This window comes from Ilumatobacter sp., from assembly GCF_030065885.1.
Taxonomy (GTDB): domain Bacteria; phylum Actinomycetota; class Acidimicrobiia; order Acidimicrobiales; family Ilumatobacteraceae; genus Ilumatobacter.
This window is the reverse complement of the sequence record NZ_JASJCS010000025.1, coordinates 1-40,900: the sequence shown is the minus strand read 5'-3', so window position 1 is coordinate 40,900 and position 40,900 is coordinate 1. Positions and strand designations below refer to the sequence as shown.

The window sequence follows — 40,900 nt, the reverse complement described above, 5'->3', positions numbered from 1 at the left end:
ACTCCCCCTTCGAAGGAGCGACGGTCGTCCACGATCTGAACCAGCCGCTGACCGCCCCGGTCGAACCGTTCGACACCGTGATCGATGCGGGGACGACCGAGCACGTCTTCGACATCCCACGTGCGCTGAAGACGGTCACCGAGCTGTGCCGACCCGGCGGGCGGATCCTGCACTTCGTGCCCGCGAACCAGAACTGCGGTCACGGGTTCTGGCAGTTCTCGCCCGAGCTGTTCTTCTCGCTCTACTCCGAGCGCAACGGCTATGCCGACACCGAGGTGTTCGCCACCCATTTCCCGAGGTCGCAGCGATGGTGGCGGGTCTCGCCACCCGAACCCGGCAAGCGCGTCAACCTCAACTCGGTGCGCGATCTCTACCTCGTCTGCCGAACCACACCCGGCGAGAGCGTGAGCAGCGACCCGGTCGTGCAGCAATCCGACTACATCCACATGTGGAACCGGGACGAGCAGCCCACCCAGAACGGCGTCGTCGACCGGCTGAAGCGGTCGCCGCTGCGACCGGTGCTCGCACCGATCTCACGGCAGTACACCGCGTCGCGGCGCCGGGTCGGCCGCTTCAACCCGAGCCTCGAGCGCGTCCGCTCGGACGCGCTCGGCGGCCGGTGAACTGAGCGCACTCCCCCACGCTCAGCGGCTGCTGAACACGTCGGTCCGCACGCCGCACAACCTCCGGGCCGCGTTCCAGCTCAGGAGCTGCTGGACGACCGTCGCGAGCGCTGAGAACGCGGCCAGCGCGGGGGCCGTCCCGATCAACGAGGCGATCCAGCAGCCTCCGACGAGCAGCGACGCCCCGATCGCCGCGTGGCGCATCACCACCCCGTCGTGGTGCTCGACGATGAGCGCGGCATGCGACGGACCGGTCAGCGAGTTGACGAGCTGCGACCCGGCCAGCACCGCGATCAGTGGCAGGGCGTCGACGTACTCCGACCCGAAGCCGATCTCGAGGAGCGGGCGGCCGAGGAAGATCAAGCCGATCACGATCACGCCGCTCAGCGCAGACGACAGCTTGACGACCGATCCGATCGTGCTCTGCGCCGAGGCCCCGTCGAGTCGGCCGCGGCTCAGGTGCGGCAAGGCGACCATGGTGGCGGCGCGGACCGGCAGGGCCACGAGCGCAGCGACGCGGAGGGCGATGCCGTACTGCGCCAGCTCGGTCGCCGACAGGAAGAACGCGCCCAGGACGATGTCGCCCAGCATCACGACGCGCTGCAACACGATCGACGCCGTCAGTCGATGGGTGTCCGCCCACCGGAAGCCCGCGTCGACGTCACCGCCAGGTGTGCGGCGCCACGCCGACCGCAGCCGCGGCAGCGTCACAGCGCCGGCGACCGCGATGCCGGCGAGCTGGACGGCGACGACGTCGGTGAGCGACAGCGTGAGCGACGCGGCCAGCGCGACCGCGAGCCCCACCGCCAGCAGGCCGCGGTCGAACCAACCGTTGAGCATCGTCGCCAGATCGATGCGGAGGATGCCGCGGGCGAACTCGACCCCGGCCCGCAGGAACAGGAGCGCGACGATCAGGCACGCTGCGATCCAGGGCAGTCGCTCGGGGCGCGGACCCGACACGGAGGTCGCGATCGCCCACCCGCCGGGAATGAGCACGACGGCGAGGACCAGCGCGAGGGACGCCACGAGCGCGCGGAACGCGGACCGCGCCACCGACGACGGCGACACGCGCTCGATGCCGAGCCGGCGTACCACCTCGGGTCCCACGCCGCCGATCGTGAACGCGACGCCGAGCTGCGCGAGCGACGACACGAAGAACCACTGCCCGACCGTGGCCGGGGTCGCCACCCTGGCGAGCAGGAAGCCGACGGCGACGTTGACCGCGGCCAGGCCCAGCTGCCCGCCCGCGAGCGCGACGTAGTCCCGTCTGACCGTCACCGGCGAACGACGGGACCGACGTCGGACGGCTCGTTGCGGCACCACGATGGGCGCGCGTCGCCGAGCAGGTCGCCCAGCGCCTCGAGCTCGTCCGCGAACGACTCCACGAACCCGGCGGGATACGGCTCGTCGTCGCCCGACGGATCGGCCGACGTGGCCCATCGCAGGGCACGGCGCAGGCTGCGGGGCGCGTGATCCCTGGTCAGCCTGCGGATGCGGGGACTGGTGTACGCACGGCTGGCGGCGCGCCGCACGAACCGCAACCGGGGCTCGACCGAGCTGTTGACCCGACCGGGGTCGACGAGCTCGACGACATCGACGCCGAGGTGCTCGAGCATCGAGGGCACGACCACCTCGGCGCTCGCGACGGCCTGCTCGTACTCGACGACGAGCACACCGTCGCCGAACCGCTCGACGAACGGCCGTAGGAGACGTGCGTACTCGCTCTGCGACCGATAGAGCCAGAACGGGTTCCAGTTCGCGTTCGCACGTTCGGGTTCGGCGTCGAGGGCGGCTGCGAACGAGAGCATCTCGCGGCCCTGACCGCGCATGAGTTGATGGGCCGAGCGAGCACGCTCCCAGGGCTTGCGGAGCATGACCACCATCCGCGCATCGGGGCACAACCGCTCGATTGCCTCGATCGAACGCTCGGGCGAGCTGAGGGTGGACACCGATGCCTCGCCCGCCACCGAGCCCGGCTCGCAGGCGAAGAGCGCCCGCCACTCCGCCTCGACTCGCACCACCGCACGGTTGGTGAGCGCATCGCCCGGACCCTCGTACTCGATGCCGTGCGCGCCCTCCGCCAGGTAGTGCGGCTCCTTGGGCACCGACATCGAGATCTGGGGATGCGAGTCGAGCACCCGGGTCAGCCACGTCGTCCCCGCCCGCCCGGCGCCCAGGATCAGGAAGTCAGGTGACGCTGACATCGCGGGGAGTGTAGGGAAGGCGGTGGTAGCTCGCTCCGAGGCCGATCAGCACCGACGCCAGGATGCCGAGACCCGCCGTGAGCAACGCCGCCGACGTCAACCCGACCCCGAAGGAGAACACGATCGCGGCCCGCGCCACCAGCATCAGCTGGGCGGCATCCGGGTCGAGCCGGCGTCCCCGAGCGGATCGCCACACCAGCCAGTAGACCGACACGAAGGCCAACGTGCCGACGAGGCCGGTCTCGGAGAGCAGCTGGAGCAACATGTTGTGGGCCTGGAGATCGGAGTGCACCCGCTCGCCGGCGACGTCGACGTTGACGATGCGCTCGACACCGACCGGCACGGTGTCGAGATCGTTGAACCGGTAGATGCCGCGACCGATGAAGGGGCTCGCCACGAAGTCGTCGAGCGCCTCGCCGAACAGGCCGAAGCGCTTCAGCACGTTCGCTTCCGCACCCGAGGTCGCGACGGCGGCGATGTCGACGTTGTCGCGCGACCGGAACAGCTCGCCGGCGTTCGACGTGATGCGAGTGCTCCCGAACGAGGTCACCGTGTCGCGGAACCTCGGCGAGACGACCAGGACCAGGATGCATGCTGCGGCGACGGCGAGCACCCGCTTGGTGGTGCCGGTGCTGGCACGGCGCAGCATCAGATACGCCCCGACCGCCCCGAGGCCGACGAGCGACGCCCGCGAGCCGCTCGACACGACGGCCGCGCCGAGCACCGCGAGCGAACCGAAGTGGAGCAGCGACGTCGCGAACGGCCGGCGGATCAGGATGTAGACGATCCCCAGTCCGTAGAGGAACCCCGGCACGTGGTGGCCGGACGTGAAGCCGTGGAACAGCCGGAACCCGCCGACCCACGACGAGCCGAGCACGTCGAGCACCAGCGCCAGACCGGCGCTGACGACGAGCAACACGATCGTCCGCCACAGGGTCCGCTCGATCACGGCCCTCGAGGACAGGCTGGACGCTGCGGCGAGGACGAGGAGCGGCAGGATCGCGCGACCCTCGGTGGTGAAGAAGTCGACCCACCGGCCGACGGCGCCGGGGCTCGGGAGCGACCCGATCGCGAGCCCGTAGAGCAGCCAGCCGGCGACCACGACCGACGCCGCCCGCACCCACGAGAAGCGGAACGACGAGCTGAGTCCGGGGGCCACCATCAGCATCCCGATCGCGACGAGCGCCGCGCTGAGCAGCACGAACCTGGACACGACCGCCGACAGCGTCAACAACAGCAACCCGTTCGACCGCAGCACGTCGCGGCCGGCGCGGGATCGCCGGTGACGCTCGGGGGGCCGGGCCGTCGTGGTGAGCGCTGTCGTCATGGGGTGGCGGGATGACCGTTGCGGAACCGGAAACGGCGCCCTCTGTCTATCATCGATCCTCCATGACCATCAACGAGGCAGGCGCCCCGCGGGCACCGCGCGGCAAGCTCGTCGGCGCACCCGCGACCAACCTGGTCCTGGTCACCGGCTGCCCCCGCAGCGGCACCACCTTTCTCGGAAAGGCGCTCTCCAGTCCCCGGAACGTCGACTACTTCCACGAGCCGCTCAACCCGAGTTGTGGCCTCCCGAGCGTCACGACCGATTTCGTCGACATCGGCCACCCGTCGAACGCCACGGCGCAATCGGAGTTCCGCCGATTGCTGCGTTATGAGCCGATGTTGACCACGGGGAACTACCGACGTGATTCGTCCTACCGCCAGCTCGTCAAGCGCGTCGTCGGCTCTCGCGGCCCGTTCATGCTGCGTCTCGCCCGGTTGAACCCGTGGTCCGAACACGCCGTCGTCAAGGATCCCTTTGCGGCATTGTCGGTGCGTTGGCTTCGCGACGAGGCCGGTCTCGCTCCGATCGTCATCCTCCGCCATCCCGCTGCCGTCGCCGAGTCGTTCCGACGTCTGGGGTGGCAGACCGATGGGCTCGCTTCGGATCTGGCGCGGCGCGACGGATTGATGTCCGATCGCGAGCGCGAGATCGCCGACTCGATCGCTGACGAGCTGTCCAGTGCCGCGCTCATCTGGCGGGTGCTCGTTCGCCACATGCTCGAGACCCCGTCGCTGCGCGTCACCCACGAGGCATTGAGCGATCAACCCCGTCGGGTGGTGCGGGCATTGTGCGACGCGACCGGCCTGCCATACACGGCTCGCACCGAGCGCTTCCTGGGCGCCACGACGACATTGAACGGCAAGCCGGCCACCGCCGAGACCGCCAGCGCTCAGAGCTTCCGTCGTCACAGCGGTGGCATCTTCGCCGCTGCGATCGACGCCCTGACATCGGCCGAGCTCGACCGCATCTGGGAGATCACCGGTGACCTCGCACACGAGTGGTACGAGCCGGCGGGCGTGATCGAGGGCACGGCCGTGCTCGACGGCGAACCCTGACCGACCCGGCGGCCCGAGGAACCAGGCGGCCTCAGCGCACCGGGCCGGCGAGCTCGTCGAGGATCGCACGGATCCGCTCGGCGAACCGCGCGCTCGAGAACGTCTCGGCGTGCGCTCGGCGCCGGCGATCGTCGGCAGGATCGGTGAAGTCGCGCAAGGCGTTCGCCCACACGTCGACGTCCCCACCGTCGACGAGGCGCCCCGAGAACTCGGGATCGACCGAATCGAGCGCACCCCCTGCGTTGCGTGCGATGACCGGCGCCCCGCACGCCTGCGCCTCGACGAGGGTCATCCCGAAGTCCTCGATGCCGGCATAGACGAACGCCCTGGACTGCTGGTAGAGCGCCCGCAACTCGGCGTCGTCCGGGTTGACGACGAATCGGACGTAGTCATCGGCGAGTGTGCGCAGGCGACCCAGCTCGGGCCCGTCCCCGGCGACGACGAGCCGCCGGCGGGCCGCCATCGCAGCACGGACGACGAGGTCGGCGCGCTTGTAGGGGATCAACCGGCCTGCGTAGAGGAACTCGTCGCCGCGCTCGCAGTCGGCAGGCCGCCACCACGCCACATCGATCGGCGGGTGGACGATCACCGACGACCGCCCGTACGCGCGCTCGATCCGGTCGGCGACGTACGACGAGTTCGCCAGGTAGACGTCCACGCGCCGGCTCCACCTGCGGTCGAGGAAGCGGAAGACGGCGGCGACCACGGGGAGCAGTGGGCGCAGCGACCAGTGGAGGCGATGCCGCTCGAGCCGCCACTCCCAGGCGTAGCGCATCGGGGTGTGGCAGTAGCACAGGCGCTTCGCATCGGCCCGGATCGCGTTGACCGTCGCGTGGGAGCTCGTCACCACGGCCGAGGCGCCTCGGAGTTCGAGGCAGCGCCACGCGATCGGCATCAACGGCAGCAGCGCCTGCCATCGACGCCCGCGCGATGCCCAGGGTCCGAACCGGCTCTCGTGCACGGGGCACTCGATCCCGAGCTCGTCGACGACATGGTCGGCCTTCGAGAAGCACACGACCGCCTGCGCGTCGACGGTCGCGGCGATCTCGGCGGCGACCTTGTCCGACCCGGCGCGTGCGGTCAGCCAGTCGTGGCAGACGACGACGCCGCCCCCATCGAGCCACCCGGCCTCGACGGTCGGCCACATCCATCGCCCGAGTCGACCTCGAAGCGAGGCGGCGACCCGCTGGACGGGCCTCATCCGGCGCAGCGTCCCGCGCGTCGTAGGTGTCGGACCGGATGCATGGATCCGGAAGGATAGGAGGCGCCGCGCCCGTCGCCTCACGTCGACGGGGCCGCCGGCCGCACCGTCCCCGGACACACTCGCCGGCGCTCGTCGAGGCGCAGCGCGGCCGTCGTCGGGACGGCTCGACCGGAACCCGGATCGCGTCCGAGATCCGCCCCGCCAGGTAAGATCCCGCAACGCCGGACCGGGTATCGTTGCCGAAGCGGGCCGGGTCGAGCAGTGTTGACCACGCAATCGAGAGGCACCAGTGACACAGGTAGGCACGATCGGGACCGGATCGCCGGTGTCTGTCAGACACAAGGCGAAACGAGGGGTGGACGTGACGGTCGCGGCCTGCATGCTGCTCGTCACTGCCCCCGCGATGCTCCTCATCGCCGCTGCGATCAGGCTCACCAGTCGGGGCCCCGCCCTCTTCCGGCAAGCTCGGGTCGGCCACCACGGCGAGTCCTTCTCGATGCTGAAATTCCGAACCATGGCAGACGGCACGCACGAGGCGGTGCTGGCGTGTGACGTGGCCCACGGCGAATACGCCCGGAATGCCTTCAAACTGCCACCGGACGATCCGCGAATCACCCGGGTCGGGCGCTTCCTCCGGGCGACGTCGCTCGACGAACTGCCGCAGATGATCAACGTGCTGCGCGGTGAGATGAGCATCGTCGGCGTGCGTCCCGTCGAGCGGGCTCAGTTGTTGCTCCGCCCGCCGTACGTCCAGGACGCCTATCGATCGATGCGGCCCGGCCTCACCGGGCTCTGGCAGACGAGCGGCCGCTCGTCGCTGAGCCAACAGGAGCGCGATGCGCTCGACGTCGACTACGTCGAGAACTGGTCACCGACCGGCGATATCAGGATCATCCTGCGCACACCGGCTGCCATGATCCGGACCCATGAGACCCACTGACAACACGGTCGCCGTCGTCGGCACCGGCTACGTCGGGCTGACGACGGGGGCGTGCCTCGCCCAGCTGGGCTCGACCGTCACCTGCGTCGACATCGACGTCGACAAGATCGAGCGGCTACGACTCGGCCACCTGCCGATCGTCGAAGCCGGCCTGGCAGAGATCGTCCGCGACATGTCGGCAGCCGGACGCCTCCACTTCTCCACCGATCCGACCGAGTCCGTGTCGGGTGCCGACGTCGTGTTCCTGTGCGTGCCGACACCCCAGGACGACGATGGGTCGGCCGACCTCAGCTACGTCGAGGCAGCTGCCGCCTCGATCGGGCCGGCGCTCAAGACCGGCGCAGTGGTCGTGAACAAGTCCACCGTGCCGGTCGGGTCGTTCCACGTGGTGAGCGACGCGCTCGACAGAACCGACGTCGACGTGGTCTCCAACCCCGAGTTCCTGCGCGAGGGCACGGCGGTCCACGACTTCCTGAACCCCGACCGAGTGGTCATCGGTGCCGAGAGCGATGCCGCCGCTGCGGCGGTTCGTGCGTTGTACGAGTCGCTCGACACCGAGTTCATCCTCACCGACCCGGCGTCGGCCGAGACGATCAAGTACGCGGCGAACGGCTTCCTGGCGATGAAGGTCTCGTTCGTGAACAGCGTCGCAGCCATGTGCGAGCAGGTCGGCGCGGACATCAGCAGCGTCGTGGCCGGCATCGGATCGGACCATCGCATCGGCAGCGAGTTCCTCAAGCCGGGCCCCGGTTGGGGCGGCAGCTGCTTCCCGAAGGACTCGCGTGCGCTCGTCGCGATCGCCGCCGACCACGGGTACGACTTCTCGCTGATGCGCGGCGTGATCGACATCAACGAACAGCAGTACGAGCGCATGGTGCACAAGATCATCAGCGCGCTGGGCCTCTTCGAGCACGATCGCCTCTCGGGTCGCGTCGTCGGGGCGCTCGGGCTGACGTTCAAGGCCGGCACCGACGATCTGCGCGAGTCGCCGAGCCTGCGCATCCTCGACGAGCTCCGGCGTCACGGCGCCGCCGTCCAGGCGTACGACCCGACCACCACCGGCGAGCTCAATGCCGTCCAACGCGACCGCCTCGCCGGCTACGAGGTGCGCGGCACGGCGATCGACGCTGCGACCGGCGCCGACGCCGTCGTCGTCCTCACCGAGTGGCCGGAGTTCGAAGAGCTCGACCTCGGCAAGATCGCCGACGTCATGCGCGGCGACACGCTCGTCGACTGCCGCAACCTGCTCGACCCCGGCGAGGTCCGCGCCGCCGGTCTCGACTACGACGGCGTCGGCCGGCGATGACGGGCGATCGCCACGTCGTCGTCGCCGGGGGTGCCGGGTTCCTCGGCTCGCACTTCTGTGATCGGCTCCTCGATCGCGGCGACCACGTGATCTGCGTCGACAACTTCTCGACCGGTCGTCGCACGAACATCGAACACCTGGCCGGCCACGACCGCTTCCGCTCGATCGACCACGACGTGGTGCAACCCGGTCTCGATGCACAGCTCGACCGGGTCGACGGCGTCGTCAACCTCGCCAGCCCGGCGTCGCCTCCCGAGTACCTGCGACGTCCGATCGACACCCTCGACGTCGGCAGCATCGGCACCCACCGCCTGCTCGATCTCGCCGTCGAGCGCGGCGCACGGTTCTTCCTGGCGTCGACCAGCGAGGTGTACGGCGACCCGTTGGTCCACCCCCAGCCCGAGCACTACTGGGGGAACGTCAACCCGATCGGCGAACGTTCCGTGTACGACGAGGCGAAGCGGTTCGCGGAGGCGCTCACGATGGCGTACCACCGGTCGAAGTCGCTCGACGTGCGGATCGTGCGGATCTTCAACACGTACGGACCGCGGATGCAGGCCGATGACGGTCGCGTCGTCAGCAACCTCGTCAACCAGGCGCTCCGCGGCGAGCCGCTGACCATCTACGGCGACGGGAGCCAGACGCGCAGCTTCTGCTTCGTCGACGACGAGATCGAAGGGCTGCTCGCCGTGCTCGACGGGCCCCTCGCCGGTCCGGTCAACGTCGGCAACCCCAACGAGTTCACCATGCTCGAGCTCGCCGACCTCGTGCTCGAGCTCACGGGGTCGTCGTCGCAGAAGGTGTTCCGCGACCTGCCGTCCGACGACCCGAAGGTCCGCCGGCCCGACATCACGATCGCGAGCGAACAGCTCGGATGGTCGCCGGCGATCGACCTCCGCACCGGTCTCGAACGCACCATCGAGTGGTTCCGGTCCGCTGTCCACCGGTGAGCCGCTGCGACCGGCGGCGCGCAGCTGCGAGGACGGCCTCGATGCCTCGATAGCCTGCGCCAGTCCATGGAACGCTTCGGTCTGGTCGGGCTGCCCAACGCGGGCAAGTCGTCGCTCTACAACGCGCTCACCGGCGGTGGCGCGCTCGCTGCGCCCTATGCGTTCGCGACCAAGGACCCGAACATCGGTGTCGCCAGGGTGCCCGACGAGCGACTCGAGCGACTCGCCGCGATGTCGGCGTCGAAGAAGACGATCCATGCCACCGTCGAGGTGGTCGACATCGGCGGCCTCGTCGAGGGGGCATCGAAGGGCGAGGGTCTCGGCAACAAGTTCCTCGCCAACATCCGCGAGGTCGACGCGATCGTGTTCGTGCTGCGGGCGTTCGACGACGACGACGTCACCGGCTCGTCCGACCCGCTCGAGCACTTGCGGGTCGTCGAGCTCGAGCTCGCCCTCGCCGATCTCGAGACCGTCGAGAAGCGGCTCGCCGACGTCGAGCGGCGTTCGAAGCTCGACAAGTCGCTGGGCGACGACCTCGACGCGCTCAGGATCGCCAACGACGCGCTGTCCGAGGGGCGGCCGCTCTACCGGGCCGGGCTGACACCCGACACCCGCGACGCGCTGGCGCCGTACTTCCTGCTGACGAACCGTCGCGTGCTCGCCGTGGTCAACGTCGGCGAGCACGAGCTCGACGACATCCCCGCCGCAGAGGCTCGGGTCGCGGCCGAGTTCAACGACGCCGGCGACAACGTCGAGGTGATCGGCATGTGCGTCCAGCTCGAGGCCGAGGCCGCCGCGATCGTCGACCCGGCCGAGCGAGCCGAGATGCTCGAGGGCCTCGGTCTCGGCGAGGGCGCGCTGTTCCGGATGGTCCGCTCGGCCTACCACCTGCTCGGGCTCCGCACGTTCTTCACGACCGGCGAGAAGGAGTCGCGCGCGTGGACGTTCTTCGAGGGATCCACCGCACCGGTGTGCGCCGGGCGCATCCACACCGACTTCCAACGCGGCTTCATCCGGGCCGAGGTCATCCAGTGGGACGAGCTGCTGACGCTCGGTTCGTGGCAGGCCGCCCGCGAGGCCGGCAAGCTGCGCGTCGAGGGCAAGGACTACGTCGGCCTCGACGGCGACGTCATGGAGTTCCGCTTCAACGTCTGACCGGCCTCGCCGCAGCCGGTCGGTGCGGTCAGCTCCGGCCGACGCCTTCGTACCGCAGCCCTGCGTCGCGCAGCGCGGCGCCGTCGAGCAGGTTGCGGCAGTCGACCACGGCATCGCCGCGCATCATGTCGGCCAGCTTGTCGGGATCGATGTCGACGAACTCGGGCCACTCGGTCAGCAGCACGACGACGTCGGCGTCGACCGCCGCGTCGAGCGGCGTGCCGCAGCGGTGCAGACCCGCCAGGCGCGCCTCGTGAACCGGGTGCACGTCGCCGATCGTCGTGGGGTCGTAGGCCCGAACCGCGGCACCTCGCGATCGGAGCCCGTCGATCACCCGCAGGCTCGGCGATTCGCGCAGGTCGTCGGTGCCCGCCTTGAAGGTGAGCCCGAGCACGCCGACCACGAGCCCGTCGAGCCGGTCCGACCCGATGCGGCCGGAGGCCCGCACGACCTTGTCGATCATCCGCTCGTACTGCTGCTCGTTGATGTCGATCACACCTCGCATCAACGAGAAGTCGTACCCGTGCTCGTCGGCCGTCGACACGAGCGCTCGCGAGTCCTTCGGGAAGCAGCTCCCGCCCCAGCCCGGACCCGGATTGAGGAACGCCCGACCGATGCGCCGGTCGGAGCCGATGCCGTCGACCACGCTGGCGACGTCGGCGCCGACGTGTTCGCACAGGGCGGCGACGCTGTTGACGAACGAGATCTTCATCGCCAGGAAGCCGTTCGCGGCGTACTTGATGAGCTCGGCCGAGGTCGGGTCGGTGCGGACGATCTCGCAGTCGAGCGAGCCGTACAGCGAGGCGACCAGGTCACCGGCGGCCTGCTGGTCGGTGCCGATGACGACGCGGTCGGGGTGCAGGAAGTCGTGGACCGCCGAGCCCTCCCGCAGGAACTCGGGGTTGGACACGACCTGGACGTCGTCGCGCGCCAGCGTCTCGCCGACGACGCCGAACGACCCGACCGGCACGGTCGACTTGTTGACGACGACGGCACCCGGACGCAGCAGCGGACCGATCTCGCTCGCCGCCTCACGCACGTACCGCAGGTCGGCCGAGCCGTCCTCGTCCTGCGGCGTGGGCACGCACAGGAAGACGACGTCGACCTCTCGCACCCGATCGACACCCAGCTCGAACGACAACCTGCCGGCCTCGACCGACCGGTGGACGATCTCACCGAGCCCGTCCTCGACGATTGGGATCACGCCCGATCGGAGCGCAGCGACCTTGCGCTCGTCGATGTCGCAGCACACGACCGGGAAGCCGAGATGGGCGAGGCAGGCACCGGTGGTGAGCCCGACGTAGCCGGTCCCGACGATGGCGATGTGCGGACGGTCCGTCATGTTGGCACCCCGATCGTTGTCGTGGTCGAATCGACGATCAGGCGGCGCCACGGCCGCTCAGGATCACACCGACGGTTCGCGCACAGATCCGTACGTCGTGGAGCAGCGACCAGTTGTCGACGTAGTACAGGTCGAGGCGGCGGTAGTCCTCGAAGCTCGAGTTCGATCGACCCGACACCTGCCACAGGCCGGTGAGGCCCGGTGGCACGCGGAGGCGTTCGCGGAGCACGTCGTCCCACTGCTCGACCTCGTGCGGGAGGGCAGGTCGCGGACCGACCATGCTCATGTCGCCCCTGATGACCGAGACCAGCTGCGGGAGCTCGTCGATCGACAGCTTCCGGAGCCAGCGTCCGACCCGCGTGACGCGCGGATCGTTCGACATCTTGAACAGCGGGCCGTCGACCTCGTTGTGCTCGAGGAGCTCGGCCTGCCGGTGCTCGGCGTCGACGACCATCGTGCGCAGCTTGACCATGGTGAAGTGACGGCCGTTGCGGCCGACGCGGACCTGGCGGAACAGGACCGGCCCGCGGCTGTCGATCTTGATCGCGATCATCGAGGCGAGCAACACCGGTGCGGTGATGAGGATGATGAGCGACGCCTGCGCCACGTCGAACACGCGCTTGGCCAGCACGTGCATGCCGTGACGCATCACCGGCTCGACGTAGATCAACGTGCGACCGTCGAGCGACTGGGGTCGAAGACGGGTGACGTCGATGTCGTTGAGCGCCGACGAGAGCGCGACGTGGTACCCGGCGTCGGTGAGCCGCCGCGTGAGCAGGTTCACGTCCTCCTGGCTCACCGAGGCGAGCGAGACGACGACGCCGACGGCGTCCTGCTCGGCGAGCACCCGGCTGAGCTGGTCGAGCCGACCGAGCACGTCGACGCCACCGCGAGTACCGATGTCGTCGTTGCCGACGAACCCGACGACCTCGTAGCCGAGCTCGGGGTTGCGCTGGTACGTGTGGAGCATCGCGACCGCATGGGAGTCGGTGCCGACGATCACGATGCGCCGCGTCATCCGGCCCGAGGCACGCATCCGCTCGAACACCCGGCGGGCGCAGTAGCGCTCGGCCAGCAACGTGCCGGCCGTGCTGACGGCGACGAGGAACACCCACAGCCGGGACAGATCCTTGAACTGCAGGGCGAACGCGAGCACGACCATCCAGCCGACGCCGATCGCCACGGCGCGGACGACGTTGGCCGTCTCCTCGGCGTGTCGCTCGTTGGCGCGGGCGAGGTACAACCGGCTCACGAGCGCACCCACGACGAAGCCGGGCAGGCTGGCGATCACCAGCGTCGCCTGATCGGTGACGATGAAGCTCGGGACCGGCCGGACGATGCGCTGCGCGATGAACGCGAACGCCAGACCACTGACGACTGCCACCGCGTCGGCGACCATGAGCCGCCGCTTCATCCGGACCGCGGCCCGTGACCGTGGTGATCGAAAGTCCCCGGGAAGCGCCATCGGGCTCCCTGGGGATTGTGAAATCTCTGTGAGGTCTCCCGCCGGAGACTTCACGGAACTCGTCCCGCTCATTTGCTTGACCTGACTTTCCGCCTAAGTAGTCACTGCCTGTTTCTTATCACCCGCGATGGCGGCATCGCCAGCAGAATTTCACTCTGACGGGTGAACATCATGTGAACGACCACACTGTGTGGTTGAGCTGGCACGGAACGTTGAAGACGCGCCGAGTGGCTGAGGATTCCAATGGACCGGGAGGGCACGATCGCCGCCACGCCGCCGGCGGTAGCATCGGGCGCCGAGCTCGCCACGGACGGCCGGGCCGCGGCGGATCAACGATTGGAGGTGCGGGTGACGACGTCGAACGGTTCGTGGACGGCGGCGTTCGTGCTCGAGCAGACACTCGGTCACATCACCCACAGCGCCAATCTGCGCGCCCTGGTCCCGCCGGCCGATCCGACGCTCGAGGCGCACATCGTGCCCGTCGAGTTCGCGATCGACGAGCACCGGATCCCGAACCCCATCTGGTCGAACTGGACGGTGCGGGCGGGGCTACGTGCCCGCCGAGGCCTTCGACGTCTTCGACGTCCCACTGGCGACGGGCGCCGGGAGATCGACGCGATGTTCGTCCACACGCAGGTCCCCGCCGTGTTGCTCGGCCGGGCCATGCGGCGGGTTCCCACGGTGGTCTCGATCGATGCCACCCCGCTCCAGTACGACGAGCTCGGCGAGTTCTACGCCCACGATCTCGGTCCGCGATGGCTCGAGCGGGCGAAGTTCGAGGCGAACCGGCGTTGCTTCAGCCGGGCGGCCCACCTCGTCACGTGGAGCCAATGGGCGCGGCTCGGCCTCCGCGACGGGTACGGCATCCCGACCGACAAGGTCAGCGTGATCGCCCCGGGCGTCGACCTCGAGCGGTGGTCGCGTCCTGCGGACACGGGCACCTCGTCCGACGGGCCGGTGCGCGTGCTCTTCGTCGGCGGCGACCTCAGGCGGAAGGGCGGCGACCTCCTGATCGAAGCGTGCCGGCGGCTCGCGCACGAACCCGACCTACCGGCCGTCGAGCTGCACCTCGTCACCACCGCAGACGTCGAGCCCGGACCTGGCGTCGTCGTCCATCGGAGCCTCACTGCGAACAGCCCCGGTCTGATCGAGCAGTACCACCACGCCGACGTCTTCTGCCTCCCGACGCTCGGCGACTGCCTCCCGATGGTGCTGGCCGAGGCGGCGGCGAGCGGTCTCCCGCTCGTGTCGACCGACGTCGGTGCGATCAGCGAGATCGTCCGCCAGGGGGTCACCGGCGAGCTCGTGCCCGTCGGCGACGTCGAGGCGCTCATCGCGGCCCTGCGGAAGCTGGTCGGCGACCGCGCGTATCGCCTCTCGTGTGGTCGCGAGGCCCGCGCCCTCGCCGCAGCGGAACACGACGCGAGGGCCAACGCGAAGCGCATCGTCGACACCCTGCGCACGGTGGCGCACGTGCGGCCGGCCTGAGCCGCTCCTGCTGCGGGGAGGGCGGGAACGTGCGCCGCTCACCCGGCGAGCATGCGCTCGTAGACCCGCTCGACGTCGTCGGCCATCCGCTCGGAGTTGAGCAGCTCGACGACCCGCCGACGGCCGTCGGCCCCCATCCGTCGCCGCAAGGCGTCGTCGTCGAGCAGGGTCAACAGGTTGCGGGCGATCTCGGGTACGTCACCCGGCTCGGACAGCAGGCCCGATCGCCCGTGCTCGACGACCTCACGCGTCCCCCCGTTGTTCAGGGCGACGACGGGTCGCCGGAGGTGCATCGCCTCGGTGAACACCATGCCGAACGGCTCTTCGAAGCTCGGCATCGCGTAGACGTCACTGGCCGTCATCAGCTCACGCACGTCGGAGCGCCAACCGGTGAACACGACGTTCCGGTTCAGGTCGAGCTCGTCGCACAGCCCCCGCAGCACGTCGGAGTACCGCTCCTCGCCGGGATGTCCTCGGGGGTCGTCGGCGCCCACGATCAGCACCTTGAGGTCGGGGAACCGCGCGACCACGTCGGGCAGGGCGGCCAGCAGATCGTGCTGGCCCTTGTACCGGTACAGGCGGGACGCGCTGACGATGAGCGGCGCACCGGGGGCGACGCCGAACTCGCGGCGGATCGCCTCGGTGTCGACGTCGCGGTCGTGCCAATCGTCGAGCTCGAGTCCGTTGAGGACACCGGTGACCTTGGCGGGGTCGTACCCGAGGTCGCGGATCGAGCCGGCGACGAACTCGCTGACCCCGATGAGGGCGCAGGCGTGCCCCATCGCCCGCCGCACGCTCCCCCGGATCCACGTCTCGGCCTTCACATGGACGTGGATCACGCAGCGGGCGCCGCCGAGCTTGGCGACGACGGTGCCGTAGATCGCGTCCCGGGGCTTCTCGGTGCAGTGCACGACCCGGATCCGGCGGCGGCGCACGTACCAGGCGAGCCCGAGCAGGCTCCACACGGCCGGCAGCACGTCGGGGACCGCACGGCGCAGGAGCCCGCCGACCGACCGCTGTTCGAGCGAAGGTCCGAAGTCGGTGGGGCGGATGTGGACGTCGGGCACGGCGCGGACCGCCTGCGACGACGCGCAGCGCTCGCCGCGCTCGTCGCGCGGGATCGCGCAGTGCACCTCGAACCGGTCGCGGTCGAGGTGGCGCATGATCGACGCATGGATCTGGGAATCGGCACCGAAGAAGTCCTGTGACTGCATGAAGAGCACGCCGGTCCGGCCTCGTGCGGCGCCAGCCGACCCGGGCCCTCGACCGACCGCTCGCCGCATCATGCGCTCCGCCCGGTCCGCGACGGCATGCCCGGGAGCTCGCGGCATCGATCGAACACCCACCGGACCCGCGGCAGGATCACGAGCCGTCGCCGCGCGCGCCAGAACTCCCGCCGACCGCCCAGCGCCTCGATGACGCCGGTGTAGTACTCGAGGTTGTAGATGCCGCTCAGGGCGGCGCGGGACAGCCGCCCGCCGCCCACCGACTCGCCCTGCGAGGCGGTCGCGAGGAGCGCACGATCGACGGCGCGCGTGACGGCCGGACGGCCCGCTGCGAGGCGGACGACCGCCCGGATCAGCAGGTTGCGTCGTCCGTAGTGGTCGAGCACGAAGCGCAGGACGTCGGCGTGCTCGGGCTCACGCGAGAAGTGCACGTCGTTGCGGCCGTACGCACGCGCGATCTGGCGCCACGACTCGAAGCTCCGCTCGGCGTAGTGGAGGCCGGCAGCCTCGGGCACGTAGGCGAACTCGAGTCCCATCGACGCCAGCCGGAGCGCGAGCTCGATGTCCTCGGCCCGCCGCAACTCGGTGTCGAAGCCACCGGAGGCGATGAGGTGCGCACGCCGCAGCGATGCGTTGCCGGTGTAGAACTGGCGCGCCGTGGCGGACCAGTCGCCTCGCTCCATCGCCTCGTACTGCTTCGCCAGCATCGCCTGTTCGTACTCGACCCAGACGGACATGTCGTGGTCGGGGGGGTTGAGCATCGGGCCGATGACCACCGCACGATCGCCGAGACGACGGTGCGACGCGAGGTGCTCGCGGACGAGGTCCGGACCCGGGACGACGTCGTCGTCGAGGAAGAGGACCAGCTCGCCGGTCGCGGCCTCGATCCCGCGGTTGCGAGCGCGGGCGGGGCCGCTGTTCGCCTGCCGGCACGCGACGAGCGGGATCGGAACCCGCTCGCTGGCGAGATACTCGTCGGTGCCGTCGGTGGAGCCGTCCGACACGACGACGGTCTCGAACTGCCCGGCGCCGCGCTGCTCGCCGAGTGCGACCAGCACGCGATGCAGGCGCTCGCGCCGGTTGTAGGTCGGGATGACGACGGTCAGGGTCGGTCCGGCAGCTGCGTCGTCGGGCGCCGCCCCGGCCACCGTCTCAACCGCCACCGGACGCCTCTCGCGACTGCCGGCGGCACGCCCGTGGACCACTGCGTCGCCGGTCGATCGAACCGTGTCGTCGCAGGTCACCGGGTTCGCAGCACGGTGGGGGGAGGTGTCCTGTCATCGGTCCGTCGGAGGGTTGCGGGAGGAGCCCGAGCAGGGTACCAGCGATGAGGCGGGCCGGAACGAGCACGCGACGGCCCGCCGGCCCCGGCCGCGCAGCGGTCGCCCGAACGGCCCCGGTGTCGACCCACGGAGATCGCGACGCACGTCGTGGCGCGGCTCGACCGGGCACGTCGACCGGGCGCCCGTGCGGCACCCGGGAGACATCACGGCGCCGGTGTATGGTGCCGCGGTGACGTCGATCATGCTGGCGAGCACCGCCTCCAACATCGGTGGCATGGAACGGGTCGTGTGCGGACTCGCCCGCGGGCTCTCCGCCGCGGGCGCCGAGGTCCGCACGTTCTTCCCCGAGGACGACAACGCCGACGAGCTGCGCCGCTGGTGCCTCGACCAGGGGGTCGACGCCGAGATCCATCCGGCGGTCCTCGACGCAGCCGCGCCCCACTCCCCCGGGTCGGCCCGCGCACTCCGGCAGCTGGTCCGCGACGTCGACCCCGACATCGTCAACCTCCACTACGGCGACAACTTCCTCTCGTTGTGGGACGTCCTCGGCACCCGCGGCGCCGGCCTGCGGCGCCCCGTCGTCGCCTCGATCCACCATCCGACCGAGTGGACCGGCGAGTCGCGGCGGAAGCGGCTGATGACGGCGCTGGGCGCTCGCGTCGTGAACCAGGTCACCACCTTCGCCGGCGCCACCAGGACCGTGCTGCGCGAGGCCGGCGTGCCCCCCGGGAGGATCACCGTGATCCCGTGCGGGGTCGACGTGCCCACGACACGGATCGACCGTGACAGCGCGCGGCGGGCGCTGGCGATCGACGACGACGTGTTCGTCGTCGGCACGCTCGCCCGCCTCGTCGAGTACAAGGGCGTCGACAAGCTGATCGACGCGATGGACTGCGAGCCGCTCGCCGACACGATCCTGGTCGTTGGCGGCACCGGACCGGTGCTGCCGCAGCTCGAAGACCAGGCGGCGTCGGCCGAACACGTCGATGCGAGGTTCGTCGGGCGGCTCGAGGACGTCGGCGCGCTGTTCGCGGCGTGCGACCTCTTCGCCCTCCCCAGCCGCCTCGAGGGCTTCGGGCTCGTGTACGTCGAAGCCGCGATGTACGGCGTACCGAGCATCGCGACCGACGTCGGCGGGGTGTCGGAGGCCGTGCGTGACGGCGAGACCGGCCGGCTCATCCGACCCGACGACGTCGCCGCGCTCCGGAGCGCGCTGGTCGAGCTCCGAACCGATGACGAGCTGCGGGCGCGCCTCGGGCGGGCGGCCGAACACCGTGCCGTCAACGAGCTCGACGAGGCCACGATGGTGCGCCGGTACGCCGAGCTGTTCGCCGCACTCGGTGCCGCCGGTGCCGCCGACCTGGCGCGCCGCCTCTTCCGCGATCGGGCACCCGAACCCTCGTGAGCCTCGCCCGCGACCGGGCAACCGCCTCACCGCACCGTCGGGAGCAGGGACCACACGACCTGGTACAGCGACGACCCCGTCCTGACGGCGTCGCGGCCGGCCTCTCGGACGTCGCCGCGAACGAGCCGGTGGAACGCCGACCTCGCCCGCTCGCCGGCTCGCGTCAGCTCGACCGCGCGCAGGCCCCGACGAGCCAGTCGCTCGGCGCCGGCCCCCGCGCCGTCGGTCGCCGCCCGGGCGGCGCGGACGGCCTTGTGGCGGACGCGGAGCTCGGCCTTGCGCATCGTCGACAGCTGTCGGGACGCGCCGCCCTCGTGTGACCGGTACCGGATGATCGGCTCGGGCAGGAACTCGAGCGGGCCCTGCCGCGACAGGCGGATCCAGAGATCCCAGTCCTCGGACGGCGGCGCCTCGACGTCGAACCACTCGGTCCGCTGCAGCGCCGACCGTCGAACGAGCGCCTGGCCGGGCGTCGTCACCGGGTTCCGCAGCAGCAGCGTCTCGGGGCCGGTCGGACTGCTCGCCGGGACCGGCTCGGTCCGCGGTCGCAGCACCGGCCCGCGCTGCGCTTCGACCAGCCGCCGCCGTCCGAACTCCTGCTCGTACCCGCGTGCCGTCGAATGACCGCCGCCGGCGTCGATCACCGTGGCGGTGCCGTGGGCGGCCGGCGCATCCGGCGCCGCGACCAGCACCGCTCGCAGCCGCTCGATCGCATCGGGTTCGAGCAGATCGTCGGCGTCGAGGAACAGCAGGTACTCGCTCTGGGTCGCACGGATGCCGGTGTTGCGGGCCGCCGCTACGCCCGCGTTGGCCTGCTGCACGAGGCGGATCCGCGGGTCGGACGCCGCGAACTCGGCCACCACGTCGGCGGTGGCGTCGGTCGAACCGTCGTCGACCACGACGCACGACCACTGGTCGACGGTCTGCTCGACGATGCTCGTCAGCGTCTCGGCGAGGAAGTCGGCCGCGTTGTAGGCCGGCACGACCACCGCCACGCTCCCCGGCTCACCGCCCGCCATACGACCGACCGTACCCGACTCGTCCCGGAGCGCACCGGGACGGGATCGAACGACCGCCCACGACGCTCACCCCCAGAGGGGACGGACGTCCGCCGACACCCCGAGACCGCTCAACTCCGCCGAGATCTCGTCGACGTACACGGGGTTCGCCACCAGGACGGTCCGCGGCCGGACGTCGGCCATCGCCTCCGGGCCGCTGATGACCAGATCGGTGCCCGGAACGCCCCAGCCCGCCTTGCGCGGGTTGATGTCGACGACACCCGCGACGGGCGCGACGTCGGCGACGAGATTCAGGTACGTCATGCCCTTCGAGCCGGCGCCCCACAGGGCCACAGGTCCCTCGTCCGCGAACGCAGCGAGGTCGCGGCGTGCCGAGGCCACCCGTTCGGTCGCCGCGACGCCGAATGCGCGGGCAGCGGCCACCGCGGCAGCGACCGCCTCGGTGTCGGCCTCGCCATCGCGCCCACCGTCGGCCGGCACCGCCTCGCACCAGAGGAACTGCCCGCCGAAGTCGGCCCCGACGGCGGTGGGCTCGAGCCCGGCCAGCGTGCAGGCGAGCCGCAGCGAGGTGGGCACGAAGTACGACAAGTGCTCGTACACCAGATCCCAGAGCGCACACTGCTCGAGCATCAGCTCACCGTTGGGCACCTCGGAGTAGACGGCCCCTTCCTGAGCGGCGACCGCCTCCCGCTGGGCGGCGAGCGCCGAGACCGGGTCGTGGAGGTGTTCGAGCACGTGTTGCGAGAACGCCAGCTTCGCCGGCAGCGATCCGTCGGCGGGGAACATCGCCGTGGAGATCGTGACCGCGGGATGATCGGGCGCCCCGAGGCGATTCGGGTCGTAGCTGGGGTCGTAGCCGATGCCCTCGGCCACCCCGGCTTCGCACAGCATCGAGAGGAAGTGGCCGGGACCCGAGCCGAGCTCGGCGACCGTGGCACCCGCCAGACCGTGCTCGTCGACCAGGCGGCCGGCGAGCCCGCGGGCGAACGTCTGGAACTGCTTCGAGAAGTGCAACGTGTTCTCGTAGGCCGCGTCGTAGTCCATCAGGTCGTTGTCGAACGAGCGGTTGTAGAGATGACCGCACCCGAGGCAGACGACCAGGTCCATGTCGCCGCGCGCCACGTCGGGCGCCTCGTCGGGTCGGACTTGCGCGTTGACCAGGACCGGGAGCTGCGGGAGCGACAGGATGTCGTCGCGTTCGGACGAGCCGCAGACGGGACACGAGGACTGCACGGGTGTGCCCCTCAGAGCGCGGTGAGCTCGGTCTCGACGCCGAGCTCGTCGAGTTGCGAGCCGATCTCGTCGACGTAGATCGGGTTCATCGCCACGACCAGGTCCGGCTCGATGCCCGTGAGCGCGTCGGGCGACACGATCTCGTGATTCGAGCCGACCATGAACTTGCCCCACTTGTGCGGGTTGATGTCGACGGCGGCCGCCAGCTCGTCACCGAGCGCCAGGTTCGAGATGAACGACACGCCCTTGGATCCCGAACCCCAGATCACGGCGCGGCCGCCGGCCGCGCTGAGGTCGGCGATGCGCTCGCGCCACCCGCCGACGAGCTCGTCGTATCCCCTGCGGAACGCGGCGACGCCCTCGCGGAGGCGGTCGAGGTCGTCCTCCTCGGGCAGCGGTTCACCGGCAGCCGGGACCGTCGACGGCCGGGCCGCGATCAAGAGGTACTGGTCGTCGTACTCCATCGACAGCTCGACCACCTCGAAGCCGGTCTGCCGGAACAGCCGGGCGAGCGACCCGAGGCTGAAGTACGAGCAGTGCTCGTAGTACATGTCCCAGAACGCGACCTCTTCGAGCACCCGGCGCACGTCGGGCAACTCGAACAGCACGACGGTGTCGGGGCGGTCACCGATGGAGTCGCGGATGGTCGTCATGAATTCGGCCACGTCGGGGATGTGCTCGAGCGTGTGACGGCAGATGACGACGTCTGCGTCGATGTGGGTGTAGCGCTCGTCGTAGAAGTCGGCGATCCACTCGATGTCGGCGGCCTCGGGATCGTCGATGCGCTCAGGATGGACGCCCGGATCGATGCCGATGCAGTGGCCTGCGCCGGCCTTGGCCATCTCGATCAGGAACTCGCCCTTGCCGCAACCGATCTCGAGCACCGTCTTGTCGGCGAGCCCGTAGTCGGAGACCCATCGCTCGGCGAGCTCGGTGGCGAACGCCATGAAGCGAGGCGAGAAGCCCTGGGTCTCCTCGTAGCGCTGTGAGTACTCGGCCTGCCCCGGCACGAACGCCGTGTTGGTGACGAAGCCGCACGTGTCGCAGAACGCGATCACGAGCTCGCCCCGTGGGAAGTCGGCCGCCTCGGCGGGGTCGTCGAGCAGCAGGCAGCTGTTGGTCGGCACGTGCCCCTCCTCGAAGAAGACCGTGAGCGTCGTGGCGCCACAGAGCGGGCACGGCCGGTCGATCGGCCGGTCGGCGGTGTTGCCGCCTGCCGGCAGCGTGGGTGTCGAGGTCATCAGATCAGCTCCGGCGAGGGGACGGGCACGATGAAACGGCCGCCGTTGTCGGCGTACTCGGACTGTTGCGCCATGATCTCCGACGCGAAGTTCCACGCCAGCAGCAGCAAGGCGTCGGGCGGGTCGTCGACGAGGATCGCGGGGTCGACGATCGGCTGGTGCGTCCCCGGCATGAAGCGGCCCTGCTTGTGGACGTTGCGGTCGACCACGTAGTCGACCAGCTCGGTGCCGATGCCCGTGGCGTTGACCATGGTGGCGCCCTTGGCCGCCGCGCCGTACGCGGCGATGGTCTTGCCCTCGGCCTTGAGCGCTCCGAGGAGGTCGAGCAGGTCGCGGCGAAGGGTGTCGACCTTGCCGCCGAAGTTGGCGAAGAACTCGAAGTCGTCGAGGCCCGCCTCGTGCTCGGCCGCCAGCCGCTCGAGCACGTGCGGGCTGGGGTCATCGCGATGGCCGATGTGCCAACGGTTCGTGCCGCCGTGCAGGTCGGGGAAGTACTCGACGTGATTGAGGTGGAGGCCGTGCCGTTCGACGAGGTTCTTGACCGAGGTGCACGAGTGGTAGAAGAAGTGCTCGTGGTAGATCGTGTCGAACGCGACCCGGTCGACCAGGTCCCACACGCTGGGGTTCTCGACGGTGATCAAGCCGTCGTCGGCGAGCAGGTGGGCCATGCCCGCGACGAAGTCGTTCGGGTCGGGGATGTGGGCCATCACGTTGTTGGCGATGATCACGTCGGCGGCCTTGCCCTCGGCCCGGAGCGCCTTCGCCGCCTCGAGCCCGAAGAACTCGGCGCGCGTCGGCACCCCGATCCGGTTGGCCGCCTCGGCCTGATCGGGAGCGGGATCGAAGCCGACGACCGGGACCCCCTCGTCGACGAAGTTCTTGAGCAGGTAGCCGTCGTTGCTGGCCAGCTCGACGACCAGCGAGTCGGCGTCGAGGCCGCGGGTCGCGATCAGGTTGAGCGCGTGCTCGCGGCTGTGCCGGAGCAGGTGGTCGGAGAACGACGAGAAGTACAGGTAGTTGTCGACGAACAGCTTCGTCGGCTCGACGTCTTCGGTGATCTGCACGAGGGCGCACACCGGACAGAAGGCGACGGCCAGCGGGAATCGCTCTTCGAGCGACGGCTCGCTGACGATCGCATCGGTGACGAGTGCGTCAGCGAGCGGCGTCTCCCCGAGGTCGAGGAACTGCTTGAGCTCGGCCGACCCGCAGCCGCGGCAGGCGCTGATGGCGGTCATGAGACCACCGCGTCGTTGCCGAGCCAACGCAGGTCGTTGCCGAGGGTGCCGTTGCTCATGTTCTCCTGCAGCTTGCGCAGACGCATGAACTGGGCGCCCTCGAGGTCGTCGATCGTGAGGCCGTTGGCCTCCATCGCGGCCTTGAGCGACTCGGCGCCGCGTCGGACCGTCCACTGCGGCTTCGCCTCGGGGAACCGCCCGACCAACTTGTCGCAGTTCACGCGGTAGTTGCGCAGGTCGTTGAACGCCTCGTCGGACATCGTGACCTCGGCGCCGGTGACGTCGCCGACGATCTCGGCGACCTCGCTGATCTTGTAGTTCTCGGCGGTGTCGCCGACGTTGAACGCCTCGTCGTGCACCTGGTCGCGCGGGGCCTCCATCAGCACGCAGAAGGCACGCGAGATGTCCTCGATGTGCACGAGCGGCCGCCACGACGAGCCGTCGCTCTTCAGGAACACCTGGTTGGTGGTGACCGCGAACCCGGTCAGGTTGTTGACGACCAGGTCGCCGCGCAGCCGCTCGGAGACGCCGTAGGCGGTCGCGTTGCGGAGGTACGTCGGCGTGAACCCGTCGTCGGCGAGCTCGTGCAGGTCGCGCTCGACGAAGACCTTCGACTCGCCGTACGGCGTCACCGGCAGGAACTCGGCCGACTCGTCGAGGAAGTCGTCGCCGTGGGCACCGTAGGTCGAGCACGACGAGGAGAACAGGAACCGCTGCACGCCGGCGTCCTTGGCGATCTCGGCGAGCCGCGTCGACGCCCGGTGGTTGATCTCGTACGTGGCCTCGGGGTTCAGGTCGCCGGCGGGATCGTTGCTCATCCCCGCCAGGTGGATCACCGCCTCGACGTCGGCGAGATGCTCGGGGCCCGCGTCGCGCACGTCGAGCCGGTACTCGACATCGGGTCGTGCGACCTTGGTGCCGAACACGCAGGGTTCGAACAGCATGCTGTCCATGCCGACGACGACGTGGCCGCGGGCCTGGAGCATCGGGACGAGGATCGTGCCGATGTAGCCGTCGTGACCGGTGACGAGAACCTTCATGACCAGACCTTCCATGGTGGGCGGGGGGTTTCCCACAGCTTCTCGAGCATGACCTTGTCGCGCATGGTGTCCATGCACGCCCAGAAATCCGTGTGCTGGTACGCCATCAGTTCGCCGAGCGACGCCAGCCGCTCGAGGGGTTCACGCTCGAACAGCGTGTCGTCGCCGTCGATGTAGTCGGCGATCTCGGGCTCCATGACGAAGAACGCACCGTTGATCCACCCCTCGGCGGCCTGCGGCTTCTCGGTGAACTCGGTGATCTGGTCACCGACGATCTCGATGTGGCCGTACCGGGCCGGTGGGTGGACGGCCGTCAGCGTGCAGATCTTGCCGTGGCTCTTGTGGAAATCGAGCAGTGCGTCGAGGTCGACGGTCGACAGTCCGTCGCCCCACGTGACCATGAACGTGCCGTCGGTGCCGAGATAGGGAACGAGCCGCTTGATCCGCCCACCGGTGTTGGTGTTGCGGCCGGTCTCGATGAGGTCGACCTTCCACTGCTCGTCACCGCCGTTGCCCGACTGCGTGATCTCGCCGCTGGCCGTGTCGATGCTGAGGTGACCGGCGAGGCTCGCCCGATCGGCGAACCAACGCTTGATGTACTCGCCCTTGTACCCGAGCGCGATCGCGAACTCGTGGTGCCCGAAGTGGGCGTAGTACTTCATGATGTGCCAGAGGATCGGGTGCTCGCCGATCTCCACCATCGGTTTGGGCTTCACCGTCGTCTCTTCGGACAACCGGCTCCCGAGCCCGCCCGCCAAAATGCCAACCTTCACCGCCAGGATCCTTCCATTCCGCCGTTGGGCACGATGGTAGTCGCACCCTCGTACCCGTTCATCAGGAAAACCGCCGTCATGGACACGTTCTTCGGCCCCAGACTCAGCGTTCGCTCAACCGCGCCGATCGACAGTGACGGACGGACCGCGAGGCGTGAGAACCGGCCGCGACACACCTGCGGAGCCATCACCGGTCGACCGGCGGGTCGGACCCCGCCGGCGCCTCGAACAGCGCCCCGTGGCCGGCGACCGACAGTGCGAGCGCGACACCCAACTGGCTGAACGCATCGCTGATCGCCCCCGACCTCACGTCGGCGGCAGCCTGCTCGATCGAGCGCCACTCCACGCGGACGGCCTCGTTGGCGTCGGGTGGAGCGCCCACGTGGTCGGCCGAGCCGGCGAGGTAGATGTGGAACGTCTGGTGCACCAGGCCCACCGAGGGGTGATGGGTGCTCAGGTGCCGCACGGGCCCCCGAACCAGCCAGCCGGTCTCCTCGTAGCACTCGCGGCGCGCCGCCTCCTCGGGCGCCTCCCCCGCGTCGATGGCCCCTCCCGGGATCTCCCACCCCCAGGTGTCGGGCATGAACCGGTGCCGCCAGATCATGAGCACGCCGCGCTGCGGGTCGAGGACGACCATCCCCGCCGCGTCGGGGCCGCGGACGACCTCGTGCTCGGTGTGCGAGCCGTCGGGCTTCTCGACGTCGTCGATGCGCAACGTCATCCACCAGCTCGAGTACACCTCGCGCAGCGTCGAATGCGTGATCCACTCGCCCTCCTGCCGGCCGCCTGGCTGCGTGGTCATGCCGCCGTTGCTCCGAGCGTGTCGCGTGATGCCGCCGGCACGGCGCCGTGCCTCATACCGATCGGACCACCCGTGCCGGCGAACCGACCGCCAGCGACCGCGCCGGGATGTCGTGCACGACCACGCTCCCTGCGCCGACCACACTCCCCTCGCCGATCGTGACGCCCGGGAGGACCAGCACGCGGGCGCCGAGCCAGACGTTGTCGCCGATGGAGACCGGCCGGGACGGCGGGCGTTCGTGACGCCGCTCGGGTTCGAGCCGGTGCCAATCGTTGTCCATCAGCTGCACCTGGGTGCCGAGGTTGCAGTGCGACCCGATGCGGATCGACTCGGTCGCACCGATCGAGCAACCGTTGTTGATGAAGACCCGGTCGCCGATCTCGAGCCGACCACCGGTCGCCACGATCACCTCGGACCTCCAGACCGACGAGTTCAGCTGGAGGCGTTCGCCGACCACGAGCGTGCCGTTGTTCTGGACCATCGGCCGCCCCCACACCCGGCACCGCTTCCCGAGCGACGTCGCATGCCGGAGGTACCACTTGGCGCCGAGCACCCCCATGACCTGGCCGACCTTGGCCCGCAGGCCCGCCACTTCCACGGGCGGAGCATAACCCCGAGTCGGCGACGAGAGCCCGTGGCCGGCCGGTTCGATCGGGCCGTGCGGGGCGGCTTGCCCGGGTGGCGAGTGACGGCTGTTCCCGGTCGCTTCCTGTCCGGCGGAGAGCGTCCGGCGGTGTCCTGCTGCCGGCCGGTCTGCGACGATCGCAGTCTCTTCGGATCGCGGCTCGGGACGTCCGCAGTTCGCAGCCTGGGGCGTCCGCACCGCTTGCGGACCGTGGGTCGGACCGTTAGTGTCCGGCCGGCCGGGGGCCGCAGTGCCGGCTCCGGCAACGAGCGGCGCCGACCGACACGGCGCCGGTGTGAGACCAGGAACGAGAAGTGGGCGGCTTGATCGATCGGTGTCGAACGGTGACGTGGGCGCGGAACGGCCAACCACCCGAGGGCGACCACGACACGGCACGATCAGCATGACAGCGACCGACGAGAAGCCGCCGCGGGTCAGCATCGGCGTGCCCGTGTACAACGGCGACAACTACCTCGCGTCCGCGCTCGACTCCTTCCTGAACCAGACCTACGACGACTTCGAGGTCGTCGTCTCCGACAACGGGTCGACCGACGGGACCGAGGAGATCGCTCGCGAGTTCGCCGCCCGCGACCCTCGGGTCAAGTACTACCGCAGCGATGTCAACCAGGGCGCCACCTGGAACTTCAACCGTGTCGTCGAGTTGGCTCGCGGCGAGTACTTCCGGTGGGCCGCCCACGACGACACGATCGAACCGGACTACCTCCGCCGCTGCGTCGACGTGCTCGACGAACGGCCCGACGTGGTGCTCTGCTCGTCGCGGGTGCGGGTGATCGACGGCGACGGCGCGGTGACCGAGGAGTTCGACCGGGCCGAGGTGCCGGCCGGCTCGCCCGATCCCCAGGACCGCTTCCGTGGCTTCATGCTCCACGCGCAACGCTGCTACGAGATCTTCGGCCTGATCCGCATCGAGGCGCTGCGGTCGATCCCCCCGCTCGGGGACTACGGCCACGCCGACGGCGTCGTGCTCGCCCGCCTGAGCATGCTGGGACCGTTCGTCGAGCTGCCCGAGCGGCTGCAGAACATGCGGGTGCACGAGGAGCAGTCGATGTACCTCCACGGGTGCTACGACGACGGCGTCGTCGACTATCGCGCCTGGGGCGAGTGGTACAACCCGAACCGAACCAGCGACCGCCTGGTCCCCCACTGGCGGATGCTCTGGGAGTACGGGCGGACCCTGGTGATCACACCAGGGCTCTCCCTGACCGATCGGGTGCGCTGCGTGCGGCCGGTGGTCGGGTGGGTGCGGTGGTACCGGCCCCTGCTCCAGGCCGAGGCCGCGCACGCGATCAAGCGTCGGATCCCGACGCGCACGGGCTGAGCAGCCGGCTCGTTCCGGCGCCGCGCCGCCCGGTCAGCGGCCGAGCCGGTGGCGACGACGCCCGGTCACGCGGGTGCGCACGAGTGGGCCAGGTCGAACAAGCGGGCCGCATTGGTGCGGGAGTCGAACCGCTCGACCGCACGGCGGCGCGCGGCCTCACCCATCGAGCGCCGCAGGGCCGGATCGTCCACCAGCCGTCGTAGCGCCGTCGTGAGCGCCGCACCGTCGCCGTGCGGCACGATGAAGCCGGTCTCGCCGTCGGCGACGATGTCGGCGAAGCCGCCGACGTCCGAGGCGACCACCGGCAACGCCATCGCGCTGGCCTCGGCGGCCGCGATGCCGAACGTCTCGGCCCGGCTCGGGATCGCGAAGACGTCGCTCGTCCGGAAGAGCTCGATGAGTCGCGGATCGTTGGGACCGAGATCGTCGTACACGCGCACGCGGTCGTTGGCCGCGACCGGTGTCTTCGTCACGAGATGCAGCTCGACGTCGTCGGGCAACGACGCGAGGCTCTCGACGAGGAGGTCGCCACCCTTCCGCGGGAACTCGCCGCCGACGAACAGGATGCGCACCCCGGTGTGCCGGCGCTGGGCCGGTGGTCGCCACGCATCGGTGTCGACGCCCGGGGGGATCACGGCCACCCGAGCCGGGTCGACGCCGTAGTCGTCGACGAACGACCCGGCCGCCCAACTGCTCCAGCCGACGCACCAGGTGGCCTCGGTGAAGACGCGGCGGTTGACGCGGTGCTTCCACCACCGCACCGGCCCGGGCCGATCGGGTCGGTGGCCGTATCCGTCGGCCATCCGGTCGTACTGCAGCGGCGTCACGTCGGTGATCACGACGTAGGGCTTGGACCTCGCCAGGCCGCCGCCCAGCGCTGCCGGGACCTGGGTGTTGAACATGTGCACGTCGGCAGGCCGATCGCGCAGGCCGCGTCGCACCTCGCGACGGCCGGCGAGCGCGGCGCGGACGCTGGCGGGGAGCGGCAGCCGGTCGACCGGCGACGGGATCGACCCGTACCGGACCGGCACCCACTCGGCATCGATGTCGGGGCGTTCGAGCGATGCGGTGCGCAGGTTCGCCGCGTAGGTGCGATGACCGAGGTGCTCCTCGTGGACGATCGTCACCGGGACCGCGGGCCGCGACACATCGACTCCCCGCCCGTCGTTCCCAGCCATCACCTCAAACGTACCTCCCCGCCGGGGCTCACGTCCCCACGGTCGGTGCGACCGAGCCGATCGGTGTTCGACGGCGGCTGCCCGTTCGAGCCGGGCTTGCGCCATAATCCATCTCCTGCCTCACCGGCCGACGGGCGGAGACGGCGGAGGTCGACGAGGACGGGTCCACCGGCGGCGAACGTCGAGACCTTTCGAACAGGGAGCTGACAGACACCATGGCGCCACGGGTGAGCATCGGACTGCCGGTCTACAACGGCGAGCGTTTCATCACCGAGGCCCTCGACTCGGTCATGGCGCAGACCTTCGAGGACTTCGAGCTGCTGATCTCCGACAACGCGTCCACCGATGCGACCGGATCGATCGCGGCGTCGTTCGCCGAACGCGATCAACGGGTCCGGCACCTGCGACATGCGGAGACCAAGGGCGCGACCTGGAACTTCAACACCGTGTTCGGCGAGGCGACGGGCGACCTCTTCGTCTGGTTGGCACACGACGACGCGTGGGAGCCCGACTTCCTCGAACGCTGCGTCGAGGCGTTCGATCGCGACGCCGGCGTCGTGCTCGCGTTCTCCAACACGTCGTACGTCGACGAGGACACCGAGCCGGCGGGGTCCCGCGAGTACCCGATGCGCACGAACTCCGAACGAGTGAGCGAGCGGCTCTGGGACGTGCTCATGGTCTGGCACGACTGCCTGCCGGTCTTCGGCGTGATCCGCCGCAGCGCGCTCGCCGAGACCGGTCTGATCGGCCCGTACGCGTTCGGTGACCACCTGCTGCTCGCTGAGCTCTGCCTGCTCGGACGGTTCGAGATCTTCGACGATCACCTCTTCCGGTCGAGATTGCATCCCGGGCAGTCGATCCAGCAGTTCAACGTCTGGGTCGACCATCACGCGTACGGCAACTGGTTCACCGAATCGACGTCCGGACGGCCGCCCTTGCCGATGTGGCAGATGCTGGGCGATCTCCTGCGAGCGGTCTGGCGAGCGAGGCCCGGGCTCCCTGAGACCGCCGGTTGTCTCGCAGCGATCGGGCGCTGGACGATCCGGTACCGGCGACTCCTCCTGAAGGATCTCGGGATCCTCGGGCGCTACTGGTGGCGCCGTCCGAGAGCGCGACGATGAACGGGTCGGGGGGCGACGGCTCGCGCGCCACAGCCCACTCGGACATCCCGATCACGGTCTGCATCCCGACCGTGCGAGCGGCGACGATCGCCGACGCGATCGAGTCGGTTCGCGCTCAGACGCACGACCGGTGGAACCTGCTGGTGATCATGCAGGGCGACGACGCCGAACTGCGGCGCGTCGTCGACGGGTTCGCGCGGCGCGACGACCGGATCCGCGGCGTGTGGGTGCCCGAACCCGGACTCAACCGAGCCCGCAACCTGGGCATCCGGCAGGCCGAGTGCGACACCGTCGCCTTCCTCGACGACGACTGCGAGGCGGCGCCCGACTGGCTGGCGCACGTCTCGTCGGCGATCGCCGCCGACCCCGGCGTCGGCCTCGTCGCCGGATCGCTGGTCGCGCCGCCTGCGCCGCGATGGCGCCTCTCGGTGTGCCCTGCGGTCGAACCGGTCGACGCCACGTTCCGGGCGGCCGCCGGCGACCCGCAGCTGCCGCCGGGGTCCGAATTCGCGGGCGCCAACTTCATCGTCCGACGAGCGGCGTACGAACGGGTCGGCCCCTTCGACGAGGAGCTCGGGCCCGGCACGGCGCTCGTGGGCGGCGACGACCTCGACTGGGTCCTCCGGGCAGCCCGCGACGGTGTGGCGATCCGTTTCCTCCCGCAGGCGGTGGTGCACCACACCTCCGGCCGGCGGTTCGGCCTCCGGGCGGTGTACCGGCACCGCTCGGGCTACGGGATCGGTCACGGCGCGGTCGCCGCCAAGATGAGCCTCGTCTCGCCCCCGGACGCACCGGTCTGGAACGGGCGGATCTGGCGCCGCGACATGTGGCGCCAGGTGCTCGTCACCCCGTTCACCAGCTTGCGGCCGCACCGAGCGATCGCCGGCCTCCCCCGCCTCGTCGCCTTCGAGCGCGCCTATCGCCGGTGCCGGCGCGACTACACCGTCGACGTGGCCGGGCTGCTCGAGCCCCGCTGACCCCAGCACCCGACGGCGTCCGCATCCCACGAAGACGATCGACAGCACGCGGACCGCAGCGGTAGCCTCGCGGACATGACGGACCTGCTGTGCAGGCGGGCGCGGTGCGTCACGTGACCTTCCTCGGCCCGACGACGCGCGCCGGGTGTGCCGGGCGCTTCGGCGCGGGCGCGACACGTCGATCGTGGACGGTGACGTCGTGACCGAGCCCGACGTCGCTGCCGACGAGGGGGCCGACGCCGAACAGTCGGGGGCCCGGCATTCGATCGGGCGGAACCTGGCGGCGATGGCGTCGTCGCAGGTCCTCAACTGGATCCTCGGGACGGTCCTCGTGCTGGCGTACCCGAGGTTCCTCGGTCCCGACGGGGTGGGTCGGCTCCAGCTCGCGTTCTCGCTCTGGCTGATCGCCCAGGTGTGCGTCAACCTCGGCACGGGCACCTACCTCGTCCTCGAGATGGCACGCGACCGTGCCCGGGGCGTGACGCTCGTCGGCCCGATCCTGCTCATCCGGCTCGCGGCGTTCGCCGTGGCCAGCCTGGGCATGGCCGGGTACGTCCTGGTCGCCGGCCTCGACCGCGAGATGGTCGCGCTGGTCGCGATCACCGGTCTCGCGATGCTGCTCACCATCCTCCAGGAGGTGTTCGGCTCCGCGTTCAGCGGCATGGAGCAGATGTCGTACAGCTCGATCGCGTTCGTCACGTCGAAGATCGTGCTCACCGGGCTGGTGCTCGCGGTGCTCTTCGCCGGCGGTGGCGTGATCGAGATCGCGTGGACGACGACGGTCAGCGGCCTGCTCGGTCTCGGTCTGTTCGCGCTGTTCTACCGGCGACAGCACCGGGTGACGTTCGCACGCCCGGACGGCGGCTACGGGCTGATCGTGCGGGCGAGCTCGTCGTACATGGTCGGCAGCATCATCCTCGTCGTCTACCTCCAGATCGACGTGGTCGTCATGTCGATGCTGATCGACGACGCCGCGCTCGGGTGGTACGCGTCAGCCGACACGCTGATCCACTCGCTGCTCTTCATCCCCGCGATGCTGATGGGGGTGCTCTTCCCGGTGATGGGACGGCTGCACACGACCGACGCCGAAGCGGGCAAGGTCATCGTGCACCGGGCGTTCTCGTTGCTCACGATCGCCGGCGTCGCCGTCGGGTTCGGAGCTGCCGCCATCGGCGAGCCGTTCGCGGTGCTGATGTTCGGCGAGGACTTCCGCCGTGGCGGCCACGTGCTCAGCGTCTTCGCGATGTCACTGCCCCTGATCTTCCTGACGATGCTCCTTGGTCAGGTCGCGTACACGTCCGGTCGAGAGAAGTTCTGGAGCAAGCTGATGGCGATCGGTGTGGTGATGTCCGTCGCCTTCGACTTCGCCGTCGTGCCGGTCTTCGACCGTGAGGTCGGCAACGGCGCCGTCGCCGGCGCGCTCGGCTACTTCGTCACCGAGTCGTTCATGGTCGTGGTGGCGGTCCGCCGCATCACGCCCGAGCTGTTCTCGAGCGAGACACTGGTCCGGATCAGCAAGATCCTGGTCGCTGGCACGGCGATGTTCCTCGTGGCCTGGCGCCTCAGCGAGTACGTGCTGCTCGTCCCGATCGCCGCCGGCGCAGGTGTGTTCGTGACGCTCGCCCTGGCCCTCCGAGTGCTCACCGACAGCGACCGCGAGCTGCTCGCGACGCTGGGCCGGCGGATCCGCCGCCTCCCGCCCGCCCCCGACGCGACCGACGGCTGACCGGGACCGAGCGCGGTCGGCACTGCGACCCACGACGCGACCGACGCGAACCGACACACAGCCGCCGCTGACCGGCACGGCGCCGATCATGCGAACGCTGGTCGGCACCGCGGCCGACCACGCAACCGAAGCGAACCGGGCCCACAGCGGGACCGACTCGCAGCCCGGGATCACGGTCGGTGGCGACGGGTGTGCGCGGCACGGTGGTAGCGGCGAGCCGGCGGACGCCTCCGGCGCCGACCTGCGGCCCGACGCCGAGCCGGCGGCCGCAGAAGGCGGTCTCTGCGCCGTCAGCCCGACATCGGGCGCGTCCTACGGACAGGTGACGGCGTTCGGGTCCTCGGGGACGATGGGTGCGGACGTCTCGAACACGTAGTCGACGACCGCCGTGTGCGCCGGAGCCGCACCGGCGTTGCCGGCGAACACACCGAGCTCGGACACCGTCAAGGCGTGCACGAAGCTCGTCACCGTCGACCATCCACCGCCGTCGAGCGAGGCGGCCAACGTCCAGGTGTCGCCCACCCGGGTCACCCGCAACCCGACCTGCGGAGCGGTCGTCGACGGCACACCCAGCGCGACGTTCGCCAGCGCCGTCGGCGAACCGCCGACGAACCGCGCCGCGAACACGTACGTCTGCCCTGCGTTGCCGTACACGTCGAATCGCAGGAACTCGCCAGGTGCCTGCTCGATGATCAGACCCTGCATCTCGTAGGTGTCGGTGACCGCGGACTCGAAGCCGGCCTCGACCTCGAAGTCGGCATCACCCACCGACTGCATCACCCGCGGCGCCATGTTGCCGCCGGTCCACACGTCGTGGTTCACACCGCCGGGGACCGACAGTTCCAGCTGCGTGCCGTTCACGACGACACCACCGTCGCCGAGCGGATCGACGAAGCTCCACAGACCGGTGTCGAGCGCACACTCGTTGAAGTCCTCGGACACGAACCCGCTCGGGTTCTGCGCCAGCGTCGTGAACGTCTGATCCGGCGACGACGACGAACCACCCGCCCCGACCGACGTCACCTGGAAGTGGTGCAGCGTCTCGGCTGCGAGCCCGGTGAGCGTGATGCTGTGCGACGTGCGCAGCGTCGGATCGGTCTCGGTGCCCAGCTCGTATCCCGCGGTCTCGCCGTATGCGACCTCGCTCGACGCCGGCACGTCGGTCGTCCAGGACACCGTGGCCGAATCGACGAACGGCGTCACCGAGAGCGCAGAGATCACCGGCGGCTGCTGGCCGCTGTCGACCACGAACGTCGCGGTGACCGACTTCGAACCGTCCATCGTGAGCAACAGCGGGTTCGCCGACCCCGACGCGTCACCGCTCCACCCGTCGAAGACGAACCCCGCATCTGGCACCGCCGTCAACGTCACCTGCTCGTCGCAGGCGTAGACCGGCTGGTCGGGATCGACGGTGACCGAACCACTGCCGACGGTGCCGACCGTGAGCGTCGAGCTGTTGGGGTCTTCGGGGACGATCGGCTCGGACGTCTCGAACACGTAGTCGACGACCGCCGTGTGCGCCGGAGCCGCACCGGCGTTGCCGGCGAACACACCGATCTCGGACACCGTCAACGCGTGCACGAAGGTCGCCACCGGCGTCCACGCCCCGCCGTCGAGCGACGACGTGAGCGTCCAGGTGTCGCCGGCGCGGGTCACCCGCAGCCCGACCTGCGGGTTGGTGGTCGAGGGCGCGCCGAGCGCGACGTTGGCGATGACGGTGGGTTGGCCGGCGACGAACCGAGCCGCGAAGACGTACGTCTGCCCGCCGCTGCCGTACACGTCGAATCGCAGGAACTCGCCGGGCGCCTGTTCGACGAGGATGCCCTGCATCTCGTTGGTGTCCGTGACCGCCGACTCGAAGCCGGCCTCGACCTCGAAGTCGGCATCACCCACCGACTGCATCACCCGCGGCGCCATGTTGCCGCCGGTCCACACGTCGTGGTTCACACCGCCGGGCACGGAGAGCTCGAGCTGGGTGCCGTTCACGACGACGCCACCGTCGCCGAGCGGATCGACGAAGGTCCACAGGCCGGTGTCGAGGGCACACTCGTTGAAGTCTTCCGACACGAACCCGCTCGGGTTCTGCGCCAGCGTCGTGAACGTCTGGTCCGACGACGACGACGAACCGCCGCCGGCGCCCACCGACGTCACCTGGAAGTGATGGAGCGTCTCGCTCGTCAGGCCGGTGAGCGTGATGCTGTGCTGGGTCTTGAGGACCGGGTCGGTCTCGGTGCCCAACTCGTAGCCGGTGGTCTCGCCATACGCGACCTCGCTCGACGCCGGCACGTCGGTCGTCCACGTGACCGTCGCCGCGTTGACGAACGGCGTCACCGAGAGCGCGGAGATCGTCGGCGGCTGGTTCTCGGGCACGAACGTCGCGGTGACCGATTTCGAGCCGTCGAGCGTCAGCGAGAGCGGGTTCGCCGAGCCCGTCGCGTCACCGCTCCACCCCGCGAACACGAACCCCGCGTCGGGCACCGCCGTCAGCGAGACGACGTCGCCGTAGGTGTACGTGGGCTGATCGGGATCGACGGTGACCGAGCCGCTGCCACTGGTGGTGACGTCGAGGGTCACGTCGGAGCCGCCGAGCGGGGTGATCGTCACGTCGCCGAACGTGGCGTCGATGTGGTGGGCGAGCAGCAGCAGCGAGCCGTTCTGCGGGTCGGAGGCGCCCTGCTGGCCGACGAGCGACCATCCCGACGGCTCGGGTGATCCCTGCGGCCAGACCTTCAGCGAGTACCGCCCGCCGACCCCGGAGATCGACTCGACGCGCATCTTGTACACGTAGGTGCCGCCGACGGACAGCGGGAAGCCACCGTCGTACCCGATCAGGCTCCCGTTGTTGCCTTCGAGTCGGAGGCTGCCGCTCGTCGGGCTGGTCCACCAGTACCAGCCGATCGCGCCGTAGGGCAGCCACCCGGTCTTGGGCTGCATCCCCGCCACCGGGTTGTCGGTGTGGCCGTTCCACCGCATCAGCAGCCCGATCGCGGCCGCCGACCCGCTGGTCCAGTTCTGGAAGCCCTCGGGGTCGATCGCATGGACGGTGATCGGCACCTCGATCTCGTAGTCGGTCCATCCGGTGTCACCGATCGCGACGAGGCGGTCGTAGTCGGGGTCCTGGGTGCGGAGGCCGCCGCCCTCGATCGCCCACTCACCGTCGGTGACCTGCGCGACCTCGCCGATCGTGGCCGCCGAGCTCCAGTCGATCGAGTACGTCGACGGCCAGACGTTGTCGGTGTAGTCGACCGTGACGGTGCGCGTCCGTGAGTTGCCGAGCGTGTCGATCGCGGTGATCGCCACCTGGTTGGCCCCCGGGACGAGATCGGCCTCGCGGACGTCCGCGTTGAAGTCGCCGGAGTTCGCGAGGCGGCGGTCGTCGGAGCCGATCGACAGCGAGACCGGGGAACCACCGTTGAGCGTGTAGGAGAGCGATGCGACGCCGTCGGGGTCGGAGACGTTGCCGAGCACGTTGTAGTACGGCTGCGGGACGCCGACGCTGCCGTACGTCTGCTGCGTGCCGTACCAGATGTCGATGTCGGGCGCGTCGGCAGCCTCGAGCTCGAACGTGGCCGACACGGTCATGTCGGCGGTGATCGAGAACGAGAGCGGGTTGGTGGTGCCGGACAGGTCGCCCGTCCAACCGGTGAACTCCCAGCCCGGATCGGCGGTCGCCGTGATCTCGACGGTCTGGCCGTACAGGTACTGGGGCAGATCGGGGTTCGCCGACGCCGTGCCCGAACCCGTCGTACCGAGCGTGACCGTTGGCGTCGGAGCGGCGACGAAGACCGCGGTGACGGTGTGGGACGCCGACACGTCGAACGACACGACGTCGCCGGTCAGCGTGCTCGTGCCCTGCCCCGACGCGGCGGCCCCGACGGTGACGGTCATCGGGCGCATCGCCGCCTGGATCTCGGCCGACACCGGTGCCAGGTCGACGCTGTCGACGAGGCCGATCGTGAACTCGGCGGGCTCGGCGGTGAGGTAGGTGCCGGTGCCGCTGCGCCCGAAGCCGAACACCGTCATGTTGCCGTCGAGCTGGAAGTACGAGTCGACGGCGCCGTCCTGCTCGTGGTTCGCCACGTACAGCGAGCGGCCGTCCGCGGGGTCGCCGAAGTAGACCCATTCCTCGCCGGCGAGGTCGCCGGTCCACGAGTCGGACACGGTCGTCTGGGTGCCGTCGGAGCGCACGACGACGTCGGTGCCGAGGTCGAGCTCACCGCCCGGCGTGCCCTCGTAGAGGAACCAGTACGAGTGCCCGGTGTTGAGCACGGTCATGCGGGCGCGGTCGGGGAAGATGTCCCACACGGTCTCCCAGACGCCGCCGGCGGTCTCGGAGTGGATCGACGCCTTGAGCGGGCCCTGCTCGACGAGCGTGCTGGTGACACCGGTGGCACCCGGGTGCATGACACCCTCGGGATACACCATGTTGGGGATGCCGCGGTACTGGCCCTGCGACCCGGCGGCGGGGCCGTAGCCGAGCCAGTCGAGGCCGTCGGCGTCGACGATGCTGGTGAAGCCGCCGCCCTCCTTGTCGAAGTAGTAGGTGGTGTCGGGCGTGACGATCTCGAACGTGTCCTCGCCGGCATCGGGGACGCCGTCGGTCACCGACACGAGCGCCGCGACGCTGGCCGCTGCGTGCCCGGCGGCGACGTCGTCGAAGTACACGTCGTAGTGCCGTTGCGCAGCGGCGTCGGTCTGGCCGGCGAGGAGGATCGTGACCGTGCCGACGGCGTTGGTCTGGGCGTCGAAGCCCGGACCGGCGTCGAACTGGAACGGGACGGCGGGGTCGATGACGGCGCCGCCGGTCGACACCTCGACGACGCGCACCGACGCCGGGTCGAAGTCGCCCGAGACGCCGAGCGACGCCCAGGCCGCGCTGAAGTCGACGTCGGCCTCGACGGCCGTGTCGACGCGCGTCGTGCCGTCGGCGTCGACGGTGACCGGGACGCGGTAGCCCCACGCCTGGTCCCACCAGGCCGGCGTCGCCGGCGGATCGATGGTCCAGTGATCGAGGATCGAGCCGGGATCGGGGGCGGCGGTCAACGTCACCGTCTGGCCCAGCCCGTACGAGGGGAGGTCGGGGTCGATGCTCGCCGACCCGTTGCCGCTGGTCGCCACCGTCACGGTCAGCGGCGACGTCGGCGTGAACGTGGCGGTCACGGTGCGGTCGGCGTCGAGGACGATCGACGCCGGATTCGTCGTGCCGGAGAGGTCGCCGCTCCACCCGGTGAACGCCCAGCCGGGGTCGGCGACCGCGGTCAGGTCGACGGTGGTGCCGTCCTCGTAGGTGGCGGCGTTGGGGTTGCGGACCACCGAGCCGAGGCCGACGACGTCGGTGGTCAGCGTGTACGTGACGATCGTCTCGGCGAACGTCGCGGTGATGTCGAGGTCGTCGGTGACGACGACGGTCGCGGGGTTGGTGGTGCCGGTGAGGCCGCCGCTCCAGCCGGTGAACTCCCAGCCGGGGTCGGGCGTCGCCGTGACGGTGACCGACGAGAACGGGTCGTACTCGGGCAGGTCGGGCGACCTGGTGACCGTGCCCTGGCCGGTGGCCGAGGTGGTGACCGTGAAGGGATCGGTGGCGATGGGCGCGACGTAGACGTCGTCCCAGTACTTGCCACCGGCGCCGTGCGACCAGAGGCCGAACGTGCCGGCGGTGTGACGCGTGAACGACGAGTCGACGGCGTCGATCTGCCATCCGGTGGGCTCGGCGGTGCCGTCCTCCCACACCTTGGCCTTGATCGTCGTCTCGGTGCCGAGGTCGGCGACCTCGATCAGGAAGCGGTACCAGGTGCCGGCGGCGGGAACCACGCCGGTGTCGGTGACGCCGCCGGTGATCGTGGTGCCGTGCGGGCTGAGGCGGAACGACCCTGCGCCGTAGCGGCGCAACCGGTAGTACGAGTCGGACTGCGGGTAGTCGCTCAGCACGGTGACGCCGATGCCGCCGGACTGATCGGTCATCAGCATCCGGCCGCCCGCCACGTAGTTGGCGGCCGAGGGCAGGACGGCGTCGACGTAGTGCGAGTGGATGTTGCTCGCGGTCGAGGTCGTGCCGAACGCGCGGGTGCCCCCGACGTCGTCGACGGCGAACAGGGAGTCGTCGACGCCGAGGCCGTTCTGCGGGCCGGTGTCGACCCATCCGGCCGGGTCGTCACCGACGGCGTCGGCCTCGAAGTCGGCGTCGAGGAGGCTGGGCGGCGCCACGTCGAAGGTGGCGGTGAGGCTCGTGTCGCCGTCGAGCTGCAGGACGAGCGGGTTGGCCTGACCGGTGACCGCACCGCTCCACCCGACGAAGACCTGACCCGGGTCGGGCAGCGCCGTCAGGGTGACGACGTCGCCGACGGAGTACTGGGCCTGCTGGGGGTCGACGGTGACCGTGCCGGCGCCGGCAGTGTCGACCGTCAGCGTCGCCGGGACGACCTCGACGAACGTGGCGTCGACCGACGCGTCGGCGAGCATCGTCATCGTGAGCGGGTTGTCGAGACCGCCCGCGTCGCCGGACCAGCCGGCGAACGCCCAGCCCGGATCGGGGACCGCGGTCAGATCGACGGTCGAGCCGTGGACGTACGGCCCGGGGGTCGGATCGGCGGCGACCGAACCGTTGCCGGTGGCCGTCGCCGTCAGCGTGTGCGGTCCGGGCAACGGGATCTCGGTGACGGTGAGGTCGTCCCAGTACTTCTGCCCGTTGCCGTGGCTCCACACCCCGAACGTGCCCGCCGTGCGACGCGACGCGCTGTCGTCGTAGGCGTCGATCTGCCAGGTCGACGGTTCGGCCGACCCGTCGGGCCACACGCGCGCCCGGATGTCGGTGCGGGCGTTGACGTGATCGACCTCGACCTCGATGTGGAACCGGTACCAGGTGCCCGCGGTGGGGACGACGCCCGTATCGACGGTGCCGCCGGTGACCGACGTGCCGTGCGGGCTGAGGCGGAACGATCCGCTCCCGTATCGGCGGAGCCGGTAGTAGGAGTCGGACTGCGGGTAGTCGCTGAGGAACGTCACGCCGTAGCCGGCGTCGGCCGCCGACGCCTGCATGCGACCCTCGTACGAGTACCGCTCGAGCGCGTCGCTGCCGGCGCCCGTGAAGTGGCTGTGGATGTTGGACGCGGTGGAGGCCGTCGAGAACGCCTGCGTGCCGCCGGCGTCGGCGACGGCGAACAGCGCGTCGTCGGCCGCCATGCTGTTGAAGGCGCCGGTGTCGAGCCAGTCCGCCGGGTCGTCGCCGATCGATTCGCCCTCGAAGTCGGTCTGATGGAAGGGCGCGGCCGCCGAGACCGCAGGCGCTCCCGCCGTGGGCACCACGACGAACGTGGTCGCGCAAAGTACCGCTGTGACCGCGGTCTTCAGTTGTCTCATTTCGGTCCGCCTCACCGATCTAACGCCGTTTCTGGACAGACGGTACACCAATCGGGCGGTTCTCGGCCACTGATAGTGAGCGAATTCGACCCAGCGTCACGCAACGGTGCCAGCGAGCCGCCCGCCAGCGTGACGAGGTCGGGTCAGCTCGTCGCCACCTCGAGGAGGCCAGCGTGACGAGGGCGGGTCAGCTCGTCGCCACCTCGAGGAGGCCAGCGTGACGAGGGCGGGTCAGCTCGTCGCCACCTCGAGGAGGCCAGCG

General features: G+C 70.2%; 29 protein-coding genes and 1 pseudogene. 12 read left to right on the top strand and 18 right to left on the bottom strand.

Annotated features, from left to right (window positions below; genetic code table 11):
- A pseudogene (locus QNJ12_RS08000) lies at positions 1–623 on the top strand (hypothetical protein); the annotation flags it as partial.
- 21 nt (positions 624–644) lie between these two features.
- Here QNJ12_RS08000 and QNJ12_RS07995 read toward each other — a convergent pair.
- The 3 genes from QNJ12_RS07995 to QNJ12_RS07985 are packed head-to-tail and all read right to left on the bottom strand — an operon-like array spanning position 645 to position 4,154.
- Positions 645–1,901, bottom strand: a complete 1,257-nt coding sequence (locus QNJ12_RS07995; RefSeq protein ID WP_300621299.1) for a lipopolysaccharide biosynthesis protein — start codon at positions 1,899–1,901, stop codon at positions 645–647.
- The gene (locus QNJ12_RS07990) at positions 1,898–2,827 is read right to left on the bottom strand and encodes a sulfotransferase (RefSeq protein WP_300621296.1); all 930 of its coding nucleotides are present in this window, start codon (positions 2,825–2,827) and stop codon (positions 1,898–1,900) included. Before QNJ12_RS07990 ends, QNJ12_RS07995 begins: the two co-directional genes overlap by 4 nt.
- The gene (locus QNJ12_RS07985) at positions 2,811–4,154 is read right to left on the bottom strand and encodes an O-antigen ligase family protein (RefSeq protein WP_300621294.1); all 1,344 of its coding nucleotides are present in this window, start codon (positions 4,152–4,154) and stop codon (positions 2,811–2,813) included. The genes QNJ12_RS07990 and QNJ12_RS07985 overlap by 17 nt, the downstream gene beginning before the upstream one ends.
- Before the next feature lie 62 nt (positions 4,155–4,216).
- Between QNJ12_RS07985 and QNJ12_RS07980 the strand changes: the two genes are divergently transcribed.
- Positions 4,217–5,209 carry a sulfotransferase gene (locus QNJ12_RS07980; protein WP_300621291.1) on the top strand — a complete coding sequence of 331 codons (993 nt, stop codon included), beginning with the start codon at positions 4,217–4,219 and terminating at the stop codon, positions 5,207–5,209.
- A gap of 31 nt (positions 5,210–5,240) precedes the next feature.
- On the opposite strand, the gene QNJ12_RS07975 is transcribed toward QNJ12_RS07980, so the two are convergent.
- Positions 5,241–6,410 (bottom strand): glycosyltransferase, encoded by a 1,170-nt coding sequence (locus QNJ12_RS07975; protein WP_300621288.1) that lies wholly within the window; start codon positions 6,408–6,410, stop codon positions 5,241–5,243.
- 292 nt (positions 6,411–6,702) lie between these two features.
- Here QNJ12_RS07975 and QNJ12_RS07970 point away from each other — a divergent pair, with 292 nt between their 5' ends.
- The 4 genes from QNJ12_RS07970 (at position 6,703) to ychF (ending at position 10,764) form a co-directional block, all read left to right on the top strand.
- Complete coding sequence (locus tag QNJ12_RS07970) at positions 6,703–7,353, top strand: sugar transferase (protein WP_367281765.1); 651 nt, start codon at positions 6,703–6,705, stop codon at positions 7,351–7,353.
- A complete protein-coding gene (locus QNJ12_RS07965) occupies positions 7,340–8,659 on the top strand; it encodes a UDP-glucose/GDP-mannose dehydrogenase family protein (RefSeq protein WP_300621283.1) in 1,320 nt (439 codons plus the stop codon). Before QNJ12_RS07970 ends, QNJ12_RS07965 begins: the two co-directional genes overlap by 14 nt.
- Positions 8,656–9,609 (top strand): UDP-glucuronic acid decarboxylase family protein, encoded by a 954-nt coding sequence (locus QNJ12_RS07960; RefSeq protein WP_300621280.1) that lies wholly within the window; start codon positions 8,656–8,658, stop codon positions 9,607–9,609. Before QNJ12_RS07965 ends, QNJ12_RS07960 begins: the two co-directional genes overlap by 4 nt.
- Positions 9,610–9,675: 66 nt before the next feature.
- Positions 9,676–10,764 (top strand): redox-regulated ATPase YchF, encoded by a 1,089-nt coding sequence (gene ychF, locus QNJ12_RS07955; protein ID WP_300621277.1) that lies wholly within the window; start codon positions 9,676–9,678, stop codon positions 10,762–10,764.
- A gap of 28 nt (positions 10,765–10,792) precedes the next feature.
- Here the strand turns inward: ychF and QNJ12_RS07950 are convergent, their stop codons facing one another.
- Together QNJ12_RS07950 and QNJ12_RS07945 are read right to left on the bottom strand one after the other, a co-directional pair.
- Positions 10,793–12,106 carry a UDP-glucose/GDP-mannose dehydrogenase family protein gene (locus QNJ12_RS07950; RefSeq protein ID WP_300621275.1) on the bottom strand — a complete coding sequence of 438 codons (1,314 nt, stop codon included), beginning with the start codon at positions 12,104–12,106 and terminating at the stop codon, positions 10,793–10,795.
- A gap of 37 nt (positions 12,107–12,143) precedes the next feature.
- A complete protein-coding gene (locus QNJ12_RS07945) occupies positions 12,144–13,520 on the bottom strand; it encodes a sugar transferase (protein ID WP_300621272.1) in 1,377 nt (458 codons plus the stop codon).
- A gap of 294 nt (positions 13,521–13,814) precedes the next feature.
- Here QNJ12_RS07945 and QNJ12_RS07940 point away from each other — a divergent pair, with 294 nt between their 5' ends.
- Positions 13,815–15,059, top strand: a complete 1,245-nt coding sequence (locus QNJ12_RS07940) for a glycosyltransferase family 4 protein (protein ID WP_300621269.1) — start codon at positions 13,815–13,817, stop codon at positions 15,057–15,059.
- A gap of 38 nt (positions 15,060–15,097) precedes the next feature.
- Here QNJ12_RS07940 and QNJ12_RS07935 read toward each other — a convergent pair whose 3' ends face one another.
- Together QNJ12_RS07935 and QNJ12_RS07930 are read right to left on the bottom strand one after the other, a co-directional pair.
- Complete coding sequence (locus QNJ12_RS07935) at positions 15,098–16,273, bottom strand: glycosyltransferase family 4 protein (protein WP_300621266.1); 1,176 nt, start codon at positions 16,271–16,273, stop codon at positions 15,098–15,100.
- 68 nt (positions 16,274–16,341) lie between these two features.
- Entirely contained in the window at positions 16,342–17,448 is a 1,107-nt protein-coding gene (locus tag QNJ12_RS07930; protein ID WP_300621264.1) for a glycosyltransferase family 2 protein, read from the bottom strand.
- A 349-nt stretch (positions 17,449–17,797) separates the two neighbouring features.
- On the opposite strand from QNJ12_RS07930, the gene QNJ12_RS07925 reads away from it, so the two are divergent.
- Positions 17,798–18,973, top strand: coding sequence for a glycosyltransferase family 4 protein (locus tag QNJ12_RS07925; RefSeq protein WP_300621261.1), 1,176 nt, complete (start codon positions 17,798–17,800; stop codon positions 18,971–18,973).
- A gap of 26 nt (positions 18,974–18,999) precedes the next feature.
- Here QNJ12_RS07925 and QNJ12_RS07920 read toward each other — a convergent pair whose 3' ends face one another.
- From QNJ12_RS07920 to QNJ12_RS07885, 8 genes are all read right to left on the bottom strand, one after another.
- Positions 19,000–19,992: a glycosyltransferase family 2 protein gene (locus QNJ12_RS07920; protein WP_300621259.1), complete on the bottom strand. Its 993-nt coding sequence runs from the start codon at positions 19,990–19,992 to the stop codon at positions 19,000–19,002.
- A gap of 66 nt (positions 19,993–20,058) precedes the next feature.
- Positions 20,059–21,225, bottom strand: coding sequence for a class I SAM-dependent methyltransferase (locus QNJ12_RS07915; protein WP_300621257.1), 1,167 nt, complete (start codon positions 21,223–21,225; stop codon positions 20,059–20,061).
- A gap of 11 nt (positions 21,226–21,236) precedes the next feature.
- Complete coding sequence (locus QNJ12_RS07910; protein ID WP_300621254.1) at positions 21,237–22,466, bottom strand: class I SAM-dependent methyltransferase; 1,230 nt, start codon at positions 22,464–22,466, stop codon at positions 21,237–21,239.
- The gene (locus QNJ12_RS07905; protein WP_300621252.1) at positions 22,466–23,701 is read right to left on the bottom strand and encodes a class I SAM-dependent methyltransferase; all 1,236 of its coding nucleotides are present in this window, start codon (positions 23,699–23,701) and stop codon (positions 22,466–22,468) included. The genes QNJ12_RS07910 and QNJ12_RS07905 overlap by 1 nt, the downstream gene beginning before the upstream one ends.
- Positions 23,698–24,741 (bottom strand): NAD(P)-dependent oxidoreductase, encoded by a 1,044-nt coding sequence (locus QNJ12_RS07900; RefSeq protein ID WP_300621250.1) that lies wholly within the window; start codon positions 24,739–24,741, stop codon positions 23,698–23,700. Before QNJ12_RS07900 ends, QNJ12_RS07905 begins: the two co-directional genes overlap by 4 nt.
- Complete coding sequence (rfbF, locus tag QNJ12_RS07895; protein ID WP_300621247.1) at positions 24,738–25,514, bottom strand: glucose-1-phosphate cytidylyltransferase; 777 nt, start codon at positions 25,512–25,514, stop codon at positions 24,738–24,740. Before rfbF ends, QNJ12_RS07900 begins: the two co-directional genes overlap by 4 nt.
- A 187-nt stretch (positions 25,515–25,701) precedes the next feature.
- Complete coding sequence (locus QNJ12_RS07890) at positions 25,702–26,316, bottom strand: NUDIX hydrolase (RefSeq protein WP_300621244.1); 615 nt, start codon at positions 26,314–26,316, stop codon at positions 25,702–25,704.
- A gap of 52 nt (positions 26,317–26,368) precedes the next feature.
- Positions 26,369–26,914: an acyltransferase gene (locus QNJ12_RS07885; RefSeq protein WP_300621242.1), complete on the bottom strand. Its 546-nt coding sequence runs from the start codon at positions 26,912–26,914 to the stop codon at positions 26,369–26,371.
- 430 nt (positions 26,915–27,344) lie between these two features.
- On the opposite strand from QNJ12_RS07885, the gene QNJ12_RS07880 reads away from it, so the two are divergent.
- Positions 27,345–28,280 carry a glycosyltransferase family 2 protein gene (locus QNJ12_RS07880; protein WP_300621239.1) on the top strand — a complete coding sequence of 312 codons (936 nt, stop codon included), beginning with the start codon at positions 27,345–27,347 and terminating at the stop codon, positions 28,278–28,280.
- Positions 28,281–28,345: 65 nt separating this feature from the next.
- Here the strand turns inward: QNJ12_RS07880 and QNJ12_RS07875 are convergent, their stop codons facing one another.
- Positions 28,346–29,458 (bottom strand): glycosyltransferase family 4 protein, encoded by a 1,113-nt coding sequence (locus QNJ12_RS07875; protein WP_300621236.1) that lies wholly within the window; start codon positions 29,456–29,458, stop codon positions 28,346–28,348.
- 227 nt (positions 29,459–29,685) lie between these two features.
- Here QNJ12_RS07875 and QNJ12_RS07870 point away from each other — a divergent pair, with 227 nt between their 5' ends.
- The 3 genes from QNJ12_RS07870 (at position 29,686) to QNJ12_RS07860 (ending at position 33,282) form a co-directional block, all read left to right on the top strand.
- Positions 29,686–30,579 carry a glycosyltransferase family 2 protein gene (locus tag QNJ12_RS07870; RefSeq protein WP_300621233.1) on the top strand — a complete coding sequence of 298 codons (894 nt, stop codon included), beginning with the start codon at positions 29,686–29,688 and terminating at the stop codon, positions 30,577–30,579.
- Positions 30,576–31,556, top strand: a complete 981-nt coding sequence (locus QNJ12_RS07865; RefSeq protein ID WP_300621231.1) for a glycosyltransferase family 2 protein — start codon at positions 30,576–30,578, stop codon at positions 31,554–31,556. The genes QNJ12_RS07870 and QNJ12_RS07865 overlap by 4 nt, the downstream gene beginning before the upstream one ends.
- Positions 31,557–31,755: 199 nt before the next feature.
- Positions 31,756–33,282, top strand: a complete 1,527-nt coding sequence (locus QNJ12_RS07860) for a flippase (protein WP_300621229.1) — start codon at positions 31,756–31,758, stop codon at positions 33,280–33,282.
- Between the two features lie 312 nt (positions 33,283–33,594).
- Here QNJ12_RS07860 and QNJ12_RS07855 read toward each other — a convergent pair whose 3' ends face one another.
- Positions 33,595–40,581 carry an InlB B-repeat-containing protein gene (locus tag QNJ12_RS07855; RefSeq protein WP_300621227.1) on the bottom strand — a complete coding sequence of 2,329 codons (6,987 nt, stop codon included), beginning with the start codon at positions 40,579–40,581 and terminating at the stop codon, positions 33,595–33,597.
- Between the last annotated feature and the right edge of the window lie 319 nt (positions 40,582–40,900).

What these genes read in the sequence shown, in the direction of transcription:
- QNJ12_RS07920 (WP_300621259.1), bottom strand. Translation starts at nt 19,992, where the DNA reads ATGGCGGGCGGTGAGCCGGGGAGCGTGGCGGTGGTCGTGCCGGCCTAC.
- QNJ12_RS07905 (WP_300621252.1), bottom strand. Translation starts at nt 23,701, where the DNA reads ATGACCGCCATCAGCGCCTGCCGCGGCTGCGGGTCGGCCGAGCTCAAG.
- QNJ12_RS07900 (WP_300621250.1), bottom strand. Translation starts at nt 24,741, where the DNA reads ATGAAGGTTCTCGTCACCGGTCACGACGGCTACATCGGCACGATCCTC.
- QNJ12_RS07985 (WP_300621294.1), bottom strand. Translation starts at nt 4,154, where the DNA reads ATGACGACAGCGCTCACCACGACGGCCCGGCCCCCCGAGCGTCACCGG.
- QNJ12_RS07950 (WP_300621275.1), bottom strand. Translation starts at nt 12,106, where the DNA reads ATGACGGACCGTCCGCACATCGCCATCGTCGGGACCGGCTACGTCGGG.
- QNJ12_RS07865 (WP_300621231.1), top strand. Translation starts at nt 30,576, where the DNA reads ATGAACGGGTCGGGGGGCGACGGCTCGCGCGCCACAGCCCACTCGGAC.
- QNJ12_RS07875 (WP_300621236.1), bottom strand. Translation starts at nt 29,458, where the DNA reads ATGGCTGGGAACGACGGGCGGGGAGTCGATGTGTCGCGGCCCGCGGTC.
- QNJ12_RS07940 (WP_300621269.1), top strand. Translation starts at nt 13,815, where the DNA reads ATGGACCGGGAGGGCACGATCGCCGCCACGCCGCCGGCGGTAGCATCG.
- QNJ12_RS07880 (WP_300621239.1), top strand. Translation starts at nt 27,345, where the DNA reads ATGACAGCGACCGACGAGAAGCCGCCGCGGGTCAGCATCGGCGTGCCC.
- QNJ12_RS07965 (WP_300621283.1), top strand. Translation starts at nt 7,340, where the DNA reads ATGAGACCCACTGACAACACGGTCGCCGTCGTCGGCACCGGCTACGTC.
- QNJ12_RS07980 (WP_300621291.1), top strand. Translation starts at nt 4,217, where the DNA reads ATGACCATCAACGAGGCAGGCGCCCCGCGGGCACCGCGCGGCAAGCTC.
- QNJ12_RS07910 (WP_300621254.1), bottom strand. Translation starts at nt 22,466, where the DNA reads ATGACCTCGACACCCACGCTGCCGGCAGGCGGCAACACCGCCGACCGG.
- QNJ12_RS07960 (WP_300621280.1), top strand. Translation starts at nt 8,656, where the DNA reads ATGACGGGCGATCGCCACGTCGTCGTCGCCGGGGGTGCCGGGTTCCTC.
- QNJ12_RS07935 (WP_300621266.1), bottom strand. Translation starts at nt 16,273, where the DNA reads ATGCAGTCACAGGACTTCTTCGGTGCCGATTCCCAGATCCATGCGTCG.
- ychF (WP_300621277.1), top strand. Translation starts at nt 9,676, where the DNA reads ATGGAACGCTTCGGTCTGGTCGGGCTGCCCAACGCGGGCAAGTCGTCG.
- QNJ12_RS07890 (WP_300621244.1), bottom strand. Translation starts at nt 26,316, where the DNA reads ATGACCACGCAGCCAGGCGGCCGGCAGGAGGGCGAGTGGATCACGCAT.
- QNJ12_RS07945 (WP_300621272.1), bottom strand. Translation starts at nt 13,520, where the DNA reads ATGAAGCGGCGGCTCATGGTCGCCGACGCGGTGGCAGTCGTCAGTGGT.
- QNJ12_RS07975 (WP_300621288.1), bottom strand. Translation starts at nt 6,410, where the DNA reads ATGAGGCCCGTCCAGCGGGTCGCCGCCTCGCTTCGAGGTCGACTCGGG.
- QNJ12_RS07990 (WP_300621296.1), bottom strand. Translation starts at nt 2,827, where the DNA reads ATGTCAGCGTCACCTGACTTCCTGATCCTGGGCGCCGGGCGGGCGGGG.